Source organism: Pseudomonas sp. AC255 (assembly GCF_979258175.1).
Genome location: NZ_OZ409841.1, coordinates 3,190,581 through 3,248,251 on the forward strand (window position 1 = coordinate 3,190,581; position 57,671 = coordinate 3,248,251).

The 57,671-nt window shown below is 60.8% G+C and carries 46 protein-coding genes, 1 other RNA gene and 3 pseudogenes (1 of these 50 only partly in view); 29 read left to right on the plus strand and 21 right to left on the minus strand.

Going from position 1 to position 57,671, the window contains the following annotated elements; all coding sequences use genetic code 11:
- Both ACZZ0K_RS14465 and ACZZ0K_RS14470 read right to left on the minus strand, forming a co-directional pair.
- On the minus strand, positions 1-127 hold the 5' portion of the coding sequence (locus tag ACZZ0K_RS14465) for a TauD/TfdA family dioxygenase (RefSeq protein WP_258707864.1). 857 nt of this gene lie to the left of the window's left edge; 127 of the gene's 984 nt are visible here — the first part of the coding sequence; its start codon is at positions 125-127; the stop codon falls past the left edge of the window.
- A 35-nt stretch (positions 128-162) separates the two neighbouring features.
- Positions 163-903, minus strand: a complete 741-nt coding sequence (locus ACZZ0K_RS14470; RefSeq protein ID WP_258707863.1) for a thioesterase II family protein — start codon at positions 901-903, stop codon at positions 163-165.
- Positions 904-1,039: 136 nt separating this feature from the next.
- On the opposite strand from ACZZ0K_RS14470, the gene ACZZ0K_RS14475 reads away from it, so the two are divergent.
- Positions 1,040-2,173, plus strand: a complete 1,134-nt coding sequence (locus tag ACZZ0K_RS14475) for a cupin-like domain-containing protein (RefSeq protein WP_258707862.1) — start codon at positions 1,040-1,042, stop codon at positions 2,171-2,173.
- 111 nt (positions 2,174-2,284) lie between these two features.
- Here ACZZ0K_RS14475 and ACZZ0K_RS14480 read toward each other — a convergent pair.
- Positions 2,285-3,456, minus strand: a pseudogene (locus ACZZ0K_RS14480) (MFS transporter).
- Positions 3,457-3,689: 233 nt separating this feature from the next.
- On the opposite strand from ACZZ0K_RS14480, the gene ACZZ0K_RS14485 reads away from it, so the two are divergent.
- From ACZZ0K_RS14485 to ACZZ0K_RS14495, 3 genes are all read left to right on the plus strand, one after another.
- Positions 3,690-4,490, plus strand: a complete 801-nt coding sequence (locus tag ACZZ0K_RS14485) for a glucose 1-dehydrogenase (protein ID WP_258707860.1) — start codon at positions 3,690-3,692, stop codon at positions 4,488-4,490.
- The gene (locus tag ACZZ0K_RS14490) at positions 4,483-6,309 is read left to right on the plus strand and encodes a glycoside hydrolase family 15 protein (protein WP_258707859.1); all 1,827 of its coding nucleotides are present in this window, start codon (positions 4,483-4,485) and stop codon (positions 6,307-6,309) included. Before ACZZ0K_RS14485 ends, ACZZ0K_RS14490 begins: the two co-directional genes overlap by 8 nt.
- Positions 6,310-6,491: 182 nt before the next feature.
- Positions 6,492-7,379: an alpha/beta fold hydrolase gene (locus ACZZ0K_RS14495; protein WP_258707858.1), complete on the plus strand. Its 888-nt coding sequence runs from the start codon at positions 6,492-6,494 to the stop codon at positions 7,377-7,379.
- Here ACZZ0K_RS14495 and ACZZ0K_RS14500 read toward each other — a convergent pair.
- Complete coding sequence (locus tag ACZZ0K_RS14500) at positions 7,348-8,331, minus strand: GlxA family transcriptional regulator (protein WP_258707857.1); 984 nt, start codon at positions 8,329-8,331, stop codon at positions 7,348-7,350. The genes ACZZ0K_RS14495 and ACZZ0K_RS14500 overlap by 32 nt on opposite strands.
- A gap of 89 nt (positions 8,332-8,420) precedes the next feature.
- On the opposite strand from ACZZ0K_RS14500, the gene inhA reads away from it, so the two are divergent.
- The 4 genes from inhA (at position 8,421) to ACZZ0K_RS14520 (ending at position 12,574) form a co-directional block, all read left to right on the plus strand.
- Entirely contained in the window at positions 8,421-9,107 is a 687-nt protein-coding gene (gene inhA / locus ACZZ0K_RS14505; protein ID WP_258707856.1) for an isonitrile hydratase, read from the plus strand.
- 209 nt (positions 9,108-9,316) lie between these two features.
- The gene (locus ACZZ0K_RS14510) at positions 9,317-10,108 is read left to right on the plus strand and encodes a CPBP family intramembrane glutamic endopeptidase (protein WP_258707855.1); all 792 of its coding nucleotides are present in this window, start codon (positions 9,317-9,319) and stop codon (positions 10,106-10,108) included.
- Between the two features lie 101 nt (positions 10,109-10,209).
- Positions 10,210-11,775, plus strand: coding sequence for a methyl-accepting chemotaxis protein (locus ACZZ0K_RS14515; RefSeq protein WP_056784262.1), 1,566 nt, complete (start codon positions 10,210-10,212; stop codon positions 11,773-11,775).
- Positions 11,776-12,103: 328 nt separating this feature from the next.
- Positions 12,104-12,574 (plus strand): hypothetical protein, encoded by a 471-nt coding sequence (locus ACZZ0K_RS14520; protein ID WP_258707854.1) that lies wholly within the window; start codon positions 12,104-12,106, stop codon positions 12,572-12,574.
- Positions 12,575-12,746: 172 nt separating this feature from the next.
- On the opposite strand, the gene ACZZ0K_RS14525 is transcribed toward ACZZ0K_RS14520, so the two are convergent.
- Both ACZZ0K_RS14525 and ACZZ0K_RS14530 read right to left on the minus strand, forming a co-directional pair.
- The gene (locus ACZZ0K_RS14525; protein WP_463559156.1) at positions 12,747-13,097 is read right to left on the minus strand and encodes a DUF6124 family protein; all 351 of its coding nucleotides are present in this window, start codon (positions 13,095-13,097) and stop codon (positions 12,747-12,749) included.
- Positions 13,098-14,920: 1,823 nt separating this feature from the next.
- A complete protein-coding gene (locus tag ACZZ0K_RS14530; RefSeq protein ID WP_258707853.1) occupies positions 14,921-15,601 on the minus strand; it encodes an alpha/beta family hydrolase in 681 nt (226 codons plus the stop codon).
- Between the two features lie 92 nt (positions 15,602-15,693).
- Here ACZZ0K_RS14530 and ccoN (ACZZ0K_RS14535) point away from each other — a divergent pair, with 92 nt between their 5' ends.
- The 10 genes from ccoN (ACZZ0K_RS14535) to ACZZ0K_RS14580 all read left to right on the plus strand — a co-directional run bounded on the left by ccoN (ACZZ0K_RS14535) (position 15,694) and on the right by ACZZ0K_RS14580 (position 23,791).
- Entirely contained in the window at positions 15,694-17,118 is a 1,425-nt protein-coding gene (ccoN, locus tag ACZZ0K_RS14535) for a cytochrome-c oxidase, cbb3-type subunit I (protein WP_024012337.1), read from the plus strand.
- Between the two features lie 10 nt (positions 17,119-17,128).
- Positions 17,129-17,737: a cytochrome-c oxidase, cbb3-type subunit II gene (gene ccoO / locus ACZZ0K_RS14540; RefSeq protein WP_003223389.1), complete on the plus strand. Its 609-nt coding sequence runs from the start codon at positions 17,129-17,131 to the stop codon at positions 17,735-17,737.
- Between the two features lie 3 nt (positions 17,738-17,740).
- On the plus strand, positions 17,741-17,938 hold the full coding sequence (locus tag ACZZ0K_RS14545) for a cbb3-type cytochrome oxidase subunit 3 (protein ID WP_016773878.1): 198 nt from the start codon (positions 17,741-17,743) through the stop codon (positions 17,936-17,938).
- The gene (gene ccoP / locus ACZZ0K_RS14550; protein ID WP_056784245.1) at positions 17,935-18,891 is read left to right on the plus strand and encodes a cytochrome-c oxidase, cbb3-type subunit III; all 957 of its coding nucleotides are present in this window, start codon (positions 17,935-17,937) and stop codon (positions 18,889-18,891) included. Before ACZZ0K_RS14545 ends, ccoP (ACZZ0K_RS14550) begins: the two co-directional genes overlap by 4 nt.
- Before the next feature lie 478 nt (positions 18,892-19,369).
- Positions 19,370-20,812: a cytochrome-c oxidase, cbb3-type subunit I gene (gene ccoN, locus ACZZ0K_RS14555; protein ID WP_024012334.1), complete on the plus strand. Its 1,443-nt coding sequence runs from the start codon at positions 19,370-19,372 to the stop codon at positions 20,810-20,812.
- Positions 20,812-21,420 (plus strand): cytochrome-c oxidase, cbb3-type subunit II, encoded by a 609-nt coding sequence (gene ccoO, locus ACZZ0K_RS14560; protein ID WP_007917161.1) that lies wholly within the window; start codon positions 20,812-20,814, stop codon positions 21,418-21,420. The genes ccoN (ACZZ0K_RS14555) and ccoO (ACZZ0K_RS14560) overlap by 1 nt, the downstream gene beginning before the upstream one ends.
- Before the next feature lie 5 nt (positions 21,421-21,425).
- Entirely contained in the window at positions 21,426-21,611 is a 186-nt protein-coding gene (locus ACZZ0K_RS14565; RefSeq protein ID WP_016775513.1) for a CcoQ/FixQ family Cbb3-type cytochrome c oxidase assembly chaperone, read from the plus strand.
- Positions 21,608-22,591 carry a cytochrome-c oxidase, cbb3-type subunit III gene (gene ccoP / locus ACZZ0K_RS14570; RefSeq protein WP_463559157.1) on the plus strand — a complete coding sequence of 328 codons (984 nt, stop codon included), beginning with the start codon at positions 21,608-21,610 and terminating at the stop codon, positions 22,589-22,591. The genes ACZZ0K_RS14565 and ccoP (ACZZ0K_RS14570) overlap by 4 nt, the downstream gene beginning before the upstream one ends.
- Before the next feature lie 526 nt (positions 22,592-23,117).
- Positions 23,118-23,372, plus strand: a complete 255-nt coding sequence (locus tag ACZZ0K_RS14575) for a type II toxin-antitoxin system Phd/YefM family antitoxin (protein WP_041479165.1) — start codon at positions 23,118-23,120, stop codon at positions 23,370-23,372.
- Positions 23,372-23,791 (plus strand): type II toxin-antitoxin system VapC family toxin, encoded by a 420-nt coding sequence (locus ACZZ0K_RS14580; protein ID WP_252883472.1) that lies wholly within the window; start codon positions 23,372-23,374, stop codon positions 23,789-23,791. Before ACZZ0K_RS14575 ends, ACZZ0K_RS14580 begins: the two co-directional genes overlap by 1 nt.
- Before the next feature lie 38 nt (positions 23,792-23,829).
- Here the strand turns inward: ACZZ0K_RS14580 and ACZZ0K_RS14585 are convergent.
- Positions 23,830-24,833 (minus strand): annotated as a pseudogene (locus tag ACZZ0K_RS14585) (metallophosphoesterase family protein).
- Positions 24,834-25,316: 483 nt separating this feature from the next.
- Between ACZZ0K_RS14585 and ccoG the strand changes: the two are divergent.
- From ccoG to hemN, 6 genes are all read left to right on the plus strand, one after another.
- Positions 25,317-26,732, plus strand: coding sequence for a cytochrome c oxidase accessory protein CcoG (ccoG, locus tag ACZZ0K_RS14590; protein ID WP_073474016.1), 1,416 nt, complete (start codon positions 25,317-25,319; stop codon positions 26,730-26,732).
- A 13-nt stretch (positions 26,733-26,745) separates the two neighbouring features.
- Positions 26,746-27,285 carry a FixH family protein gene (locus ACZZ0K_RS14595; protein ID WP_258707852.1) on the plus strand — a complete coding sequence of 180 codons (540 nt, stop codon included), beginning with the start codon at positions 26,746-26,748 and terminating at the stop codon, positions 27,283-27,285.
- Positions 27,286-27,498: 213 nt separating this feature from the next.
- Positions 27,499-29,949, plus strand: a complete 2,451-nt coding sequence (locus tag ACZZ0K_RS14600) for a heavy metal translocating P-type ATPase (protein WP_258707851.1) — start codon at positions 27,499-27,501, stop codon at positions 29,947-29,949.
- A 23-nt stretch (positions 29,950-29,972) separates the two neighbouring features.
- Entirely contained in the window at positions 29,973-30,185 is a 213-nt protein-coding gene (gene ccoS, locus ACZZ0K_RS14605; RefSeq protein ID WP_039763029.1) for a cbb3-type cytochrome oxidase assembly protein CcoS, read from the plus strand.
- Positions 30,178-30,861, plus strand: a complete 684-nt coding sequence (locus ACZZ0K_RS14610) for a sulfite exporter TauE/SafE family protein (RefSeq protein ID WP_252883470.1) — start codon at positions 30,178-30,180, stop codon at positions 30,859-30,861. Before ccoS ends, ACZZ0K_RS14610 begins: the two co-directional genes overlap by 8 nt.
- Before the next feature lie 169 nt (positions 30,862-31,030).
- The gene (gene hemN, locus ACZZ0K_RS14615; protein ID WP_252887620.1) at positions 31,031-32,413 is read left to right on the plus strand and encodes an oxygen-independent coproporphyrinogen III oxidase; all 1,383 of its coding nucleotides are present in this window, start codon (positions 31,031-31,033) and stop codon (positions 32,411-32,413) included.
- Here hemN and ACZZ0K_RS14620 read toward each other — a convergent pair.
- Entirely contained in the window at positions 32,410-32,892 is a 483-nt protein-coding gene (locus tag ACZZ0K_RS14620) for a hypothetical protein (protein ID WP_150741395.1), read from the minus strand. The genes hemN and ACZZ0K_RS14620 overlap by 4 nt on opposite strands.
- A gap of 154 nt (positions 32,893-33,046) precedes the next feature.
- On the opposite strand from ACZZ0K_RS14620, the gene fnr reads away from it, so the two are divergent.
- Together fnr and ACZZ0K_RS14630 are read left to right on the plus strand one after the other, a co-directional pair.
- The gene (gene fnr / locus ACZZ0K_RS14625) at positions 33,047-33,781 is read left to right on the plus strand and encodes a fumarate/nitrate reduction transcriptional regulator Fnr (protein ID WP_016773865.1); all 735 of its coding nucleotides are present in this window, start codon (positions 33,047-33,049) and stop codon (positions 33,779-33,781) included.
- Positions 33,782-33,856: 75 nt separating this feature from the next.
- Positions 33,857-34,405 (plus strand): adenine phosphoribosyltransferase, encoded by a 549-nt coding sequence (locus ACZZ0K_RS14630; RefSeq protein ID WP_024012326.1) that lies wholly within the window; start codon positions 33,857-33,859, stop codon positions 34,403-34,405.
- Positions 34,406-34,515: 110 nt separating this feature from the next.
- Here the strand turns inward: ACZZ0K_RS14630 and ACZZ0K_RS14635 are convergent, their stop codons facing one another.
- The 5 genes from ACZZ0K_RS14635 to dnaX all read right to left on the minus strand — a co-directional run bounded on the left by ACZZ0K_RS14635 (position 34,516) and on the right by dnaX (position 40,339).
- The gene (locus ACZZ0K_RS14635) at positions 34,516-35,664 is read right to left on the minus strand and encodes an acyl-CoA dehydrogenase family protein (protein WP_150741394.1); all 1,149 of its coding nucleotides are present in this window, start codon (positions 35,662-35,664) and stop codon (positions 34,516-34,518) included.
- Between the two features lie 207 nt (positions 35,665-35,871).
- Positions 35,872-36,474, minus strand: coding sequence for a recombination mediator RecR (gene recR / locus ACZZ0K_RS14640; protein ID WP_016773861.1), 603 nt, complete (start codon positions 36,472-36,474; stop codon positions 35,872-35,874).
- 66 nt (positions 36,475-36,540) lie between these two features.
- Complete coding sequence (locus ACZZ0K_RS14645; protein ID WP_039763023.1) at positions 36,541-37,575, minus strand: NADP-dependent oxidoreductase; 1,035 nt, start codon at positions 37,573-37,575, stop codon at positions 36,541-36,543.
- Between the two features lie 292 nt (positions 37,576-37,867).
- A complete protein-coding gene (locus ACZZ0K_RS14650; protein WP_003223337.1) occupies positions 37,868-38,206 on the minus strand; it encodes a YbaB/EbfC family nucleoid-associated protein in 339 nt (112 codons plus the stop codon).
- A gap of 66 nt (positions 38,207-38,272) precedes the next feature.
- Positions 38,273-40,339, minus strand: coding sequence for a DNA polymerase III subunit gamma/tau (dnaX, locus tag ACZZ0K_RS14655; RefSeq protein WP_258707850.1), 2,067 nt, complete (start codon positions 40,337-40,339; stop codon positions 38,273-38,275).
- Positions 40,340-40,484: 145 nt separating this feature from the next.
- On the opposite strand from dnaX, the gene ACZZ0K_RS14660 reads away from it, so the two are divergent.
- Positions 40,485-41,234, plus strand: coding sequence for a substrate-binding periplasmic protein (locus ACZZ0K_RS14660; protein ID WP_206420728.1), 750 nt, complete (start codon positions 40,485-40,487; stop codon positions 41,232-41,234).
- A gap of 20 nt (positions 41,235-41,254) precedes the next feature.
- On the opposite strand, the gene ACZZ0K_RS14665 is transcribed toward ACZZ0K_RS14660, so the two are convergent.
- From ACZZ0K_RS14665 to ACZZ0K_RS14700, 8 genes and pseudogenes are all read right to left on the minus strand, one after another.
- Positions 41,255-43,222: a hypothetical protein gene (locus ACZZ0K_RS14665; RefSeq protein WP_258707849.1), complete on the minus strand. Its 1,968-nt coding sequence runs from the start codon at positions 43,220-43,222 to the stop codon at positions 41,255-41,257.
- A gap of 36 nt (positions 43,223-43,258) precedes the next feature.
- Positions 43,259-43,759 (minus strand): hypothetical protein, encoded by a 501-nt coding sequence (locus ACZZ0K_RS14670; protein WP_258707848.1) that lies wholly within the window; start codon positions 43,757-43,759, stop codon positions 43,259-43,261.
- Between the two features lie 205 nt (positions 43,760-43,964).
- An RNA gene (ffs, locus tag ACZZ0K_RS14675) (signal recognition particle sRNA small type) lies at positions 43,965-44,061 on the minus strand.
- Between the two features lie 146 nt (positions 44,062-44,207).
- Complete coding sequence (locus tag ACZZ0K_RS14680) at positions 44,208-45,371, minus strand: zinc-binding metallopeptidase family protein (protein ID WP_258707847.1); 1,164 nt, start codon at positions 45,369-45,371, stop codon at positions 44,208-44,210.
- A gap of 275 nt (positions 45,372-45,646) precedes the next feature.
- Positions 45,647-48,004: an NAD-dependent DNA ligase LigA gene (gene ligA / locus ACZZ0K_RS14685; RefSeq protein WP_056784201.1), complete on the minus strand. Its 2,358-nt coding sequence runs from the start codon at positions 48,002-48,004 to the stop codon at positions 45,647-45,649.
- 162 nt (positions 48,005-48,166) lie between these two features.
- Positions 48,167-49,029, minus strand: a pseudogene (zipA, locus tag ACZZ0K_RS14690) (cell division protein ZipA).
- Positions 49,030-49,288: 259 nt separating this feature from the next.
- Complete coding sequence (smc, locus tag ACZZ0K_RS14695; protein WP_258707846.1) at positions 49,289-52,777, minus strand: chromosome segregation protein SMC; 3,489 nt, start codon at positions 52,775-52,777, stop codon at positions 49,289-49,291.
- 2 nt (positions 52,778-52,779) lie between these two features.
- Entirely contained in the window at positions 52,780-53,439 is a 660-nt protein-coding gene (locus ACZZ0K_RS14700) for a GntR family transcriptional regulator (protein WP_039763015.1), read from the minus strand.
- Between the two features lie 267 nt (positions 53,440-53,706).
- On the opposite strand from ACZZ0K_RS14700, the gene xdhA reads away from it, so the two are divergent.
- A complete protein-coding gene (gene xdhA / locus ACZZ0K_RS14705; RefSeq protein ID WP_258707845.1) occupies positions 53,707-55,161 on the plus strand; it encodes a xanthine dehydrogenase small subunit in 1,455 nt (484 codons plus the stop codon).
- A complete protein-coding gene (gene xdhB, locus ACZZ0K_RS14710; RefSeq protein WP_122692165.1) occupies positions 55,154-57,553 on the plus strand; it encodes a xanthine dehydrogenase molybdopterin binding subunit in 2,400 nt (799 codons plus the stop codon). Before xdhA ends, xdhB begins: the two co-directional genes overlap by 8 nt.
- Positions 57,554-57,671 lie beyond the last annotated feature (118 nt).

Sequence of the window (57,671 nt, forward strand, 5' to 3'; positions counted from 1 at the left end):
CCAAGGCCTTCAATTCATCGAATACCGCCAACAGATCGGTGTCGGCATCGCTTGCTTCGACCAACAGCGGCAAACGTCCGCGCTGCGGCAGCAACGGCCGCACGGAAAACCCCAGAGCAACAGCCATGACTGGCCTCCTGAAAATGATAGATGGGTCGCGTCTCAGAACGCCGGTTGCGCGGCCTGCGCATAGCGCCGGTGATGCACTTCCAGATGCGTCTTGATCGTGCGAATGACCCGCGCTTCGTGCTCATGAATGAAGAAGTGCCCGCCGGTCATCATGTCCACCGAGAAGCTGCCCAGGGTCTCCTTGCTCCAGCCGATCAGTTGTTCGGTGGTGGCGCGGTCTTCCTTGCCACCGAGCACGTGCACCGGGCAATTGAGCAAGGGCCGCTCGGCAGGCGTGAAGCGGCCGCACATCATGAAATCGGCGCGCAGCACCGGCAGGGTCAGGCTCATCAGCTCTTTATTGGCGAGGACTTCTTCGCTGGTGCCCTGAAAGGTGCGCAACTGTTCGATGAGTTCTTCATCACTGCGCGGTTCGGCAAAGCCGCGGTCGTAATCGCTGCGCATGGACGGTGCGGCGGTGCCGGAGGCGAACAGCGCCAGCGGCTCCGGCACACCCAATTCGCGAAAGGCATGGGCCATTTCGCAGGCGAGCAACGCACCGAGGCTATGCCCGAACAACGCATACGGGCCTTGCAACCCCGGCTTGTGCTCGCGCGCCAGTTGCCGCGCCAGTGCGCGCATGTCGGTTTGCAGCGGTTCATCGAACCGCGCGCCACGCCCCGGCAGTTCCACCGGTTGCAATTGCAGCCACGTCGGCAGTTGGCGCCGCCAGCGGCTGTAAACCATGGCGCTGGCGCCCGAGTAGGGCAGGCACAGCAATGTCAGCTTGGTCACCGCGCTTTCCTTGAAAAATGTGTCTGCAAGAAAGACGGATCACTGGCCGGACAAATTAGTCGCCCGGCCGCTAAATTCCCCCGCCAGCCGCTCGTTGCCTGTTCAGGAAAAAAACAACAATCGCGAGGGAATCACCGTGGACCTGCAGAGCATTCTGGGCAAGTTGTTCGCCAACGCCGGCGCGGTCGGCATCGAGGGGGTTTTCCAGTTCATTTTCAGCGCGCAGCAGGCGTACTGGTACGACATCAAGACCAGCCAGCGCACGGCAGTCGGGCGCCATCCAAGCCCGGACGTGACCATCGAAGTCGCGGAAAAGGACTTTTTGGGGATCATGGCCGGCGTGGTCAATGTCGAGGAACTGTTCGCCAGCGGTCGCCTGAAGATTAGCGGCAACATGGGCCTGGCGACGATGTTGCCGCAAATTATCGACCACGCCCGCCAGGGTGGCGGCACGGTGGCAAAGGTCGACATGAACAAGCGCTACCCGACGCCGCCGCGCTTCAGTGAAAAGCTCACTGCCGCGCTGCCTCGGCAGACCAGCATCGAGCGCCGGGCGCGCGCCGAGTTGAGCCGACACGAATTCGAAACCCGGTATCTGCCCAACGGCATTCCGTTGGTGATCAGCAATGCGCTGCACGACTGGCCGCTGTTCAGCCTGAGCCGTGAGGAATCGCTGGTGCATTTCGCCGAACTGCAAGGCATCACCCGCCATGGCGATTACGTGAAGAAGACCTTTTCCACCGAGCGTGATTTCCGCTCGACCTCAATGGCCGAGTTCATCGCCTCGCTGGACAGCCCGGCGGTCAAAGGCGCGGACGGCGAGCCGCCGGCGTACATGGGCAACAACATTCTGCCCGCGCAATTGCAGCAGCAGATCCAGTACCCGCCCTACTTCGACACGTCGTTGTTCATTCCGCCACGTATCTGGATCGGCCCCAAGGGCACGCTGACGCCGTTGCACCGCGATGACACCGACAACCTCTTCGCCCAGGTCTGGGGGCAGAAGAAATTCACCCTTGCCGCGCCGCACCACCGCGAGGCGCTGGGCACTTGGTCGACAGCGCCCAAGGGAGGCCTGGATGGCTGCGATTTCAACCCGGACGCGCCGGACTATGAGCGCTTCCCGGCAGCGCGGGAGGTGACGTTTTTGCGGGTGACGCTGGAGGCCGGGGATCTGCTGTTTTTGCCAGAGGGCTGGTTCCATCAGGTGGAGTCGGTGTCGACTTCGCTGTCAGTCAACTTCTGGGTCAACTCAGGACGAGGCTGGTAACACTGCAAAATAACTGTGGGAGCGAGCCTGCTCGCGAATGCGTTGTATCAGGTATGAAGATATTTACTGACACACCGCCTTCGCGAGCAGGCTCGCTCCCACAGTGGAATTTCATTTCAAGTGACGGAAACTTTGAAACGCTGAAACCAGCACCACCGCCCCCGCCGCAATCGCCAGCCAGAAGCCGCTGCGCGCGCCAAACGCATCCACCAGCGCTCCGGAACCAGCGGCGCCGATCGCCACGCCGATGCTCAGCCCGGTCACCAGCCAGGTCAGGCCTTCAGTCAGTTTGGCCGGCGGCACGATGCGTTCGATCAACGCCATCGCCACAATCAACGTCGGCGAAAAAAACAGCCCGGCGATAAATACCGCGATCGACAAGCCAAGGATGTTGCTCGCCAAAAGCAGCGGCAGCGTGGTCACCGCCGTCGCCACGCCGCCGTAGAGAAACAGGCGCGGCAACGGCAGTTTCGAACGCATCGCACCGAAGGCGATGCCGGCCAGGCACGAGCCGATCGCGTACACCGACAAAACTATACTCGCCGCTGCCGGCTGGCCCTGATGTTGAGCGAAAGCGACGCTGACCACATCGATGACTCCGACGATCACGCCCATCGCCAGCATCAACGCCAGCAGCCATTGCACGTCGGTCGAGCGAATGATCGAGCCCTGATGCTGCGACTCCTGCGCGTGCACGGGCGGCTCGGTGCTGCGCTGGGCGACAAACACCGTCACGCCGATGGCCAGGGCCAACAACGCCGCCAGCGGCCCGGCCTCGGGAAACACCGCGACCGACAAGCCCACCGACAGCGGCGGCCCGACGATAAAACACACTTCGTCGAGCACCGATTCCAGCGCATACGCCGTCTGCAATTGCGGCTGGCCACGATAGATCTCGGTCCAGCGCGCCCGCACCATCGCCGACATGCTCGGCATGCACCCGGCCAGCGCGGCGAACACGAACAATGTCCAGTCCGGCGCCTGCAAACGCGTGCACAGCAGCAACATCAATAACCCGCCGCCACCGGTCAGCGCTGCGACTGGCAGCACCCGCCCCTGCCCATAACGGTCCACCAACCGCGATACCTGCGGCGCGCAAAACGCCGTGGCCAAGGCAAACGTCGCCGCCACCGCCCCCGCCAGCGCATAACCGCCGTTCAACTGCGCAAGCATGGTGATGAGGCCGATGCCGGTCATGGAAATCGGCATGCGCGCCAGCATCCCGGCCAGTACAAAAGCACGGGCACCGGGGCGGTGAACAATTCGCGGTAGGGGTTTGCCATCGATTGCAGCCTCATCAGGGGCGGCCAAGTTGCCATAGCCTTGAATGCCGTGGAAGCGCGCAATTGTTAGCGGTCTGTGAAGGCCCCTTCGCTCGCACATTCGAAATGCCGTCCCCTGTGGGAGCGAGCCTGCTCGCGAAGGCGCCAGCGCAATCACCGCTTCCAGCAAATGAACTCTCAGCGTCTGCCATCAGTCAGCTACTTAAGTCTCTGGAACCAAGGCGCGAATCGTCATGCAGATTTCCCTCGCTCATCAGGTGGCGCTGGTCACTGGTGCCAGCTCCGGCATCGGCCATGCCGCCGCCAAAGCACTCGCTGCAGCCGGTGCTGCGGTCGTGATCAACTACAACAGCAGCGCCGAACCCGCCGAAGAACTGGCTGCACAGATCAACGCTGAGGGCGGCAAGGCCCTCGCTATCGGCGCCGATGTCTCGAAAGAAGAAGAGGTCGAAAGGCTGTTCAAAGAGACCGTCGAAGCCTTCGGCTCGCTGGACATTCTGGTGGCCAACTCCGGCCTGCAAAAAGACGCCGCTGCCGTGGACATGACGCTCGACGACTGGAACACGGTGATCGGCGTCAACCTCACCGGGCAGTTCCTCTGCGCGCGGGAGGCGTTGCGGATTTTTCAGCGTCAGGGCGTACGCGAAGGCGTGTCGCGCGCGGCGGGCAAGATCATTCACATGAGCTCGGTGCACCAGCGCATTCCATGGGCCGGGCATGTCAATTACGCGGCGTCCAAGGGCGGCGTCGATCAGTTGATGCAGAGCCTCGCTCAGGAAGTCAGCCACCAGCGCATCCGTATCAACAGCATCGCGCCCGGTGCGATCAGCACGGCCATCAACACAGAAGCCACTGAAGGCGCGGCCGGCGAAAAACTTCTTGAGCTGATTCCGTACGGGCGCATCGGCGATGTCGAGGATGTCGCCAACGCAGTGGTTTTCCTCGCTTCCGATCTGTCCGATTACATCGTCGGCACCACCCTGTTCATCGATGGCGGGATGAGCCTCTATCCGGAGTTTCGCGGCAATGGCTGAGCCTGAAGTGGAACAACAAAGTCCCATCGGTGCCCACGGCATCATCGGCGACATGCGCAGCGCCGCACTGGTCAATGACAAGGGCAGCGTGGATTTTTTCTGCTGGCCGGAGTTCGACAGCCCGACGATCTTCTGCTCGCTGCTCGACACCCCGCAAGCAGGGATTTTCCAGCTCGCGCCGGACTTGCCGGATGCGCGCCGGGAACAGATTTATCTGCCCGACACCAACGTCTTGCAGACCCGTTGGCTAAGTGAGCACGCAGTGGTGGAAATCACCGATCTGTTGCCCATCGGAGACGATGTCGACGCCCTGCCGCTGCTGATGCGCCGGGTGCGCGTGGTCAGCGGCTCGGCGACGTTCAATCTGCGTTGCGCGGTGCGCCACGACTATGGCCGCGCCGACACCCGGGCAGAGATGAACGAAAAAGACGTAACGTTCCACGCCGCTGGCCAGCCGTCGATACGCCTGGCTTCAGATCAAGCACTGCAAATCGATGCACAAGCGGCCGTCGCGCAGTTCACCCTCAAGCACAATGAAACCGCCGCATTCATGCTCGGCGGCAGCGACGATCCGCGTTTTGCCGAAGGCGCCGGCGAGTTGTGCATGGAGCGCACCCTGAAATACTGGCGCGGCTGGATCGGCCAATCCAACTATCGCGGGCGCTGGCGGGAAATCGTCAATCGCTCCGCCCTCGCCCTGAAACTGCTGACCTCGCGTCGCCACGGTGCGATCCTCGCCGCCGCCACCTTCGGCCTGCCGGAAACCCCCGGCGGCGAACGCAACTGGGATTACCGCTACACGTGGATCCGCGATGCCTCGTTCACGGTTTACGCGTTCATGCGCCTGGGCTTTGTCGATGAAGCCAACCACTACATGCAATGGCTGCGCGGACGGGTCAGCGATTGCTGCGGCAAACCGATTAAGCTCAACATCCTCTATGCCATCGACGGCCAGCAGGAGTTGCCGGAAACCGAACTCACGCACCTGTCCGGCCACGGCGGCGCGCAACCGGTGCGCATCGGCAATGGTGCCTACGATCAGGTCCAACTGGACATCTTCGGCGAGCTGATGGACGCGGTGTATCTGGTAAACAAGTACGGTGATGCGATCTCCCACGAAGGCTGGCGGCATGTCGGCGAAGTGGTCGATCAGGTCTGCGAAAACTGGCAGAGCGAAGATGTCGGCATCTGGGAGATGCGCGGCGAGACTCATCATTTCCTGCACTCGCGGCTGATGTGCTGGGTGGCGCTGGACCGGGCGATCCGTCTGGCTTCCAAGCGTTCGCTGCCGGCGCCGTTCGCCCGTTGGGATGACACCCGGCAAGCGATCTACACCGACATCTGGGACAACTTCTGGAACGAAGAACGCGGGCATTTCGTCCAGTACAAGGGCGGTACCGCACTGGATGGCTCGATGCTGCTGATGCCGCTGGTGCGCTTCGTCAGCGCCAAGGATCCGCGCTGGCTGTCGACTCTGGAAGCAATCGAAAAAACCCTGGTGCGTGACGGCATGGTCTATCGCTATCGCAACGAGGACGCCAACATCGATGGCCTCAGTGGCACTGAAGGCGCGTTCGCCGCGTGTTCGTTCTGGTACGTCGAATGCCTGGCCCGCGCCGGCCAGGTGGAAAAAGCCCACCTGGAGTTCGAGCAATTGCTGCGATATGCCAATCCGCTTGGGCTGTACGCCGAAGAGTTCGACAGCCATGGGCGGCACCTGGGCAACACGCCGCAAGCGCTGACGCATCTGGCGCTGATCAGTGCGGCGAGTTTTCTTGATCGCAAGTTGAGTGGCGAGAAGAGTTCCTGGCAGCCGTAGGGCTGTTTTTTCGTCAGCGCATGTCAGACCGATCCCTGACTGGACGGGATTTTTCCACAACGGGCCTGCATGCCAGACAACTGGCTCAGGCCCATATTCATGGTGAAACCTGCGCAGCGGTGACCCGCATTCCGTTCGCAGATCCAGAGTGTCTGAATACGATTCAAACGGAGTGGTTCGTCATGATCGAGAGCGTTCTTACCCCAACCCTGACCATTGCCTACGAACAGCACGGTCCGAACAACGGCGCCCCGGTAATTCTGCTCCACGGCTTCCCCTATTCCCCGCGCACCTTCGACGAAGTCGCCCCGGCGCTGGCCGCGCGAGGCTACCGCGTCATCGTGCCGTACTTGCGCGGTTACGGGCCGACCCGGTTCAACAGTGCGCAAACCCTGCGCTCCGGCCAGCAAGCTGCGATGGCGCAGGACCTGCTCGATCTGATGGATGCGCTGGGCATCGAACAGGCCACGCTTTGCGGTTATGACTGGGGCGGTCGGGCAGCGTGTATTGTCGCGGCGTTGTTTCCGGCGCGGGTGCGCGGACTGGTCAGCGGCGACGGCTACCTCGTGCAGGACATCGCCCATGCGAACCAGCCGTTGGACCCGGAAGACGAGCATCGGCTCTGGTATCAGTACTACTTCCACACGCCGCGTGGCGTCGAAGGACTTAAGCAGAATCGCCGGGCGTTGTGTCAGTTGCTTTGGCGGCTGTGGTCGCCGACATGGGCGAGAAAGGACGAACGCTACCCGCTGACCGCTGGCGCTTTTGATAATCCTGACTTTGTCGACGTGGTGATTCATTCCTATCGGCATCGCTTCGGCTACGCCCCGGGCGATCCAGCCCTGGAGTGGATGGAAGAAGCGCTGGCCACAAAGCCGGTGATCAGCGTGCCGAGTATTTCGCTGTGCGGTGGCGATGATGGCGTCGGCCCGCCTTCGCTGATTGATGAAGATGCCGAACATTTCAGCGGCTTCTATGAGCGGCGCGTGCTGGCGGGTGTCGGCCACAACATTCCCGAAGAAGCGCCGCATGAAACCCTCAAGGCAATACTGGATCTGCTGCAACGCTGACCGAAAACCGCTCCCGATAAGCCTGCGGCGTCACGCCAATCGCTCGCAAAAAACTGCGCCGCAGCGTCTCTTCGCTGCCAAACCCGCAATTGGCGGCGATGCGTTTCACCGGCAAACCGGTATCGCTGAGCAGTCGGCGGGCGGTTTCGACGCGGATCAATTCGATCGCCCGCGCCGGGGTCTGGCCGGTGTCGGCGCGGTAGTGGCGGATAAAGCTGCGTTCGCTCATGCCGGCCTGTTCGGCGAGGGTCGGGATGCCGAGGTCGCAGGTCAGGTTCTCGGCGATCCAGGCGTGCAGTTCATCGAAGCGGTTGCCCTGTTGTTGCAGCGACAGCGTCACGCTGAACTGCGACTGCCCGCCCGGGCGTTTCAGGAAGACGACCAAGTGCCGGGCGACGTCGAGGGCGATGTCGCGGCCGAGGTCTTCTTCAACCATGGCCAGCGCCAGATCGATACCTGCCGTGACCCCGGCGGACGTCCACACCGGGCCGTCGTTGATGAAAATCGGATTGGCTTCCACGTGCAGATTCGGATGCTTCGCGGCCAGTTGCTCGCAGCGCGTCCAGTGGGTGACCACGCGGCGACCATCGAGCCAGCCGCTGGCCGCGAGCAGAAAGGCCCCGGTGCACACCGAAGCCACGCGCCGGCAGCCGCGCGCATGTTCGCGTACCCAGTCGACCAGTTGCAGATCTTCCGATGCCGCATAAGTGCCCCAGCCACCGGCGATGATCAATGTGTCGCTGGGCATTTGCGGCAACGGTTCTGCGAGCACCGCCAACCCCGCCGATGACAGCACCGCCCCGCCACCGCTGGCGATCACGCTCGGCGCATACGGCACCGACATGCCGCGCTGGCGGGCCAGATCGTTGGCCGAGGCGAACACCTGCAATGGCCCGGTAACATCGAGAATCTGCATGTTGGCGAACGCGAGGACGTGAATGGATTTGGGCATTTGGCGTAATTCGTGGGGTGATTGGCGTATGCGCCAGAACCTACGCGCCTACAGTGCAGTCGTCCACTTCTTTCAACGGAGCAAGAACGATGACGCTGCAGATCGGTTTTCTGTTATTCCCGCAGGTTCAGCAACTCGACCTGACCGGCCCTTACGACGTACTCGCCTCGTTGCCCGGCGTGCAGGTGCACCTGATCTGGAAGGACCTGATGCCGGTGACGTCCAGCACCGGCCTGCTGCTGAAACCGACTACAACTTTCGAGGATTGCCCGGATCTGGACGTAATCTGCGTGCCCGGCGGTGGCGGCGTCGGGCCGTTGATGGAAGATCAGCAGACGTTGGACTTCATCAAACGCCAGGCCGCCCAGGCACGTTACGTGACCTCGGTGTGCACCGGCTCGCTGGTGCTCGGCGCTGCTGGGCTACTGAAGGGCAAGCGCGCGACTACGCACTGGGCCTATCACGAGTTGCTGCCGACCCTGGGCGCGGTTGCGGTGAAGGATCGGGTGGTGCGCGACGGCAATCTGTTTACCGGTGGCGGAATCACCGCCGGGATCGATTTCGCCTTGGTGCTGGCGGCGGAACTGGTCGATGCCGACACGGCGCAACTGGTGCAGTTGCAACTGGAATATGCCCCGGCGCCGCCGTTCAATGCCGGCAGCCCGGACGTGGCACCGAGTGCGGTGGTCGATGAAGCGCGGTTGCGCGCGGTGCCGTCGTTGAAGCTGCGCACCGAGATTACCGAACGCGCCGCGGCCAAACTGGGCCTGCGCTGATCTCCAGCCGAATGCAAAACCTGTGGGAGCGAGCCTGCTCGCGAAAGCGGAGTGTCAGTCGCCAGTGACGTCAACTGGAAGACCGCTTTCGCGAGCAGGCTCGCTCCCACATTTGATTTGTGTCTGGCATGACTGCCACACCTTCACTTGTCCCACCTCCCTCGCCCGTGTAGAAAGCCCCTTCCAGAAATCTCGCACAAGGACTTTCGATGAAGGCGCTGCCCTGGCTCTACCTCGCGTTGCTCGGCCTCGGTTACGGATTGGCCCTGAGCTACGGCCAGCTCGGTTGGCTCGCATTGATCTCCGTGGGGCTTTTGCTGTTCGCCGCATTCGCCGTGCGCCAGCAACAAGTGCCGGTCGCGCGTTGGCTCGGCCATGGCCTGTTCATCGTTCTGGCCGTGGCACTGGCGCTGCACTGGCTGCCGGGCTTCGCCAACGGCCGCGTGATCAATCCGCAACGTTTCACTGACAACGCGGTGCCGTTCGCGATGTACTTCAATCTCGACAAACCGCTGGTGGGCTTCTGGTTGCTGCTGGTTTGTCCGTGGATCGTCGCGCGGCGATCGTTGCGCCTGACGGTCTATGCCACCGCCCTCGCCCTGACGCTGTGCGCGATTCTCGCCCTCGGCGGCGCGCTTTTACTTGGCGTGATCGCCTGGGCACCGAAATGGCCGGATCAGGCCTGGCTGTGGGTGCTGAACAATCTGCTGCTGGTGACGCTGGTCGAGGAAGCGCTGTTTCGCGGCTATATACAGGGCGGGCTGAGCCGTCGCCTCAAGCACCTGCCCTACGGCGACAACCTCGCACTGCTGTCGGCATCGCTATTGTTCGGTCTGGTGCATGTCGGCGCTGGCTGGACCTGGGTGTTGCTGGCGGGACTGGCCGGGGTCGGCTATGGTCTGGCCTACCGTTTCGGCGGACTGGGCGCGGCGATCGCCACCCATTTCGGCCTGAATCTTTTGCACTTCGGCCTGTTCACCTATCCGATGCTGGCCAGTTGACGCAAGCGCGGTTCTGCGACGCCGTACTTAAATCTGAAAAAAACTTCAATAAAAACCTGTCAGCGCCGACAACCTTTCAAAGCCTTGCGGATTGAAAAACCATGCGTAACAACCAGCCCATTACACAACGCGAGCGGACCTTTCCAGCTCAGCAACGGTTGATTTCCACCACCGATGCCAAGGGCGTGATCACCTACTGCAACGACGACTTTGTCGAGATCAGCGGGTTTTCGCGGGAGGAACTGATCCGGGCGCCGCACAATCTGGTCCGTCACCCTGACGTGCCGTCGGCGGTGTTCTCGCACATGTGGGGCACACTGAAACAAGGCTTGCCATGGATGGGCATCGTCAAGAATCGCTGCAAATCCGGTGACCACTATTGGGTTAACGCCTATGTCACACCGGTGTTCGATGGCAGCCAGGTGATCGGTTACGAGTCCGTGCGCGTCAAGCCCACCGCCGAACAGATCCGCCGCGCCGAAGCGCTCTACCAACGCATCAACCAGGGCAAGTCGGCGATTCCTTCGACGGACAAATGGCTGCCGCTCCTGCAGGACTGGCTGCCGTTCATTCTGGTCAGCCAGCTGAGCTTCATGATTGGCGCGACGCTGAACTCGCAGTGGGGCTTCGCCCTCGCCGCCGGTTTGTCGGTGCCGCTGGGCCTGATGGGCCTGCAATGGCAGCAACGCGGGCTCAAGCGCCTGCTGCGCTTGGCCGAACAGACCACATCCGACCCGCTGATCGCGCAGATGTACACCGATAGCCGTGGCGCCCAGGCGCGCCTGGAAATGTCGATCCTCAGCCAGGAAGCGCGCCTGAAAACCTGCCTGACCCGCCTGCAGGACACCGCCGAGCACTTGACCGAACAGGCCAAGCAGTCCGACGCCCTGGCGCACAACAGCTCCACCGGCCTGGAACGCCAGCGCGTGGAAACCGAACAGGTCGCCACCGCCGTCAACCAGATGGCCGCCACCACCCAGGAAGTCGCCAGCCACGTACAGCGCACCGCTGACGCCACCCAGGAAGCCAACCGCCTGACCGGCCGTGGCCGCGACATTGCCGGGGAAACCCGCGAAGCGATTCAGCGCCTGTCGGTAGTCGTCGGCGAAACTGGCCTGACCGTGACGCAACTGGCCAAGGACAGCGACGAAATCGGTGGCGTGGTCGACGTGATCAAAGGCATCGCCGACCAGACCAACCTGCTCGCCCTCAACGCTGCGATTGAAGCGGCGCGTGCCGGTGAAATGGGCCGTGGTTTTGCGGTCGTGGCTGACGAAGTCCGCCAACTGGCGCAACGCACCAGCGAATCCACCGGGCAGATCCATGCCCTGATCGCCAAGTTGCAACAGACTGCCTCCAGCGCCGTGCAAACCATGGAAGCCGGGCATCGCCAGGCCGAAGAAGGCGTGGCCCGGGTTCTGGAAGCGGATCAGGCACTGGTCGGCATCAGCGAAGCAGTGGCCAATATCACCGACATGACCACCCAGATCGCCGCCGCGACCGAAGAGCAAAGTGCCGTGGCTGAAGAGATCAGCCGCAACATCAGCAATATTTCGGAACTGGCCGATCAAACCTCGGAACAAGCGCACAACTCGGCGTTGCTCAGTGAAGAACTGACGAAGACCGCCAACACGCAGTATTCGTTGGTGGCGCGGTTTAACCGCTGATTGGAAGGCTGGAATGAAAAAACCCGGATGGCGTGAGCTTTCCGGGTTTTTTGTTGTGTCAATGAACTACTCAATAGGATTTGAGTAGGTTGAGACTGCGCTTGAGTAGTTCAGTCTTGCATTGCGCCGCCTGCCAAACCGAGACATCTAATATTGAACTTCATCAGAAAGTTTTGCGCTGCACATTCGGAAATCCTGGCGAAAATCCACAGAATACAGCGTATGTCTACTGTCAGGTCTTACAGTAGACATTCAAGTTTCAGGGGCATATCTATAAATCGTTGAACAGATGGTTTTCATTATCACGATATGACCAAGGAGCTAAAAAATGAGCAAACATAGCATCCTCATCCCAAAACCAGGTGCCATTGCAAAACAGTCTAATGTTTTCACTTGGCAATTCGGCACCAACCCTGAAACAACGGCCACTATAATTTCTTTTGAGCTACGTCATTTTATTCCGACGGGCGAAAAGAGCTGGTCAATCTCAGGATCTACAGGAACGCTGGAGGAGAAGAACATCTTTCTCTACTCTTTCTCGATCCCCTATACCAGTGACGCCCCGTTCCATAAAACCTGTACGCTAGAAGACGGGCTGACATTCCAGCACGGCCACTCGTCACCTGGACCCTCTGGGTTTTATGGATTTACTTATGTTGATGCTGATGAAGCCACGGTCACTATCGACATCCATCCCACTAAGGGGATTGCTAAAGGTACATTTGAAGCAAAGTTCAAAAGCCATGGATACCGAACGCAGCCTATAGGTACTTTCAACTTGCTTAGGGATGATTTGTGATTTTTCGCGACAACGTTTCGATCAGATTGCATCCCCGCCCTTTCAGCCGTATGGCGCTTCGCGAGCAGGCTCACTCCAACATTGGATCTGCGCTGATCACAGACTAGGTGCCAGACACCAATCCCCTGTGGGAGCGAGCCTGCTCGCGAAGAGGCCATAACAGCCAGCGAAATTATTGAGGCAACTTCAGCTTATCCAGCAGTCGATTGACCAACAGTTCGTTGAGCATGATTACCTGTTGCAGCGCCAGCAGTGGTTTGCGTTCCGGGCCGCCTATCGAGTTGGCGATGTTACCGGCCATGGCATGCGCGTATGAAAGCGACTCGCAGGCCTCGATCAACAGGGTTTCGTCATCCAGCGTGGGGTCCACGACATAGATCGGGCGATATTTTGGAGAGCTTGGTGGAGCGGCCAGATCTTCGGGTTTGAGGTAGTAATCGAGGGCGCGGTCGGTGGCTTCCTGGATTTTTTGCGGATCGAGAGCGCGGTCTTGGGGGGGCGGGTTTGGGGTGACTTTGAACATGGGCGTACTCCGGTTTCGAATATTGGGAGCCAACACCCTCGCTACCAAACGAAAGGTGGTGGTCATACGCAGGTTGGTAGACCGGTCGAAACAGGAAACCCGGCGCTCACAAAGGAGCCCCACGCATGCCCACCATAAAAGCCGAGCCCCGAAACGGGACTGCATACGGTGACGCTATACAACGGTTTCGACGCGGGCTACCAAACCCCATCACTGTTTTTCAGTGACAGACAAACGATATAGCCCGCCGCCTAGACGCGTAAGCCGGCGGATTCTGGCGTAGGCGTAGGCAATGGCGCAAGGAGTTGTAGCCGGGATGGCGTAACGGGTCGTGTAGTTTAAACACTGGTATTTGATGATGTTTAAGTTCAGAGATTGCCTCTGACAGGCAGGAGGTTTGATGTCGTCTGGAAGGGAGCTTTCGCGAGCAGGCTCGCTCCCACATTTGGATCGGGTACATCAGTGAGGGATTGGTCGGCTTGGAGGCTGCCATCGCTGGCAAGCCAGCTCCCACAGGGATTTGGTCCAAACGGTAGAGATTGGTCGACTGGGAGACCGCCATCGCGAGCTGGCTCACTTCTACAAGGAGCGCGGTGTACATCAGGAAGAATCAGGTCGGCTGTCAGGCCGCCTTCGCGAGCAGGCTCGCTCCCACATTTGGATCGGGTATATCAGTGGGGGATTGGTCGGCTTGGAGGCTGCCATCGCTGGCAAGCCAGCTCCCACAGGGATTTGGTCCAAACGGTAGAGATTGGTCGACTGGGAGACCGCCATCGCGAGCAGGCTCGCTCCCACATTTGGATCGGGTACATCAGTGAGGTATTGGTCGGCTTGGAGGCCGCCATCGCTGGCAAGCCAGCTCCCACAGGGATTTGGTCCAAACGGTAGAGATTGGTCGACTGGGAGACCGCCATCGCGAGCAGGCTCACTTCTACAAGGAGCGCGGTGTACATCAGGAAGAATCAGGTCGGCTGTCAGGCCGCCTTCGCGAGCAGGCTCGCTCCCACATTTGGATCGGGTACATCAGTGAGGGATTGGTTGGCTTGGAGGCTGCCATCGCTGGCAAGCCAGCTCCCACAGGGATTTGGTCCAAACGGTAGAGATTGGTCGACTGGGAGACCGCCATCGCGAGCAGGCTCGCTCCCATATTTGGATCGGGTACATCAGTGGGGGATTGGTCGGCTTGGAGGCCGCCATCGCTGGCAAGCCAGCTCCCACAGGGATTTGGTCCAAACGGTAGAGATTGGTCGACTGGGAGACCGCCATCGCGAGCAGGCTCACTCCTACAAGGAGCGCGGTGTACATCAGGAAGAATCAGGTCGGCTGTCAGACCGCCTTCGCGAGCAGGCTCGCTCCCACAGAAAAGCAAGGCAGCGCGGCTGCCCGCGGCGAAGCCGCCCCACTCAACAATGAGCGCAAGCTCGAGTGCTCTTGATCTTGATCCACCGGCGACGTCGGAAGGCTGAGTGGAGGGATTGATCCGGGCGTGGGAGCGCAGCGACCGTCTGGCGCAGCCAGACACAGCGGAAGGAGGTGCAGCGAAGCAAACCGGAGCCGCTGCGCCCGGATCAGTCCCGGAGCGAAGGGACCCGAGCCTGCGAGGGCCGAACGCAGGAGCTAGCGTTTTTTGCTTACTTTTTTAGGCGCTTGTAAAAAGTAAGTCGCCGTCAGGCGAAACCGCCAGCCGCAGCTCCCGAAGCAACGGATATGCCCCCAAAAGCAAGATCAAAAGCTAGCCCCCTCACCCCAACCCTCTCCCCCAAGGGGGCGAGGGGAAAGGGAGCAGGTCTTCATGCAACGCAAAATCCCGGCCCGGCTCAAAATCAGTCACCGAGAAATTCAGCCACCTTCTGCGCAGCACCCGCCAAATGATCGGAATGCGTAAACCCAGAAACCTTCAACGGCTTCAAATCATGATCCCCCGCCACCAACCAAAACACCTCAATCCCCGGCGCTAACGAATACCCCTCAACCGCCTCGCGATTCCCCAGTGCATCCCGCTCCCCCTGCACAATCAACGCCCGCGTGCGCAACGAAGCCAAATGCTCAACCCGAGGCTTCTCCGGCTTCCCCACCGCATAAAACGGATATCCCAGACACACCAACGCATCCACCCCCAACTCATCCGCCACCAGACTCGCCATCCGCCCACCCATGGACTTGCCGCCAATCGCCAACGGCCCAGCGACATGACGCCGCACAAGCGCAAACACCTCCCGCCAGCAATCCAACAGTTTCGGCGCAGGATTCGGCGGCCGCTTAACCCCATCCACCCGCCGCTGCGCCATATACGGAAACTCAAAGCGCAACACGTTGACCCCAAGCCCGGCAAGGCGCCCAGCCATGTCGTTCATCCAGTCGCTATCCATCGGCGCCCCCGCCCCGTGCGCCAGAATCAGCGTTGCCGAAGCCTCACCAACAGCGGCATCCCAAAGCCACCCATGATCGAGCACACACTGCGCCCATTGATCCCCGTCAATACTGGCCTTGTGCTGTTTGTCCATGCTTGCCTCGCTTTTAGTCTGCCTATAACTCCAGGCGAAGGATTCGCGTCGTTTGCGCGCGCTCACTTCGGCTGAACCGTGGATGGGGAACCATGAACACTTCTATCAGTACCGCCTACAACTACAAGGTGGTCCGCCAATTCGCCATTATGACGGTGGTGTGGGGCATCGTCGGCATGGGCCTCGGGGTTTTTCTCGCGGCGCAATTGGTCTGGCCGGAACTCAACTTCAATTTGCCCTGGACCAGTTTCGGCCGTCTGCGCCCGCTGCACACCAACGCGGTGATCTTCGCCTTCGGTGGCTGCGCGCTGTTCGCCAGCTCTTTCTATTCGGTGCAACGCACCTGCCAGACGCAATTGTTCGCGCCGCAAATCGCCGCGTTCTGCTTCTGGGGCTGGCAACTGGTGATCCTGCTGGCGGCGATCAGCCTGCCGCTGGGTTACACCAGCTCCAAGGAATACGCCGAACTGGAATGGCCGATCGACATCCTGATCACCATCGTCTGGGTCGCCTACGCGATCGTGTTCTTCGGCACGATCATGCAGCGCAAGACCAAGCACATCTATGTGGGCAACTGGTTCTTCGGCGCGTTCATCATCACCGTGGCGATCCTGCACATCGTCAACAACCTTGAGTTGCCGGTGAGTTTCACCAAGTCCTACTCGGTGTACGCAGGTGCAACCGACGCCATGGTGCAGTGGTGGTACGGCCACAACGCTGTGGGCTTTTTCCTCACCGCCGGTTTCCTCGGCATGATGTATTACTTCGTGCCGAAACAGGCCGAGCGTCCGGTGTACTCGTATCGCCTGTCGATCGTGCACTTCTGGGCCTTGATCACCCTGTACATCTGGGCCGGCCCGCACCACTTGCACTACACCGCGCTGCCGGACTGGGCACAGTCACTGGGCATGGTGATGTCGCTGATCCTGCTGGCACCGAGCTGGGGCGGCATGATCAACGGCATGATGACCCTCTCCGGCGCCTGGCATAAGTTGCGCAGCGACCCGATCCTGCGCTTCCTCGTGGTGTCGCTGGCGTTCTACGGCATGTCGACCTTCGAAGGGCCGATGATGGCCATCAAGACTGTCAACGCCCTCTCCCACTACACCGACTGGACCATCGGCCACGTTCACGCCGGCGCCCTCGGCTGGGTAGCGATGATCTCGATCGGCGCGCTGTACCACATGATCCCGAAAATCTTCGGCAAGGCGCAGATGCACAGCGTCGGTTTGATCAATGCGCACTTCTGGCTGGCGACCATTGGCACCGTGCTCTACATCGCCTCGATGTGGGTCAACGGCATCGCCCAGGGCCTGATGTGGCGCGCAGTCAACGAGGACGGCACGCTGACGTATTCCTTCGTCGAAACCTTGGTGGCCAGCCATCCGGGCTTTGTCGTGCGACTGATCGGCGGGGCGATTTTCCTCAGCGGCATGTTGCTGATGGCTTACAACACCTGGCGCACCGTGCGGGCCTCGCAGCCTGCCGACGTCGTCGCTGCCGCGCAGATGGCCTGAGGAGTCCGCCATGAAACACGAAACGATTGAAAAGAACGTCGGCCTGCTGATGCTGCTGATGGTGTTCGCCGTGAGCATCGGCGGCCTGACCCAGATCGTCCCGCTGTTCTTCCAGGACGTCACCAACAAACCGGTGGAGGGCATGAAGCCATACACCGCGCTGCAACTGGAAGGTCGCGATATCTACATCCGCGAAGGCTGCGTCGGTTGCCACTCGCAGATGATCCGTCCGTTCCGCGCCGAAACCGAACGCTACGGGCACTACTCGGTTGCGGGCGAAAGCGTTTGGGATCACCCGTTCCTGTGGGGCTCGAAACGTACCGGTCCGGACCTCGCCCGGGTCGGCGCGCGTTACTCGGATGACTGGCACCGCGCGCACTTGTACAACCCGCGTAACGTCGTGCCGGAGTCGAAGATGCCAGCCTACCCGTGGCTGGTCACGCAAGCGGTCGACAGCAGCCACACCGAAACCAAGCTGAAAACCATGCGTACCCTCGGCGTGCCGTATACCGATGACGACATCAGCGGCGCGGTCGCCAGCCTCAAGGGCAAGACTGAAATGGACGCCCTCGTTTCCTACCTGCAAGTGCTCGGCACTGCAATCAAGAGCAAGAGGTGAGTCATGGTCATTGAAATGAGTGCAGGCCTGATTCGCGGTCTCGGCACGGTCGTGGTGTTCGTCGCGTTCGTCGGCCTGACCTTGTGGGTGTTCAACCGCAAGCGCACCCCGGAATTCGCCGAAGCACGCCTGCTGCCGTTCGCCGACGAACCACTACCCGAAACAATTTCAGCCCCTGAAACAAGGAGTACCCGGCCATGACCACCTTCTGGAGTACGTGGATCTGCGTACTGACCATTGGCAGCCTGATCGGCCTGACCTGGCTGCTGATCGGCACCCGCCGGGGCGAGACCAAGGGCAGCGTCGACCAGACAATGGGCCACAGCTTCGACGGCATCGAGGAGTACGACAACCCGCTGCCGCAGTGGTGGTTCATGCTGTTCGCCGGCACGTTGGTGTTCTCGGTGGGTTATCTGATTCTCTATCCGGGCCTGGGCAACTGGAAAGGCATCCTGCCCGGCTATGAGGATGGCTGGACCGGCGTGCACGAATGGGAAAAGGAAATGAACAAGGCGGACGCCCGGTTCGGGCCGATCTTCGCCAAATTCGCGGCGATGCCGCTGGAAGAAGTGGCCAAGGATCCGCAGGCGCTGAAAATGGGTGGTCGTCTGTTCGCCTCCAATTGCTCGGTGTGCCACGGCTCGGATGCCAAGGGCGCGTTCGGCTTCCCTAACCTCGCCGACAGCGACTGGCGCTGGGGCGGCGATGCCGAGACGATCAAGACCACCATCATGGGCGGCCGCATGGCGGCCATGCCGGCCTGGGGCGAAGTGCTCGGTGAGGCCGGGGTGAAAAACGTTGCCGCCTACGTGCGCCACGAACTCGCCGGCCTGCCGCTACCCGCCGACAGCAAGGCAGACCTGCAAGCCGGACAGCAGGCGTTCAGCACCACGTGCGTGGCTTGCCACGGCGCAACTGGCCAAGGCACCCCTGCCATGGGCGCACCGAATCTTACCCACCCGGCCGGCTTCATTTATGGCACCAGCCTGACCCAACTGGAGCAGACCATTCGCCATGGTCGTCAGGGGCATATGCCAGCGCAGAACGAATTGCTGGGCAACGATAAAGTGCAATTGCTAGCCGCTTATGTGTACAGCCTGAGCCACGGATTGAACACAGAAAAACTGATAACTGAAGACACCAAGAAACAGTAATTGCGCACACCACTGCCGCAGCTTTCTCGCTGCGGCAGTTTCCCGCCCCTTTGCGACGCATTGTCGCACCCCTTGGATCCCCTCCTTTCGGAACCCCGGATTCGGGTCTACGCTTCATCGAAGCGGACCGGCTGAAGTCGGTTTCCAGATCAATCCCGAACGATGCGCGCCGTGATCCGGTTGATGGATTCGCCGCAAACGCAGGTAGATAACGGCTGTTGCGCCGATTGCCCGCAATTTCCCGATCACGACCTGTGAACGGGCACCGTTGACGGCGATCCGGATTGCGAGCTTTTTACGCGCACTGCGACATTTTGTCAGAGGCCATTTTTGACCCTACGCGGCGCATGGAAAGGCCGCAGAATCAGCGTTGGAAAGCATTGACCCAGGTCATGGCGCGTTGCAATGACCCCCTGCTTTATACATACTTGCGGCCGATTTTATCCCTATAAAAATACCCAAACCGTGGAACCTTAGAATGAGCACAGCAATCAGTCCGACTGCTTATAACTATAAGGTAGTCCGCCAGTTCGCCATCATGACGGTGGTCTGGGGGATCCTTGGCATGGGGCTCGGTGTCTTCATCGCCTCGCAACTGGTCTGGCCGGAACTGAACTTCGGTCTGCCGTGGACGAGCTTTGGACGCTTGCGCCCGTTGCACACAAACCTGGTGATTTTCGCCTTCGGCGGTTGTGCACTGTTTGCCACTTCCTACTATGTCGTGCAGCGAACCTGCCAGACGCGACTGATTTCCGACAGCCTCGCGGCCTTTACCTTCTGGGGCTGGCAAGCGGTCATCGTCGGCGCAATCATTACCTTGCCGCTGGGTTACACCACCACCAAGGAATACGCCGAGCTGGAATGGCCGATCGCGATTCTGCTGGCGATTGTCTGGGTCACTTACGGTCTGGTGTTCTTCGGCACCATCACCAAGCGCAAAACCAAGCACATCTATGTGGGCAACTGGTTCTACGGCGCGTTCATCGTGGTCACCGCGATGCTGCACATCGTCAACCACATGTCGCTGCCGGTCAGCCTGTTCAAGTCGTACTCGGCCTACTCCGGCGCCACTGACGCGATGATCCAGTGGTGGTACGGCCACAACGCGGTGGGTTTCTTCCTGACCACCGGTTTCCTCGGGATGATGTACTACTTCGTGCCGAAACAGGCCGAACGCCCGATCTACTCCTATCGTCTGTCGATCGTGCACTTCTGGGCGCTGATCACCCTGTATATCTGGGCCGGCCCGCATCACCTGCACTACACCGCCCTGCCGGACTGGGCGCAATCGCTGGGCATGGCGATGTCGATCATCCTCCTGGCGCCAAGCTGGGGCGGCATGATCAACGGCATGATGACCCTGTCGGGCGCCTGGCATAAATTGCGCACCGACCCGATCCTGCGCTTCCTCGTGGTATCGCTGGCGTTCTACGGCATGTCGACCTTCGAAGGGCCGATGATGGCGATCAAGACCGTCAACTCGCTCTCGCACTACACCGACTGGACCATCGGCCACGTCCACGCTGGCGCCCTCGGTTGGGTAGCGATGATCTCGATCGGCGCGATCTACCACATGATCCCGAAACTGTTCGGCCGCGCGCAGATGCACAGCACCGGGCTGATCAACGCGCACTTCTGGCTCGCCACCATCGGCACCGTGCTCTACATCGCTTCGATGTGGGTCAACGGCATCACCCAGGGCCTGATGTGGCGTGCAATCAACGATGACGGCACCCTCACCTACTCGTTCGTCGAAGCGCTGCAGGCCAGCCACCCGGGCTTCATCGTCCGCGCGCTGGGCGGTGCTTTCTTTGCCAGCGGCATGCTGCTGATGGCTTACAACGTGTACCGCACCGTTCGTGCGTCGGATCCGGTTGAAGCCGAAGCCGCCGCCAAGATTGCCGTCGTTGGAGCTCACTGATGAAGCATGAAGCTGTCGAGAAGAATATTGGCCTGCTGGCCTTCTTCATGGTCATCGCCGTCAGCGTCGGTGGCCTGACCCAAATCGTTCCGCTGTTCTTCCAGGACGTCACCAACAAGCCGGTCGAGGGCATGAAGCCACGTTCGGCGCTGGAACTGGAAGGCCGCGACGTCTACATCGCCAACGGTTGTGTCGGCTGCCACTCGCAGATGATCCGCCCGTTCCGCGCTGAAACCGAACGCTATGGCCACTATTCGGTCGCCGGTGAAAGCGTCTGGGACCACCCGTTCCTGTGGGGTTCCAAACGTACCGGTCCGGACCTGGCCCGTGTGGGCGGTCGTTACTCCGATGACTGGCAGCGTGCGCACTTGTACAACCCGCGCAATGTGGTCCCCGAGTCGAAAATGCCGGCTTACCCGTTCCTCGTGGAAAACAAGCTCGACGGCAAGGAAACCGCGAAAAAAATGGAAGTCTTGCGCACCCTCGGCGTGCCGTACACCGACGAAGACATCGCCGGTGCACAGGATGCCGTGAAGGGCAAAACCGAAATGGACGCGCTGGTGGCCTATCTGCAAGGCCTGGGCACCATCATCAAAAGCAAACGGTGAATCTGATGGATATCGGGATGATTCGAGGCCTGGGCACCGTTGTCGTGATGGTGGCCTTCATCGGTCTGGCCTTGTGGGTGTTCAGCCCCAAGCGCAAGTCGGAGTTTGACGACGCGACCATGCTGCCTTTTGCGGATGATCCCGAAGCCATCAAGCACGTCGAGCAAGCTTCTAGGAGTAACAAAGAATGACTACATTCTGGAGTCTGTACGTCACAGTCCTCAGTCTCGGTACGATCTTCGCCCTGACCTGGCTGCTGCTGTCGACCCGCAAGGGCCAGCGCAGCGAACAGACGGACGAGACGGTCGGCCACTCCTTCGACGGGATCGAGGAGTACGACAACCCGCTGCCGAAATGGTGGTTCATGCTGTTCGTCGGCACCATCATTTTTGCCCTGGATTATCTGGTGCTGTACCCGGGTCTGGGCAACTGGAAAGGTCTGCTGCCGGGCTACAACTATCTGGATACCGAGAAACAGACCGCGTTCGCCAACGGCCAGACTGGCTGGACCGGCGTCCACGAGTGGGAAAAGGAAATGGCCCGCTCGGACGCGCGCTTCGGTCCGATCTTCGCCAAGTTCGCGGCGATGCCGATCGAAGAAGTTGCCAAGGATCCGCAAGCACTGAAAATGGGCGGCCGTCTATTCGCGTCCAACTGCTCGGTGTGCCACGGTTCCGACGCCAAGGGCGCCTATGGCTTCCCCAACCTGACCGACGCCGACTGGCGCTGGGGCGGTGAGCCGGAAACCATCAAGACCACCATCATGGGCGGCCGCCACGCGGTGATGCCGGCGTGGGCGGAAGTGATCGGTGAGCAAGGCGTGGCCGATGTGGCTGCTTACGTGGTGACCAATCTCGACGGCCGTAAATTGCCGGAAGGCACCAAGGCCGACCCGGCCAACGGCCAGAAACTCTTCGCCGCCAACTGCGTGGCTTGCCACGGCCCTGCCGGCAAAGGCACGCCGGCCATGGGTGCGCCTGACCTGACCCATCCGGGCGCATTCATCTACGGCTCGAGCTTCGCGCAACTGCAGCAGACCATCCGTTACGGTCGTCAGGGCCAGATGCCTGCGCAGGAACAACTGCAGGGCAATGACAAGGTGCACCTGCTGGCGGCGTATGTTTACAGTTTGTCCCATGGTGAAAAAACACCGGAGGCGAAGGCTGAGTAAGGCCAACGCTTGAAGCAAAAAAGGCCCCGCCAATGAGAATTGGCGGGGCCTTTTTTCATGCTGGCATTCATGATTCGAAACGCTTGCTCAATGGACCTGAGCTGCGATGCACGGTAGGTTTTTTCGCCCCGATAAGCCATATCGGGACTACTTCAAGGATGAAGCCCCAATGTCGAAAGATCACCAAAGCACACTGCAAAATCAGCCTCAACCCGGCTCTACCCATAGGGCAGGGTTCGAACGAACATCTGTGAAACCGTTACTCGAGGTATCGCAGCAAACCATGAACAGCCCCGGCCACGGTGGCGGACTCGACGGCCTCGGCGGCGGTAGATTGCTCTGACAAGGGCAGCAAAAACACCGAATTTACGCCCTGTATCCAGTGCCTCACGCCTTGGCGGGAGGCGCCTTCGCCGGTGCCCTTATGAAATTGACAAACCGATCGTCCCCGACCCGCCTTTCCGATTGCGGTGAAAATCTCAAAATAGTAACGTTCCTACATCAGAATTTCTGGAGGCCAAACATGATGGCCATCACCACCATTTCCAGCCGCGAGTTCAATCAGGACACCAGTGCAGCCAAAAAAGCCACGCGTCAAGGTCCAGTAATCATTACTGACCGAGGCAGGCCTGCCCACGTATTGCTCAGCATCGAGGAGTACCAGAAACTGACCGGTTGCGAGACCAGTATCGTTGAGCTGCTGGCGATGCCGAATGCGCTTGAAATCGAATTCGAACCCGAGCGCGCTGTCATCAATCCTCGCAGCGTGGACCTTTCCTGATGTTTCTACTGGATACCAATGTAGTTTCCGAGTTGCGGAAAAACCAAGCCGACAAGCATGTGGTGAAATGGGCAAACAGCGTTTCCCCAGCCAGCCTGTATCTATCCGCAATCACTGTGCTGGAACTGGAAACGGGCGTCCTGCGTATCGAACGTCGTGACCCTTCACAAGGCCAGCTGCTGCGCAACTGGCTGGAACATCACGTCAAACCGGCGTTCTCTGGAAGAATCCTGCCTGTCGATACCAGCGTCGCCACCCGGTGCGCACGATTGCATGTTCCCGACCGCAGCAGTGAATGCGACGCCTTGATCGCCGCCACCGCGCTTGTGCACGGGCTTACGCTGGTAACTCGCAACATTGCGGACTTTCAACTCAGCGGCGTCAATCTGATCAACCCATGGATCGCTGCCAATAACTGACTGCTGAACACCCCGCCCTATCACCGGCGGGGCTTTTTTCATGGGCGTTGGGCAAAGATTGAATGCACAACCGTGGTATCGATCAGCGTCCGCTCACGCCACTGGTTGTTCTTCACCAGATAGATCTGCAAATGCTTGCGATCCTCGGTGAAATTCGCAGTCAGGTAGGTTTGCTGAGAGGTGCTTCCGCTGAGATACATGGGGACGCTGCCCTCCCAGTAGGAACTTCCTCCTCGGTATGCAGGTGGCCGGCGAAAATGGCCGTCACCTGGTACTTGTTGACCATGTCATGGAAACGCTTCTTCTGCTCGGGGCTGCCCTGGTGCCGCAAGGGTTTGTGCATATTGATAATGATGGCGTAGCCCGACGCTCGCGCCAGTCGCAGATCGGTCTCGAGCCAGTCCAGTGCGTCGTTGATTTCGAACGTTGTCGGGTTCAACGGATGAGCAATCCGGGTGGTGTAGGTCGGCTCGTTATTAAGCTGAACCATATGCACTTCGCCGATATTTTTAGAATAGGCGAGGCTACCGGAATACGTCCTGCTCAGAAAACCGTCAGTGATTTTCAGATCAAAGTTATCGACTTTACCTTCATGATGTTCTTTGAACTCGACAATACTTCCTGCAGCACAGTTATTGGTAAAGCAATCATCAACATTGTTTTCATAGTCGTGATTGCCCAAGCCGTAAAGATATTCACCCTTGAAGTGCCTGTTCAGCGAATCCTTCATGAACGAGCGCTGCCAGCCATGACCAAAAGCGGTTATATCGCCATTGATCATCAACGGAACCTGCGCTTGAGAGCCGTGTTGAATTCTGAATTCGGCAATGCTCGCAAGTTGGGTTTCAATCAGCCATTTCGAGCGCGCCGTGAATTCTGAATCCGATTCGGGCTCGCGGATATCGGTTTTGTCTGTCCATGGATATTGAGTATCCGAAGTAAAGACCATATGTTTCGGCATGCCAGTTGTAGCCTGAGCGGTAATAGCCGAAGCTACCAGACAAGCACCCATAAAGATGCTCATGAATTTATTCAAAGCCATGCTTGAAATTCCATTTCAATTAATTTTCGATACGCAAAAGAAGTTTCGCGCGAACAGAACTTATTCGAATACATCGAAAACTTCAAAGCCTTCACCAACAACAATCGAGTGAATATATTTCAGACCCGCCAAATTACAACATACCAATTAATAGAAACCCGTAGCGTCCGGCCTGACTTGTCGCCTGAATGAAAACAATCACGGGTGTTATTCAACTTGCGAAATCAACGGCAGTGGCGTGAACAAACAATTGAAAGGATGAACTAGCCACTTCGGCAAAAGCGTCCATACTCAACAAGTCAATTGATCTGCGTCAGGCTTTTGCGCAATCGCTACACCATCCGCATTTTTTACCCAACGCGACCAAAGGTCGCACCCTTGAGCCAGAGCGGCAGGCGTATCATCGCGCTACTGCAACAGCCTTTTTGACCTCGGTTGGCACGTATCGACCGAGGCATTTTTCCACTGCCGTGGGATGCAATGATGAGCAATCAGATTCCGGTACACGACGTCACGCCACCGAGCAAGAACGCGAACAACAGCGTCGATCTTTATGCCTCACGAGAAAAAATCTATACCCGGGCTTTCACCGGCCTGTTCCGCAATCTGCGGATGCTCGGCGGTGCGGCGTTGTTTCTGCTGTATTTCGGCACGGTGTGGCTGAACTGGGGCGGTCATCAGGCGGTGTGGTGGAACCTGCCGGAGCGCAAGTTCTTCATCTTCGGCGCGACTTTCTGGCCACAGGATTTCATCCTGCTCTCGGGCCTGTTGATCATTGCCGCGTTCGGCCTGTTCTTCATCACTGTCTATGCCGGGCGCGTCTGGTGCGGTTATACCTGCCCGCAGAGCGTGTGGACGTGGATTTTCATGTGGTGCGAAAAGGTCACCGAAGGCGACCGCAACCAGCGCATCAAGCTCGACAAGGCGCCGATGAGCGCCAACAAATTCCTGCGCAAACTGGCCAAACATTCGCTGTGGCTGTTGATCGGTTTTGTCACCGGCATGACCTTTGTCGGCTACTTCTCGCCGATCCGCGAACTGGTCATCGAATTTTTCACCGGTCAGGCCGATGGCTGGTCGTATTTCTGGGTCGGTTTTTTCACCCTCGCCACGTACGGCAATGCCGGTTGGTTGCGTGAGCAGGTGTGCATCTACATGTGCCCGTATGCGCGCTTCCAGAGCGTGATGTTCGACAAGGACACGCTGATCGTTTCCTACGACCCGCGCCGTGGCGAAAGCCGTGGGCCGCGCAAGAAAGGCATCGACTACAAAGCCCTGGGGTTGGGCGATTGCATCGACTGCACGATGTGCGTGCAGGTCTGCCCGACCGGCATCGACATCCGCGATGGCCTGCAGATCGAATGCATCGGCTGCGCTGCGTGCATCGACGCTTGCGACAGCATCATGGACAAGATGGATTACCCGCGCGGCCTGATCAGTTACACCACCGAACACAACCTCTCCGGGCAGAAAACCCATAAACTGCGACCGCGCCTGATCGGCTACGCCGTGGTGCTGCTGGCGATGATCAGCCTGTTGGTCGCTGCGTTCTTCATGCGTTCGCTGGTCGGCTTCGACGTCAGCAAGGACCGCGTGCTGTACCGCGAAAACGCCGAAGGCCGGATCGAGAACGTCTACAGCCTGAAGATCATGAACAAGGATCAGCGCGACCACACTTACCTGCTGCAAGCCGAGGGTCTGCCGGACCTGCGCCTGCAAGGCAAGCGCGAGATCAAGGTTGCCGCCGGGGATATCGTCAGCATGCCGGTCGAGTTGTCGAGCGCACCGGAACAACTGCCATCGAGCACCAACGAGGTGAAATTCATCCTCAAGGACGCCGATGACGACAGCGTCCACGTTGAAGCCAAGAGCCGATTCATCGGCCCACAAATCCGTTGAGAGAATTTTGAACATGCCCGCTGCAAACGCCGCAAGTCCCTGGTACAAGCACCTCTGGCCGTGGATCATCATCGCAATTCTGGCTTGCTCGGTGGCCTTGACCCTGTCGATGGTGACCATCGCGGTGAACAACCCGGACAATCTGGTCAACGACAACTATTACGAAGCAGGCAAAGGCATCAACCGTTCACTGGATCGCGAGCTGCTGGCGCAAACCCTGAAGCTGCGTGCAGCGGTGCATCTGGATGATGTGACCGGGGAAGTCGACTTGCGCTTGAACGGTGTCAGCCAGCCGCAAACGCTGGAGCTGAACCTGATCTCGCCGACCCAGCCGGAGAAGGATCGCAAGATCGTTCTGACCCGCAGTGGCAGCGAGAGCGGGCGCTACATCGGCCAGTTGAGCGACAAGGTCGAAGGGCGGCGCTTTGTCGAGTTGCTCGGCAGCCAGGACGAGCACGTGTGGCGCATGTTTGAAGAAGAACTGGTCAGTCATGACAAGGAACTGCTGCTGGGTGATGAGCCATTGCAGGGTGCCGAAGACCTGAAGAAGTGAATCAAAATCAAGAGCCCCTCACCCTAGCCCTCTCCCGGAGGGCGAGGGGACTGATCTCGGTTGCTTGGAAGCGGGGCGTATGACAGTGACAATGTCAGCGACTGAAGCCGCTCTTCAGGCTTACACCGATCGGCTCCCTCTCCCTCCGGGAGAGGGCTGGGGTGAGGGCAAGCGAACACCCCCAATGCAAGGGCTCATACCCTCATCAATGCCATGACCACCCCAGTTCCCTGCTACCACTGCGCCCTGCCCGTCCCGTCCGGCAGCCGCTTCACCGCCGTCGTCCTCGGGCAGGCCCGCGAGTTCTGCTGCCCGGGCTGTCAGGCGGTAGCCGAAGCCATCGTCGCCGGTGGTCTGGAAAGCTATTACCAGCATCGCAGCGAAGCGTCGGCCAATCCCGAAGCGCTGCCGGTGCAACTGACTGATGAACTGGCGCTGTACGACCGCGCCGACGTGCAGCAGCCCTTCGTGCGCCACGAAGGCGATCTGGCTGAAACCACGCTGTTGATGGAAGGCATCAGTTGCGCCGCCTGCGGCTGGCTGATCGAGAAACACCTGCGCACCCTGCCCGCCGTCGCCGAAGCGCGGTTGAACCTGTCCAACCATCGCCTGCACGTGCGTTGGGCCGACGCACAATTGCCGCTGAGCCAGATCCTCGCCGAGCTGCGCCACATCGGTTACGCCGCCCACCCGTACCAGGCCGACCGCGCCAGCGAACAGCTGGCCAGCGAGAATCGCCTGGCCCTGCGCCAGCTCGGCGTCGCCGGGTTACTGTGGTTTCAGGCGATGATGGCAACCATGGCCACCTGGCCGGAATTCAACATCGACCTCAGTCCCGAGCTGCACACGATCCTGCGCTGGGTCGCGCTGTTTCTGACCACACCCATCGTGTTCTACAGCTGCGCGCCGTTCTTCAAAGGCGCGATGCGCGATTTGCGCACCCGCCACCTGACCATGGACGTTTCTGTTTCACTGGCGATCGGCAGCGCTTACATCGCCGGGATCTGGACATCGATCACCGGGGTCGGCGAGCTGTACTTCGATGCGGTCGGCATGTTCGCGCTGTTTCTGCTCGCCGGACGCTATCTGGAACGCCGCGCCCGCGAACGCACCGCTGCTGCCACCGCGCAACTGGTCAACCTGTTGCCCGCCTCGTGCCTGCGCCTGGATAGCGATGGCCAGAGCGAACGCATCCTGCTCAGCGAGTTGCGCGTGGGCGAGCGGATTCTGGTGCAGCCGGGCTCGATTCTGCCGGCTGACGGCAAGATCATCGACGGTCAGTCGAGCATCGACGAATCGCTGCTGACTGGCGAATACCTGCCACAGCCACGCACGCTCGGCGATGCAGTAACTGCGGGCACGCTCAATGTCGAAGGCGCATTGACCGTCGAAGTGCAGGCGCTGGGACAGGACACGCGTCTCTCCGCGATCGTGCGCCTGCTCGACCGCGCTCAGGCGGAGAAACCGCGTCTGGCAGAAATCGCCGACCGCGCCGCGCAATGGTTCCTGCTGCTGTCGCTGATTGCCGCAGCAGTGATCGGCGTGCTGTGGTGGCAACTGGACTCAGCGCGGGCGTTCTGGATCGTCCTCGCCATGCTGGTGGCGACCTGCCCGTGCGCGCTGTCACTGGCGACGCCGACCGCCCTCACCGCCGCCACCGGCACCCTGCACAAACTCGGCCTGCTGCTGACCCGCGGCCATGTGCTGGAAGGCTTGAACCAGATCGACACGGTGATTTTCGACAAGACCGGCACGCTCACTGAAGGTCGCTTGGTACTGCGCTCGATTCGCCCGCTCGGCGCGCTCGACAGCGAACAATGCCTGAGCCTTGCCGCTGCGCTGGAAAACCGCTCGGAACACCCGATCGCCCGCGCTTTCGGTCGCGCGCCGCTGGCCGCCGAGGACGTGCACAGCACACCAGGCCTGGGCTTGGAAGGCGTGGTCGGTGAGCAACGCTTGCGCATCGGTCAGGCCGAATTTGCCTGCGCCCTGAGCGGCGCGGCGCTGCCGTCAATGCCTGATGAAGCCGGACAATGGTTGCTGCTCGCCGACACTCAGGGGCCGCTGGCATGGTTCGTCCTCGACGATCGCCTGCGTGACGACGCCCCCGCCCTGCTCGCGGCCTGCAAAGCGCGGGGCTGGCGCACCTTGCTGTTGTCCGGCGACAGTTCGCCGATGGTCGCCAGTGTCGCCGCCGAACTGGGCATCGACGAGGCCCGTGGCGGCTTGCGCCCGGATGACAAACTGCAAGTGCTGCAACAACTGCACAAGGAAGGGCGCAAGGTGCTGATGCTCGGCGACGGCGTCAACGACGTGCCGGTGCTGGCTGCGGCCGATATCAGCGTGGCCATGGGCTCGGCCACCGATCTGGCGAAAACCAGCGCCGATGCAGTGTTGCTGTCCAATCGCCTTGACGCTCTGGTGCAAGCCTTCACGCTGGCGCGACGCACGCGCCGGGTAATCATCGAAAACCTGCTGTGGGCGGCGCTGTACAATGGCCTCATGTTGCCGTTCGCCGCCCTCGGCTGGATCACTCCGGTGTGGGCGGCGGTCGGCATGTCGATCAGTTCGCTGACCGTGGTGCTCAACGCCCTGCGCCTGACTCGTCTGCCGAGCGCACCGGCCGCCAGCACCGCAACAGCAACCCGCCCGCTGCCGGCCTGAGCCGCGCGGGCCTGGAGTTACCGATGCCAGCTCTCTATGTGATGATTCCCGCTGCCTTGCTCATCGTCGCCATCGCCGTGTACATCTTCTTCTGGGCGGTGGACAGCGGTCAGTACGACGACCTCGACGGCCCGGCACACAGCATTCTTTTTGACGATCAGGACCCCAACCACACCGCCGCGGTGGACGAAGCCAACGCTGGCAAACCGGACGACAAGGCGCCACCCCATGCTTGAACTGGCGCCCCTGCTGGTCTCGGCGCTGATCCTCGGCCTGCTCGGTGGCGGCCACTGTCTGGGCATGTGCGGCGGCCTGATGGGCGCGCTGACCCTGGCGATTCCCAAGGAGCAGCGCAGCCGGCGCTTTCGCCTGTTACTGGCGTACAACCTCGGGCGGATTCTCAGTTATGCCACGGCGGGGTTGCTCATCGGTCTGGCCGGCTGGGCAGTCGCCAACAGCCCGGCGGCGCTGTTCATGCGCGTGCTGGCCGGGTTGCTGCTGATCGCCATGGGTTTGCACCTGGCCGGCTGGTGGAGCGGGCTCACCCGTATCGAAGCGCTCGGGCGTGGCTTGTGGCGTTTTATTCAACCAGTGGCGAATCGCTTGCTGCCGGTTTCCAGCCTGCCGCGTGCCTTGCTGCTCGGTGCGCTGTGGGGGTGGCTGCCGTGCGGGCTGGTTTACAGCACCTTGCTGTGGAGCGCGAGTCAGGGCAATGCGCTGGACAGTGCGTTGCTGATGCTCGCTTTCGGCCTCGGCACCTGGCCGGTGCTGCTGGCCACCGGGCTGGCGGCTGAGCGGGTCACCGCGATCCTGCGCAAACGCAGCGTGCGCATGTCCGGCGGTTTGTTGGTGATTCTGTTCGGCTTATGGACCCTCCCCGGCCCGCATCAGCATTGGCTCATGGGCCATTAGAAGCAAAAGATCGCAGCCTCCGGCAGCTCCTACAGGAGGTCGCATTCCAACGTAGGAGCTGCCGAAGGCTGCGATCTTTTGACCTTGTGCTGTTGATGCAAATCAACAGCCCCATCGCCGCCCCCCGATAGACTCGCCACACTGCCAGCCTATCCGGGGGAATGCCCGCATGCTCGACGCCATTCGTTGGGACTCTGATCTGATCCGCCGCTACGATCTGGCGGGGCCACGCTACACCTCGTACCCGACTGCCGTGCAATTTCACGGTCAGGTCGGCACTTTCGACCTGTTCCACGCCCTGCGCGACAGCCGCAAGGCGCAGCGGCCGTTGTCGCTGTACGTGCATGTGCCGTTCTGCGCGAACATTTGCTACTACTGCGCCTGCAATAAGGTCATCACCAAGGATCGCGGTCGCGCGCAGCCGTATCTGCAACGGCTCGAGCAGGAAATCCAGTTGATTGCCTGCCACCTCGACCCGGCGCAAACCGTCGAGCAGCTGCATTTCGGTGGCGGCACGCCGACTTTTCTCAGCCACGACGAATTGCGCCAGCTGATGGCGCACCTGCGCAAGCATTTCAATTTGCTCAACGATGACTCGGGCGATTACGGCATTGAAATCGACCCGCGCGAAGCCGACTGGTCGACCATGGGCCTGTTGCGTGAATTGGGTTTCAACCGGGTCAGCATTGGCCTGCAGGATCTTGACCCGGCGGTGCAGCGCGCGGTCAATCGCCTGCAAAGCCTGGAAGAAACCCGCGCGGTGATCGATGCGGCGCGAACCCTGCAATTTCGCTCGATCAACATCGATCTGATTTATGGCCTGCCCAAGCAGACGCCCGACAATTTCGCCCGCACCGTCGAGGAAGTAATCAGCCTGCAACCGGATCGCCTCTCGGTATTCAACTACGCGCACCTGCCGGAACGCTTCATGCCGCAACGGCGAATCAACAGCAGCGAACTGCCGAGCCCGGCGCACAAGCTGGAAATGCTCCAGCGCACCATCGAGCAACTGACCGCTGCCGGCTACCGCTACATCGGCATGGACCACTTCGCCCTGCCCGATGACGAACTGGCGATTGCCCAGGAAGAGCACACCCTGCAACGCAACTTCCAGGGTTACACCACCCACGGCCATTGCGACCTGATTGGCTTGGGCGTGTCGGCGATCAGCCAGATCGGCGATCTGTACTGCCAGAACAGCAGCGACCTCACTGCCTATCAGAACAGCCTGGCCAGCGCGCAGCTGGCGACCAGTCGCGGTCTGGTGTGCAACGCCGACGACCGCTTGCGCCGCGCAGTGATTCAGCAGCTGATCTGCAATTTCAAACTCGAGTTCGCCGAGATCGAGCAGCAGTTCAACATCGATTTTCAAGGCTACTTCGGCGCGCTCTGGCCGCAGTTGCAAGGTATGGCCGAGGATGGCCTGATCAGGCTTGAGCGCGAGCGCATCGAGGTGTTGCCAGCGGGCCGATTGCTGGTGCGCTCGGTGTGCATGGTCTTCGATGCGTACCTGGAGCAGCAGAACCGCCAGCGTTTCTCGCGGGTGATTTAAGGCTTGGTCAGCAACGAGCCGACTTTGAGGTTCTGATCAGGATTGAGCGCCGACTGGTTCATGACTTTCGACAGGGCGAGGTTGGCGGTGATCAGGCCACTGTTGAGGGCGGCGATGGCGCCCCGCAGTGCGGCGAGCTTGTTGATCTTTTCCTCGGTGGAGAGGGTTCTGTCTGACATGACCGCCGCCATGCGGGCTTTTTTCTCGATGATTTCTTTTTGGATCTTGCGAATCATCTTCAGCAACTGTTGGATGTTCTCCGGTAAGCCACTGTTGTCGATGTCGCTGTTCTCGCCGCCGACAGCGGCGGATTTGGCGATGGCCGCGCCGGAGAGCGACACTTTGACGCCCTCGACCAAGGTCGGGGTTGCCGTGTGCGACAAGTCTTCATCGCGATCGATTGCAGCGTCGGTGCTGGTCATCTCCGGCGAAGCGGCAACGCCGCTGCTGCCGGGGCTTAGCGTACCAATGGCGGTCATCGGGGCCTTCCTTGGTTGAGTGCTGATAGCGGGTTATCGGCCGCCGGTGCTGCGGCTTTATGTCTGTAGGACAACGCCGCCACGTGCTGGCCTGAATGTCCTCCCGTGGGTTACCCTTACGGCTTATGTGTGTTTTCCCACAAGGATTGAAGAAATGTCCGAGCCAGTCAAACTGCGCGCTCACAACCAGGCCCACTGCAAGGATTGCAGCCTGGCCCCGCTCTGCCTGCCACTTTCTCTGAATCTGGAAGACATGGATGCGCTCGACGAAATCGTTAAACGCGGCCGCCCGCTGAAGAAAGGCGAATTCCTGTTCCGCCAGGGCGACACCTTCGATTCTGTTTATGCAGTCCGCTCCGGCGCGCTGAAGACTTTCAGCCTGAGCGATGCCGGCGAAGAACAGCTGACCGGCTTCCACCTGCCGAGCGAACTGGTCGGACTGTCGGGCATGGACACCGAAAAACACCCGGTCTCGGCCCAGGCGCTGGAAACCACTTCGGTTTGCGAAATCCCCTTCGAGCGCCTTGATGAACTCGCGCTGCAATTGCCACAACTGCGCCGCCAGTTGATGCGGGTGATGAGCCGCGAGATTCGTGACGACCAGCAAATGATGCTGCTGCTGTCGAAGAAAACCGCTGACGAGCGCATCGCTACTTTCCTGGTCAACCTGTCGGCACGCTTCCGCGCTCGCGGCTTCTCGGCCAACCAGTTCCGCCTGAGCATGTCGCGCAATGAAATCGGCAATTACCTGGGCCTGGCGGTGGAAACCGTGTCGCGGGTGTTCACCCGTTTCCAGCAGAACGAGCTGATTGCCGCCGAGGGCAAGGAGATCCATATCCTCGACCCGATCCAGCTGTGCGCGTTGGCCGGCGGTTCGATCGAAGGCTGATCACGACCCGCGGTTGAGCGAATCGTTTCAGCCGCGGGTATACTGCGCCGTTTGCAGCCCTGCCAGGACACCCCGATGGTCTTCGACTCCTTCGACATCAAATCCCTGATCCGCCCCGTGATCGACTTCCCGAAACCGGGCGTGATCTTTCGCGACATCACCCCGCTGTTCCAGTCGCCGACGGCCCTGCGCCTGGTGATGGACAGCTTCGCCCATCGCTACGTCGAAGCCGACTTCACCCACATCGGCGCCATGGATGCCCGTGGTTTTCTGATCGGTTCGGTACTGGCCTATCAGTTGAACAAGCCGCTGGTGCTGTTCCGCAAGCAAGGCAAACTGCCGGCGGACGTACTGGCCGAAGGTTATGCGACCGAGTACGGCGAAGCGTTTCTGGAAGTGCACGCCGACAGCCTGTGTGAAGGCGATTCGGTGGTGATGTTCGATGACCTGATCGCTACCGGCGGCACGCTGATCGCAGCAGCCAACCTGATTCGCCGCATGGGCGCGCGGGTACATGAAGCGGCGGCGATCATTGACCTGCCGGAGCTGCAAGGTTCGCAGCGCTTGCAGGACATGGGCATTCCGACGTTTTGCCTGACGCAGTTTGCGTTGACTGATAAATAAGCAGCGTCTGACAGGCCGCTTTCGCGAGCAGGCTCGCTCCCACAGGGGAATGCATTTCAACTGTGGGAGCGAGCCTGCTCGCGAAGGGGCCGGCAGCTACACCGCAGGACTTAGAGCCCCATCTGCTTGCTGATGATTTCGTTCATCACTTCCCGCGTTCCGCCGCCAATCGACAGAATGCGGTTATCCCGATACAGCCGCTCCACCAGGCTTTCACGCATGTAACCGAGCCCGCCAAGGATCTGCACGGCCTCGGTGGTGATCCGGTCGGAGGTGTCGGTGGCGAAGTTCTTCGCCATGGAAATCTCCTTGATCACGCTCTGCCCCGCCGCCATTTTTGCCGCTTGCCGGTAAGTGAACTCCCGCGACACTTCCAGCGCCGTGGCCATTTCGGCGAGGCGATGCTTGATCACCTGAAACTTGCCGATGGGTTTGCCAAATGCCTCACGCTCGCGCGCCCACTTCAGGCTCTCCTCCAGCGCCAATTGCGCCGTCATGTTGGCCATCAGCGCCAGCGCCAGGCGTTCGCTCTGAAAATTGCCCATGATGCAGGCGAAGCCCATGTTCTCGGCGCCGATGAGGTTTCCTACAGGCACGCGGCAATCGTCGAAGAACAATTCAGCCGTGTCCGACGCCCACCAGCCCATTTTCTTCAACTGCCTACCGACACTGAACCCCGGCGTGCCCTTCTCGATCAGCAACAGGCTGATACCGCCGAACCCCGGCGCACCGGTACGCACCGCGACGGTGTAGAAATCGGCGCGCACGCCGCTGGTGATAAAGGTCTTGCTGCCGCTGACCCGGTAGAAATCGCCGTCACGCACGGCGCGGGTTTGCAGGTTGGCGACGTCGGAACCGCCACCGGGTTCGGTAACCGCCAAGGCGCTGATCTTTTCGCCGCTGAGCACTTGGGGGACGACCCGCTCTCGCACTTCAGGCCGCGCCCATTTGACGATCGGCGGCAAACCGATATCCAGCGACCCCAGCCCCGCTACCAGCCCGCCTGAGCCACAGCGCATCAACTCTTCACTGGCAGCGACTTTGGCGAACAGATCGCCTTCATGGCTGCCGCCGAGCGCCTCGGGATAGCCGATACCGAGAATGCCCGCCGCACCGGCCTTGAGGTACAGCTCACGGGGAAAGCTTTCGGCTTCTTCCCACTGATCGATGTCCGGCAGGATCTCGCGTTCGACAAAACGTCTGACGCTGTCGCGGACCAATTGGTGGCTGGGGTCGAAGTATTCCTGAAAGGCAGGCATGGGCGAGCTCCACGGAAGGGTTCGCCGACGTTAACCGAGCGCTTGCTTGGTTATCAATGAAATTGTGTGAATCAGATGGACCGCGGCGCGGCCATCGCTGGCAAGCCAGCTCCCACAGGGTTCGGTGTGGACACATATGCTGTGGGTCACATCCAATACTGTGGGAGCTGGCTTGCCAGCGATGTGGCCCGAAAGGGCGATAGAGACTTACAGGGAGATAGGTTTACGCCCGGCAAACGAATGCGCCAGCGTGCCGCCGTCGACCAGCTCCAGCTCACCGCCCAGCGGCACGCCGTGGGCAATCCGCGAGGCGACCAGGCCTTTGTTGTTGAGCAACTGCGCGATGTAGTGCGCCGTCGCTTCGCCTTCCACCGTCGGGTTGGTGGCGAGGATGACTTCGGTAAAGGTCCCCGCCTCTTCAATCCGCGCCATCAATTGCGGAATGCCGATCGCTTCCGGCCCCAGGCCATCCAGCGGCGACAAATGCCCCTTGAGCACGAAATAGCGGCCACGGAAGCCGGTCTGCTCCACCGCATAAACGTCCATCGGCCCTTCGACTACGCACAGCAGCGTGTCATCGCGGCGTGGGTCGGCGCATTGCGGGCAGAGGTCGTCTTCGGTCAGCGTGCGGCACTGGCGACAATGGCCGACGCCTTCCATGGCCTGGCTCAAGGCCTGGGCCAAACGGGTACCACCGCTGCGATCACGTTCGAGCAACTGCAACGCCATGCGCTGAGCGGTTTTCTGACCCACGCCTGGCAAGGTGCGCAGAGCGTCGATCAGTTGGCGAATCAAAGGGCTGAAGCTCATGGGTAAACAGTCCGACTAAACAACGAGACGCGGTTTATACCCGCGCCTCTGGCCAGCGTCAAATCCTCAGTCCTGGGCGACCCGGACCACCAGTTTGCCGAAGTTGCGCCCTTCCAGCAGACCGATGAACGCCTCGGGTGCCTGCTCCAGGCCTTCGACCACGTCCTCGCGGAACTTCACCTTGCCGTCGCGTACCCACGGCACCATGTGGCTGATGAATTCCGGCTGACGATCACCGTAATCGTCGAAGACGATGAAGCCCTGAATCCGCACACGCTTGGTGAGCAAAGTGCGTTGCAGCATCGGCAAACGATCCGGGCCGGTCGGCGCCTCGGCGGCGTTGTAGCCGGCAATCAGGCCGCACAACGGGATGCGCGCCTTGGGGTTGAGCAGCGGCACGACGGCATCGAAGACATGGCCGCCGACGTTCTCGTAATAGATGTCGATGCCGTTGGGACAGGCTTTGGCCAGTTGCTCGGCAAAGTCATCGGCCTTGTGGTCGATGCAGGCATCAAAACCCAGTTCCTCAACGACGTATTTGCACTTCTCGGCACCGCCAGCCACGCCGACCGCGCGCAGGCCTTTGATCTTCGCCACTTGCCCGACCACCGAGCCGACGGCACCGGACGCCGCAGCCACTACCAGGGTTTCGCCCTCTTTCGGCTGGCCGATGTCCATCAGGCCCATGTAGGCGGTCATGCCCGGCATACCCAGTACGCCGAGAGCCATCGACGGGCTCGGCAGGCCGGCCGGGATCGGCATGATGTTGCGGCCGTCGCTGATGCTGTGGCTCTGCCAACCGGTGGCGCCAACCACCAGATCACCTACGTGGAATTTCGGATGATTGGACTGCTCGACCCGGCTGACCGCGCCGCCGGTCATCACTTCGCCGATTTGCACTGGCGCAGCGTAGGACGGTGCGTCGCTCATGCGCCCGCGCATGTACGGGTCGAGAGAGAGGTACAGGGTTTTCAGCAGGACTTGACCGTCCTGCAGATCGGGCAATGCCTCGCGCTCCAGACGGAAGTTCTCCGGGGTCGGCGCGCCGGTCGGGCGCGAGGCGAGGACGAAGCGTTGATTGAGGGTGAGAGGGTCGGACATGTCAGCGTCTCCTGTGAATGGGGAATTCGGTGTATAGGGAGCAGACCTTGGTAGCGGTGGTGTGTTCGATGTTTCTGCAGTTTTGACCGAGGCTCGCTCCCACTGATCTTTCCCACGCTCTGCGTGGGAATGCAGCCCGGGACGCTCCGCGTCCCGATCGCAAGCTGGAACGCGGAGCGTCCCCAGAGGCATTCCCACGCAGAGCGTAGGAACGATCCGCGCCGCGCAGAAACAAAAATGCCAGGCGCAATGCCTGGCATTTTGTGTAGCTCATCTGCCGCGCAATGGCGAATCAGAACGGCAGTTTCATACCCGCCGGCAGGTTCATGCCGGCGGTCATGCTGCCCATTTTTTCCTGGCTGTTGGCTTCGATCTTGCGCACGGCGTCGTTGACGGCGGCGGCGACCACGGCTTCCAGCATCTCTTTGTCGTCTTCGCTCAGGCCTTCGACCAGGCTTGGGTCGATGCTCACGCTTTTAACGTCGTGACGACCGGTCATCACCACGGTGACCATGTCGCCGCCGGCCTTGCCGGTGACTTCGGCGTTGGCCAGTTCTTCCTGCATCTTGGCCATTTTTTCCTGCATCTGCTGCGCCTGCTTCATCAGGCCGGCCATGCCACCTTTCATCATGGGAATCACCTCAAACGTACTTGGATAAAACAGCGCCCGGTCATCTTGGCCGAGCACCTTCAGTTATTAGCCTTGGGTGACCAAGGCGTCGACAGGTTCAATAGTATCGCTTCGCACCACCGCGCCGAACTGCTGAACCATCTGCTGGATGAACGGATCACCGTGGATCGATTCCTCCGCCTCACGCTGGCGATTGGCGCGGCGGCGGGAGGCGGCCTGGGCCGGGGTTTCCTGCTCGGGCTTGATCAGCTCGATGGTCAGCGTCAGCGTGCGCCCGTGGAACTGGTTCAACGCGTCGTTGAGACGACGCTGTTGCGTGGCGTTGAACAGCGCGCTGTGGGCCGGATCGAGGTGCATCAACCAATGATCGCCGTCGACCGCAATCAACGTGCAGTTGGCGGCGATGCTGCCGGTCATGCCGGAAATCGGCAGCTTCGGGAACAGCTCCAGCCATTGCAGGGCCAGGCCGGTGGCCGGCGCGGCGGCAGGTTCCGGCTCGGGCTCAGGCTCGGGATCGGCGGCGTGTTCGCTGGCCAGTTCGTCGAGGTAGCTGTAGGCCGAATCCATGTCCGGCTCGATGTAGTCTTCATCCAGCGGCGGTTCGTCGTCCATGTCCATGCCTGGTGTAGCGGGATCGACGTCAGCGACGGACGGCTCGGGAATTGGCGCAGCGGCCCACTCCGGCGCATCCGGGACCACGCTGTCCGGGGTCGGCAGCGGCATCGGCGGCAATTCAGGCTGCTCGCCAGCGGTTTCCAGCACCGGTTCGACGGCGGGTTGCTGTACTGGCGCCGGCTCGGGCTCGGCTTCCACCGGGTCGTTCCATGGCAGATCGACCACGGTTTCGACGGCGACTGGCTCAGGCTCCGGTTGCGCTTCGACAACCGGCACAACCGGTTCTGGCTCGGCAGCGGGCGCGGGTGCTGGCGCAGCAGCCGCAGCGACCACCGGCGCAGGCTTCGGCGCGGCAGCCACTGAGTTTGCGGAATCAACTGTGGCCTGGCTGATCCCCACTGGCTTTAGCGGTTGCCTCGGCGCGTCCGCCGTATCCGCCGGGCGGAACGCGAGCATCCGCAGCAAGACCATCTCGAAACCGCCACGCGGGTCCGGCGCGAGCGGCAAGTCGCGGCGACCGATCAGGCCCATCTGGTAATAGAACTGCACGTCTTCGGCCGGCAGCGCCTGAGCCAGGGCCAATACGCGATCACGGTCGCCGTGGCCATTGTCGACGCCTTCCGGCAACGCCTGAGCGATGGCCACGCGGTGCAGCACGTTGAGAATTTCCGAGAGCACGCCGTTCCAGTCCGGGCCTTGCTCGGCCAGATGCCGCACGGCTTCGAGCAGCGCCTTGGCATCGCCTTCGATCAGCGCATGCAGCACGTCATAGACCTGACCGTGATCCAGCGTGCCGAGCATGGCCCGCACGTCGGTCGCGAGGACCTTGCCTTCACCGAACGCGATGGCCTGATCGGTCAGGCTCATGGCGTCGCGCATCGAGCCGTCAGCAGCGCGACCAAGCAGCCACAGTGCATCGTCTTCGAAAGGTACGTTTTCTGCGGTCAGGACGTGGGTCAAATGCTCGACCACACGCTCGGGCGTCATGTTCTTCAGGGAGAACTGCAGGCAGCGCGAAAGAATCGTTGCCGGAAGTTTCTGCGGATCGGTGGTCGCCAGGATGAACTTGACGTAGGGCGGCGGCTCTTCGAGGGTTTTCAACAGCGCATTGAAGGAATGGCTGGATAGCATGTGCACTTCGTCGATCAGGTAGACCTTGAAGCGCCCACGGCTTGGCGCGTACTGCACGTTATCGAGCAGTTCGCGGGTGTCTTCGACCTTGGTGCGGCTGGCGGCGTCGATCTCGATCAGGTCGACAAAACGGCCTTCATCGATCTCGCGGCACACCGAACACTCGCCGCAGGGGCTGGAGGTGATACCTGTCTCGCAGTTCAGGCACTTGGCAATGATCCGCGCGATGGTGGTCTTGCCGACCCCGCGCGTCCCGGTGAACAGGTAAGCGTGGTGCAGCCGCTGGCTGTCCAAGGCATTGATCAGAGCCTTGAGCACATGGGTCTGGCCGACCATTTCGCGGAACGAGCGCGGACGCCATTTACGTGCAAGAACCTGATAACTCATCGAAAACCGTCGCAGCGAAGGAAGCAGAAGCGGCTAATGCTAGCGGAGCAAGGGCAAAATTGCATCCGGTGTCCTCGTCTAATATGGCTAAGCTGCATCAGCAGAGGCTTTTATCAGCTCGGGACGAGGAATTACCGGAGCGTCTATGCGGTGGGCCGTGGCGGCATTGCTGGGTATCAGCCTCAACGCGATGGCAGCGCAAGCGCCGTTGCGCTTCGCCGTGCCGGACAGTTGGGCGATGCCGATGGTGCAACTGCAAGGCGGCAGACCGACCCAGGGCATCCTGCATGACGTCCTGCTCAGCCTGGCGACCCAGGTCGGCGCGCCAGCGCAATTCGTCGTCCTGCCGCGCGCTCGGGTACAGAGCGCCATGGAGCACGGCGACATCGACGTGCGCTGCTATGCCGCACAGTCGTGGCTGCCGAATCAGTCCGGCGATTACATCTGGAGCGTGCCGTTGTGGTTCCAGCGCGACCTGCTGATCAGCCGCAAGGAACAACCGGCGCAGATCGATCCCGCCCGGCTGCCGCGCCAGGCCATCGGCACCGTCCTCGGTTACAGCTACCCTACCCTGCAACCGCTGTTTGACGCCGACCAGTTGCAACGCGAAGACGCGCGCAATCAGGAACAGGTACTGGAAAAGCTCCTAGCCGGGCGATATCGCTATGCGGTGAGCAATCAGTGGACCCTGGACTGGATCAATCAACGCCTGCTGCCGGAGCAGCAGTTGCAAGGGGTCGCGGTGCTGCAGGAACAGAATATCGGCTGCTATGTGAGGAACGACCCGAACGTGCCGGTGCAGCGGATTTTACGAACGTTGCTGCGCATGAAAATGTCCGGCGAGATCGACGACATAATCAGGTTGTACACCGGCGCCTCTTCAACCACACCCTAGCTCCCACAGGGTTGGCCTGGTCAATAACCGTGCGACTCGCGGAATTTCGGCTCGCGGCTGTGGTGATAATCGATCCACTCGACCACGTCGTAAGGCAGATAAAGCTGCTGCCGGGCACGGGACACGGCGATGTACACGGCACAGATGCGCTGATCGAACTCGTAGGCATCCTTGAATTTCTCGTTGCTGAGCAACGTCCGGGTCAACAGCACGCGCTTGAACTCCATGCCGCCAGCCCGCTCGGCCATCATCAACAGGCAGGCTTTGCCTGGCTCGATGATCTTTTGGCTCAGGCGAGTCAGGTCGGCAATCATGAAGCCGTTTTGCAACTGCGCCTCGATCCACAAGAAAGCCTCATCGAACTGGTTGGCGGCGCGCACCTGCTGCCAATCAGCCATGTCGCTGAAATACGGGTGCGGTCCTTTCTCGCTGGACCCGGCATTGTAGAAATCGCGGCGGAACAGTTCGATGGCGGTGGTCATGAAATGTTTGATGTCGTCCTGCGCTTCCCTGTCGGGAAAACTGAAGGCGCAACTGGAGTCGTGCAGATGGATGGCCCACATCATCGTGTCCCAGGGTGACGCGGTCAGCACCACGCAACCTTCGGGCGGCACGAAGGCTTGCGGGTAGTACTCGATATCGACGTCGGCGTGACGAGCGCCTTCGAACGGCACTTTGCTCTTGTGCGTGTGGCGCGAGATCAGCGGATTGACCAGGCGCTCGACATTGCGCCCCGAACGCACCGAATAGCAGATATCGCTCTGGCGGACTTCACGCTTGCGCTTGGGCGCCTCGCCCGTGGCCTGCTGATACTCATCGCCGAGGGTGATCAGTACCTGCTGCCCGCGCTCGATGATTTGCAGCAGCGACGCCGGCACGTCCTGGCTTTCGTCGATGATCACATGGGTGTAGCGCGGCGGGACGCGGCAACCGGCCAGACTGGCGCGCTTGATCATGAGCAACGTCGGAAAGCCGCTCTGGCTGGCCCAGGCCGGATTGGCCTCGAGATACACCCACAGGCGACTGGAATATTCCAGCAGCGCCTGTGAGTCTGCGCCGGTCAAGGGCTGCTGAAAATGCGGCAGGTGCCTGGCGGATAGCGTGTGATCTCTTGAGGCGCAATACAGCTCCAGCACGCGCAGACAAACCTCCAGAGTGCCCTGCCCATCGTGGTGGCGAAAGCCGAACATATTCAGTTCCTGCGCCAGCGCCTGCCTGCTCGGGATCCGCGCTGGCGTCCTGGCCATGTGCGATCGGGGGCCAAGCAACTGGGCCTGGGCAAAATCGTAGAAGGTCTGGCCAATTTCCGTGTCGTGCACCTGCACGATGTGCTTGCGCAACGTCGCCAGTTTCGCCGGGGTGCGCGCCAGTACCAGGGTGCGTTTCGAGCGCAGGCATTCGATCAGCGCGCTGAGCATGTAACTCTTGCCGATGCCCGCATAACCCTGCACGTGCAGGTCTTCGTCGAGGTTGGCACGGAAGGTTCGCAGCAGCTTGTCCTGCGCCGCGCTTAACCAGTGCTCGCGCTCGCGTGGCGTGACCATTTGCTGGCTGAACGGATTGTTCTGTTGCTGATGGCGAATTTTGTAGTCCACATCCCACTGCCCGCCGGGCAACAGATATTCCTGTGCGGCGACTTCATCGGCCATGAGAAACCGCAGGTTCAGGGCTTTGAGCGCATTGAGGCCGAAGTACAATTTGCGCGAATCGAAAAGACGCCGCGCCTCTGCAAGCAGTCCCGCCGATCCGGAGCGCCGGGAGGTGACAGACCAGTCAATGAGTCTGGCGAGAATTTTCTCCGCTGCGCTGGCACTCAGGTCCTTTTCCGTGGCCTGGGCAAGGTTCTGGATGACCAGCACCGCCGCCAGTTCCGGGTCGCTCAGGTTGGCGAGTGTCGCGTCACCCTCGGGCTGCAACAGCGCCGTACACACATCATGGGTGATGGGCAGAAATACCGGGGTGGCCAAATCAAAATGTTCCGGGTGCATACAACCTCGCCGCCTGGGCCTTAATACAACACCAGATCAGTCCTGGTCATTCTCGTCGGGCATTTCATGGGACTGCGGCAAGTTTCCTTCACTGTCGGCCTCGGGGCTGATGCGCAGCTCGAAGGAGTAACCGCCGAGCGTGCCGGACATGCCGCGTCGTTCAGTGCCGCTGGCCACCGCCGCCGCATCGATCTGCGCCTGCACTTCGTAGAGCGCCATTTCGAGCAGTTTGCGCAGGTGTTCAGGGTTTTGCGCGGTGGCTTGCAGCTGCAGGTCGTACTTTGCGGTCAGCGAGTCTGATGCGTGCTCGACGATCGCCGATTGTGCCTCGACCGGGACCGACTGTTCAGGCTCTTCTGCCGCGTTGAAAACAGCAGATGCCGCCAGAATCGCAGCGTGTTCTTCATCCATCAGGTCGAGCACTCGCGACAGTTCCAGCGTGCGCTCGGGCTGATCCTGCATCTGCGTTTTGACTTCCAGACGCCGCATCTGCCATTCGCGCAGTTTTTCACGAGTCAGATCGTCAATTTCACCCACTTGCCTTACCTCTCAATGCCAGGCGAGGGAGTATGCCACTGTTCGCCTTCAACAGCCGCACGGGTACCGGGGCGCTGTGCTGCTGATCCGCGCGTTTCTGATGGCGGAGCAACGCCACTAGCCAAATCGCAGGCATAAAAAAACCGCAGTGGGCGAAACCCATGCAGTTCTGTCTGAAGCCTTGGCTGGTTCGTTAAGGTGGTGCCCCCACCAGCCACACCCCGGCACACAATGTTCCCGCTGTGGCTGCTTCCTTCCGGATCTGACCAGGTTCACGGGTAATCGTTGCGGGGGGACCGATGGGGTCACCATAACGACGCTTGCCTGTCGGCGAGCCGCGCCATTGTACCTGTCTGAGATGAAGTTACAACCGTTGGTTGCAGATAAAAAATACCAACAGGTTCAAGGACATGCGGTGACGCCAAAAGATCGCAGCCTGCGCCAGCTTCTACAGGGCCAGGACTTCGTCTGCGCGACCGCCCGCATCCTGGATCACCAGATGAATGAAGTGCAGCTTGGCGATTGCCGCTGCCGGCAGTACGAACGGATAGAAATCCGGCTGGCCCATGCTGCGCGACAGTTCGTTGAGCATGCCCGCCAGCTCGATCCACGCATTGACGAATGACAGGAAAGCGCCACCGCCGGGGTGCTCCGGGTCGTACAGGGTGCTGGTCGGAAACGGCTGATAGTCAAAGTCCATTTCCCGCGCGCTCATGCCGAAGCCCAGCGCAGTATCCACGGCGTCCATCATGTGCAGGTAGTGCGCCCAGGTTTCCGCCCAGTCTTCCCACGGGTGCATGGTCGCGTAGGCACTGACGTAGTGCTGCGGCCAGTCCAGCGGTGCGCCTTGCTGGTAGTGCCGGTCCAGCGCGTCGGCGTAACTGGCGCGTTCGTCGCCGAACAGATTACGGAACGCCTCCAGCCAAGGGCCGTTGGCGATGAGGCGATCCCAGTAGTAGTGGCCGACCTCATGGCGAAAATGCCCGAGCAGCGTGCGGTAAGGTTCGTGCATCGCCGCCCTGACCTGCTCACGATGCGCATCGTCGGCCTCTTTGATGTCGAGGGTGATCAGGCCGTTGGCATGTCCGGTCATCGGCGCGTTGCCTTCGAGGTCGACACCGATGAAGTCGAAAGCCAATCCGGTTTCTTCGTCGACGGTTTTCGGGATGACCGGCAAGCCGAGGGTGATCAGTTGCGCGACCAGTCGACGCTTGGCGATTTCGACCTTGCGCCAGCGTTCGGGATTTTCCGCGACGGAGAGATCAGGGATGGTGCGGTTAAGGCTGCAAGCGATGCACAAGGTGTCGTGATCGTTGGCCGGCAGCAGCCAGTTGCACGCGGCGGGCATGTCGAGGTTGGCGCAGCGGCGGAACAGACCGGCGTGGGGATCGACGTCGAGCGTCCAGGTGCCCTCTTCCGGCCCCGGCTGCAGCGAGGTCAGGCGACTTTGTTCAGGTTGATAGCCAAGCAAGGCGTTACAGGCCAGGCACTGACTGTTGCGAAAGAACAGCGACTGGCCGCAACGGCACGGCCAGACTTTGCTGTTGCGCGAGGATCCGGCCACGAACGGCGCGATGATGCGGGAACTGAGCTGCTCGAAAAAACGGTGCATGGCGATCTCTCCCTGGGACTGGCCAAGACTAGATCATTCTGAAGACAACATCGTTCCCACCCATAACCGCGCAGCCGGGTGATAGCACCATTGTGGTGAGGGGATTTATCCCCGCTCGACTGCGCAGCAGTCGCAAAAAACCGTACACGCGATACAGATAAAATGATCGGCCGCAGGGTTCTGGGGTCGCTGCGCAACCCAGCGGGAATAAATCCCCTCGCCACAGGTGTCCATCCGGACAGGGATAAATCCCCTCACCACAGGGGTTCATCCGGTCAGACAGCGACGCCGTGGGTTTTGAGGAAGGCGATAAACGCTTCCTCGTCCATGACCTTCACACCCAGCTCGTTGGCCTTGGTCAGTTTCGAGCCGGCACCCGGGCCTGCGACCACGCAATGGGTTTTCGCCGACACCGAACCGGCGACCTTGGCACCCAGGCTTTCGAGATGATCCTTGGCCACATCCCGGCTCATCAGTTCGACCTTGCCGGTCAGCACCCAGGTTTCCCCGGACAGCGGCAGACCTTCGACGACTTTCTTCTCGCTCTGCCAATGCATGCCGAAATCGCGCAACTGCTGCTCGGCCCGCTCGGCCAGTTGCCGATGCTCAGGCGAGGCGAAGAACTCGCGCACGGAGTTGGCCTGCTTCTCTGGCAATGCCTGGCGCATATCCAGCCAGTCAGCGTTCATCACCGCTTCCAGCGAGCCAAAGCGGTCGGCGAGTTTTTGCGCACCACCGGGGCCGACGAAAGGAATGTGCAGTTTGTCGAGCAAGCCGCCCAGCGTGGTACTGGCGGCGAATTCGGCGCCCAACTCGCCTTGATCCTGAATCTGCAAACCATGGCCGAGCAATTCGCTGATGACCTGCTGGTTGTGCGCATCCTCAAAGAAACTGTGGATCTCGTGCGCCACTTCCAGGCCGACATCCGGCAGATAGGTCAGCACATGCGGCAAAGCCTGTTGCACGCGCTCCAGTGAACCCAGCGAACGCGCCAGCACCTTCGCCGTTTCTTCGCCGACATCGGGAATGCCGAGGGCATAGATGAAACGTGCCAGGCTCGGTTGCTTGCTGTCTTCGATGGCTTTGAGAAGCTTGTTGCTTGATACCTCGGCGAAGCCTTCCAGATCGACGATGTCGTCGAACTTCAGCGCATACAGATCGGCCGGCGAGCTGACCAGGCCTTCGTCGACCAGTTGCTCGACGCTCTTGTCGCCCAAGCCTTCGATGTCCATGGCCCGACGCGAGACGAAGTGAATGATCGCCTGTTTCAGTTGCGCACCGCAGGCCAGTCGGCCGACGCAGCGATAGACCGCGCCTTCGCTGAAGGTTTCCTTGCCCTTGCTGCGCTTGACCAGTTGCGTGCGCTCAACGTGCGAACCGCACACCGGGCAGCTTTCAGGAATGGCCACCGGGCGCGCGTCATCGGGGCGACGCTCGGTAACTACCTGCACCACTTGCGGAATCACATCACCGGCGCGGCGGATGATCACCGTGTCGCCGATCATCAGGCCCAGCCGCGCGACTTCGTCCATGTTGTGCAACGTGGCGTTGGCCACGGTGACGCCGGCGACTTTCACCGGTTTCAGGCGCGCCACGGGAGTTACCGCACCGGTGCGGCCGACCTGGAATTCCACGTCGAGCAGCTCGGTGAGTTCTTCCATCGCCGGGAATTTGTGCGCGATCGCCCAGCGCGGCTCGCGGGCACGGAAGCCCAGTTCACGCTGGTCGGCAATGCTGTTGACCTTGAACACCACGCCATCGATTTCATAGGCCAGCGAGTTACGGCGCGCGCCGATGTCGCGGTAATACTCAAGACACTCGTCGATGCCCTTGGCCAGCTTCAGTTCGTGACTGATCGGCATGCCCCACTTCTGCAACTGCTTGAGGTTGCCGATGTGAGTGTCGGCAATATCGTGGGACACCTGGCCAATGCCGTAGCAACAGAATTCCAGCGGCCGGTTGGCGGTGATCTTCGAGTCGAGCTGGCGCAGGCTGCCTGCTGCCGCGTTGCGCGGGTTGGCGAAGGTCTTGCCGCCGATTTCCAGTTGCGAAGCATTGAGGCGCTCGAAACCGGCCTTGGACATGAACACTTCACCACGCACTTCCAGCGTCGCCGGCCAGCCTTCGCCGTGCAGCTTCAGCGGAATATTGCGCACGGTGCGCACGTTGACGCTGATGTCCTCGCCGGTGGTGCCATCGCCACGGGTGGCGCCGCGCACCAGCAGACCATCCTGATACAGCAGGCTGACCGCCAGGCCATCGAGCTTCGGCTCGCAGCTGTATTCCACCGCCGCGCCGCCACCAAACAGATCGCCGGCCGGCACGTCGAGGCCTTCGTTGACGCGGCGATCGAACTCGCGCATGTCGGATTCTTCGAAGGCGTTGCCGAGGCTGAGCATCGGGATTTCGTGACGCACCTGAGTGAACGCAGTCAGCGCCATGCTACCGACGCGCTGGGTCGGCGAATCGCTGGTGATCAGTTCCGGGTTGGCCGCTTCCAGTGCCTTGAGCTCGTGAAACAAGCGGTCGTATTCGGCATCGGGAATGCTCGGCTCGTCGAGAACGTGATAGCGATAGTTGTGCTGATCCAGCTCAGCGCGCAGCTCTAGAATGCGGGTTTTGGCGGCGGTCATGGGTGTTCTCTCATAAAGCAAAAGAGCAGCCGAGGCTGCTCCAGTTTTATTCCATTATCGGCGGCGGGGCCAGAAGATCGCAGCCTCGTTGCACTCGTCAGCTCCTACAGTATCGCGATCCTCTGTAGGAGCTGCCGAAGGCTGCGATCTTTTGATCTGGCCTTAGCGCTTCTGGGTCAATGCGCGGCGTTCGAATTCGACGATGCGCTGACGGTAATGCTCAATCGTCTGGGCGGTCAGTACGCTGCGCTGATCGTCTTTCAATTCGCCGTTCAATTCCTGGGACAGCTTGCGGGCTGCCGCGACCATCACGTCGAAGGCCTGCTTCGGATGACGCGGGCCTGGCAGACCGAGGAAGAAGCTCACCGCCGGGGTGCTGAAGTGGTCAATGTCGTCCAGATCGAAGATACCCGGCTTGACCGCGTTGGCCATGGAGAACAGCACTTCGCCGTTGCCGGCCATGCTTTCGTGGCGGTGGAAAATGTCCATCTCGCCGAAACGCAGGCCGCTTTCGAGAATATTCTGCAGCAGCGCCGGGCCTTTGAAGCCGGCCGGGTCGCGGCAGATCACGCTGATCACCAGGACTTCTTCGGCTTGCGGCTGATCTTTTCCGCCACGGCCGCTGCAGGCTTGCTGTCTTCGGCGAAATCGTCGTCACGGCTGCTGAAGCTCGGGCCGCCGTCCAGATCGAGGTCGAGGTTCAAGTCGCCCTGCGCCGGGCCGTTGCTGCCGCGCTTGCCACGTTTCGAACCGGATTCACGCGGCTCGCGGGCTTCGCGGTTGGGCATGCTCACCGACGGCAGATCGTGCTCGTCCAGTTGCGGCTCTTTGTGCGTGTCCAGGACGCGGGCCGGGCCCAACAGCTCGGCGCTGGTGTCCTCGTCCGGCAGATTGGACAGGCTCCGGTCGAGACGGAATTTCAGCTTTCCCTTGCCGCCGCGCATACGGCGCCAGCCATCGAAAAGAATACCGGCTATCACAATGATGCCGATGACGATCAGCCACTCGCGCAGACCGATTTCCATGTAATCCCGTGCCTCTATAAAAAATGCTGAAAAATAAGGGGTTTACACTGCGTAAACCGCTTTAAAACGTGGCGCCAACTCTATGTTCTGACAGGCGTTTTGCCCACGTATACGAAAAATTGACATTAAACTAGCACGACCAAAGACAACTTTACACCGTCTGTCTCATTTGGCTTGCGCGAATATGTCGATTGGCCATCCCGCCGATGTCAGTAAAAAGTCCTACAGACCTCCAAAACTATTCCGACACCACACCGACTCAGGCATCCACCATCGCCATCGCCTCCTCGACATCCACCGCCACCAGTCGCGAGCAGCCCGGCTCATGCATCGTCACACCCATCAACTGCTCGGCCATTTCCATGGCGATCTTGTTGTGGGTGATGTAGATGAACTGCACGGTCTGCGACATCTCTTTGACCAGGCGTGCGTAGCGTCCAACGTTAGCGTCATCCAGTGGCGCGTCAACCTCATCGAGCATGCAGAACGGCGCCGGGTTCAACTTGAAGATGGCAAAAACCAGGGCCAGTGCAGTCAGGGCCTTTTCGCCGCCGGAGAGCAAATGGATGGTGCTGTTCTTCTTCCCGGGCGGCTGCGCCATGATCGTCACCCCTGTATCGAGTAGATCTTCGCCCGTCAGTTCCAAATACGCGCGCCCGCCACCGAAAACTTTCGGGAAAAGTGCCTGCAAACCGCCGTTGATCTGATCAAAGGTATCTTTGAAACGGTTGCGGGTTTCCTTGTCGATCTTGCGGATGACGTTTTCCAGCGTCTCCAGCGCCTCGACCAGATCGGCGTCCTGCGCATCCAGATAACGTTTACGCTCCGATTGTTGCGTGTATTCATCGATGGCCGCGAGGTTGATCGCACCCAGGCGCTGAATCCGCGCGTTGATGCGTTCGAGTTCTTCTTCGGCCTCGCGTTCACTGGCTTGTGCGGTCAATGTGGCGAGCACGCCGTTGAGATCGTAGCCATCTTCGAGCAATTGATCCTGCAAAGCCTTGCGCCGTACGGTCAGCGCCTGCCATTCCATGCGTTGCTGTTCGAGCTGGCCGCGAATCAACTGCGATTGCTGCTCGGCCTGGGTGCGGCGTTTTTCCGCGTCGCGCAATTCACGATCGGCGTCTTCCAGGGCGATCTGCGCGGTCTTGAGTTCTTCATCGACGGTCATGCGCTTGTCGAGCAGTTCTTCAAGTTTCAGACGCAGCTCTTCCAGCGGCGCCTCACCCTCCTCCAGATTCAGACTCAACTGTTCGCGCTTTTCAGTCAGACGCTCGGCCTGCATCTCCAGACGCTCCAGCGCCTGTCGCGTGGAGTCATGCTGGGCGCGCAACGAGCCGAAACGCACGGCCAGTTGATGGGCGTGATCCTTGTGCTGCCGGGCTTCCTGACGCACGCGATCAAGGCGCTCGCGCAGGCTGTCGCGCTGGGCCAGCAGCAACTCGCGCTGCTCGGTGTCGAGCGCCATGGTGTCCAGCGCTTCTTGCAATTGCATGCGCGCTTCGCCGACCTGCTCGTGCTCAAGCTCGCGCTGTTCGGCGAGCTCGACCAGTTCTTCATCGAGACGGGTGCGGCGCAATGTCAGTTGCTCGGCCTTGGCCTTGCCAGCGGACAATTGTGCTTTCAGTTCGCCTTGCTGGCGCGCTTCGTCCTGCAGCAAGCGGCGCAGATGTTCGCGGCCGTTTTCCTGCTGGCGCTGTTGCGCGCGCAAGGTTTGCAGGCGGGTTTCCATGGCCTCGACGGTGGCTTCGCGCTCTTCGCGTTCAAGCTGCAAGTCTTCGATTTCCTGGCCACGGGCGAGCATGCCGCTTTCCGCTTCGCTGGCGCGACGTACGCGTAAAAAGTGTCGTCCGACCCAATAGCCGTCGCGGCTGATCAGGCTTTGCCCGGCGCTCAACTGACCGCGCAACGCCAGCGCCTGTTCAAGGCTGTCGACCGGTTTGACCTGACCAAGCCACGGCGACAGATCGATCTGCGCCTCGACTTTGTCCAGCAGGCTGCCCGCCACCCGCACGCCATCACTGGCCGGGCTGAGCAGGCGCAAATCGCCTTGGGTGAAACCGGACAGATCAAAACCGCTGAAATCGTCGACCAGCACCGCTTGCAGATCGGCGCCGAGCACGGTTTCCACCGCCAGCTCCCAACCGGCCTCGACCTTAAGGCCTTCGGCCAGGCGCGGACGCTCGGCGAGATTGTGTTCCTTCAACCATTCGGCGGTGCCGGTGCCCGGATCGAACGCGGCCTGCTGCAAGGCTTCCAGCGACGCCAGACGCCCGTTGAGCCGCTGCAGATCGCCCTGCGCCTGCTGCTGCGCGGTCAACGCCTGCTGCAACTCCTGACGCAGTTGTTCGAGCTTTTCGACCTGCGCTTCTTCGCTGGTCTGCAAATCTTCGAGAGTCGCTTCGGACTCGGCGAGCTGCTCATTGAGCGCCATGATCGCCGCGTCTTCCGGGTCGGCGGACAGCAACGCACGTTCTTCGGCGAGGCGCTTCTGCCGGTCGGCCAGGCGCTCCATGCTGCTTTCCAGCTGCTGGATCCGCGATTGCTGGACTTCAGCCTGACGGCGCGGTTCGGCAGCGGTCAGGTTGAACGCGTCCCACTGCTCCTGCCAGCCGTGCATGGTGGTTTCGGCTTCTTCAAGCGCAGCGGCGGCTTCCTCGGCGGCGGCGCTGGTGACTTCCTGCTCGGGGGTGAGCATGTCCAGTTCTTCGCCGAGGGTCAGCAGCAACGTGCGGTCGTGGCCCAGGTGCGATTCGGTTTCCAGACGCGCGCGCTCGGCTTCTTTCAGATCGTCCTGCAACTGACGCAAACGCTGCTGGCCGTGCTGGATGCTCTGCTCGACCCGGGCGATGTCGCCGCCGACCGAATAGAAGCGGCCCTGCACCAGATTGAAGCGCTCGGACAGGTCGTGGTGACCGTCACGCAGGCGTTCGATGGCGGCGTCAGCGTTACGCTGTTCAGCGACCAACGCTTCGAAGCTGACTTCCTGGTTGCCGATGATCGACTCGCGCTGGCCGACCTGCTCGTTGAGGTCCTGCCAGCGCAGCGCCGACAGTTGCGCCTTGAGCTGACGCTCTTCGGCCTTGAGTTCCTGATACTTTTTCGCCGCCTCGGCCTGACGGTGCAGACGTTCGAGCTGGCGCTCCAGTTCTTCGCGCAGGTCGGTGAGGCGGGCGAGGTTTTCGTGGGTGCGGCGGATGCGGTTCTCGGTCTCGCGGCGGCGCTCTTTATATTTCGAGATGCCGGCGGCTTCCTCGATGAAGTTACGCAGGTCTTCGGGCTTGGATTCGATCAGCTTGGAGATCATCCCCTGTTCGATGATCGAGTAGCTGCGCGGACCGAGGCCGGTGCCGAGGAAAATATCGGTGATGTCGCGCCGACGGCATTTGGTGCCGTTGAGGTAATAGGTGGTCTGGCTGTCGCGGGTGACTTTGCGGCGGATGGAAATTTCCGCGTAGGCGGCGTATTCGCCGAGCAGCGTGCCGTCGGAGTTGTCGAACACCAGTTCGATACTGGCCTGGCTCACCGGTTTGCGGCTGGTCGAGCCATTGAAGATGACATCGGTCATCGACTCGCCACGGAGGTTCTTCGCCGAACTTTCGCCCATCACCCAGCGCACGGCGTCGATGATGTTCGACTTGCCGCAACCGTTCGGCCCGACGACCGCCGCCATGTTACTGGGGAAGTTCACCGTGGTCGGGTCGACGAAGGATTTGAACCCCGCCAGTTTGATGCACTTCAGCCGCACGCTCAGGCAACCGTCAGCGCAGACACCACCAGATCGCAGCTGCGCTGGGCATACGCCGTGAGCACGATGCGGATCTGCGGCAAATCACGGGCGAGTACGGCGGCGAGCAAGCGTTCGAACAGTTCGAGGAATTCGCTCATTTCCGCCTTGCGCTGTTCGAGGGCGAGGAAATACGCGCGGCTCATCGCCGGCTGGAGGTTCTCGACGGTTTCTTGCAGGTACGGATTGTTGGCAAACGGATAGGCGGCGCGCATCACCGCGAAGCTGTCATCGACGAAGCTGCGGATATCGCCGCGTTCGTAATTGGCGGTCAGGCGCTGCTGGATCTGTACGAACGGCGCCATGTCCGACTGCACTTGCCAGCCGTTGGCCACGGAATTGCCGAGCAGGATGTACAGCTCGCTCATCAGCGTGCACAGGCTCTGCACCTTGTGCGGCGTGAGCTCGGTAACGTGGGCGCCACGACGCGGCAGGATCGCGATCAGGTGACGGCGCTCGAGGATCAGCAAGGCTTCGCGGACCGAACCGCGGCTGACGTTGAGCGCCAGCGTGACCTTCTGTTCCTGGATGCGCTCTCCCGGCTTCATTTCGCCACGAATGATGCGTTCGGCGAGGTGGTGAGCGATTTGCTCGGCGAGGCTGTCCGGCGCCTTGAACGTCATGGTTGTCCTTCAAACTCTATCGATCTGCACAAGCGGCGCAGTGTAGCGCAAATGCGCGGTCATGGCGGAGTGCCCACTCAGCGGTTTTTGGCACGAATCCCGCAAAAAGCGCAGTGACCGATGAAGGTCAATACTGAATAGACACGCTGTTGATCGACGAAACGGATTTTCCTGACCTTTAAGTCAGAAAACCATTGACCGAAAAGTCAGACCTGCTAAATTCGGTTCACGTCGGTTAACAACAATAATGAGTCTGCGAGGCCTTCCGTGATCCAGTTTTTACTTAACCAGGAACTCCGTAGCGAGCACGCCCTGGACCCGAATCTGACTGTGCTCAATTACCTGCGTGAACATGTGGGCAAGCCCGGCACCAAAGAAGGTTGCGCCAGTGGCGACTGCGGCGCCTGCACCGTGGTGGTTGGCGAGTTGCAGACCGATGACAGCGGGCGTGAACACATTCGCTATCGCAGCCTCAACTCGTGCCTGACCTTCGTTTCGTCGTTGCACGGCAAACAACTGATCAGCGTCGAAGACCTCAAGCACAAGGGCGAACTGCACAGCGTGCAGAAAGCCATGGTCGAGTGCCACGGTTCGCAGTGCGGCTTCTGCACCCCCGGTTTTGTGATGTCGTTGTTCGCCCTGCAAAAGAACAGCGATGCGCCGGATCAGGCCAAGGCCCACGAAGCACTGGCCGGCAACCTCTGCCGCTGCACCGGCTACCGGCCTATTCTCGCCGCAGCCGAACAATCCTGCCTCGGCAAGCCAGCGGATCAGTTCGACGCCCGCGAAGCCGAAACCATCGCCCGCCTCAAGGCTATCGCGCCGACCGATATCGGTGAACTCAACAGCGGCGACAAACGCTGCCTGGTGCCGCTGACCGTCGCTGACCTGGCCGACCTCTACGACGCTTATCCACAAGCGCGGCTGCTCGCCGGCGGCACCGATCTGGCGCTGGAAGTCACCCAGTTCCACCGCACTCTGCCGGTGATGATCTACGTCGGCAACGTCGCCGAAATGAAGCGCATCGAAACCTTCGATGACCGCATCGAAATCGGCGCCGCCACTGCCCTTTCCGACTGCTACGAGGCGTTGAATGCCGAGTACCCGGACTTCGGCGAATTGCTGCACCGCTTCGCCTCGTTGCAGATCCGCAATCAAGGCACCCTCGGCGGCAACATCGGCAACGCATCGCCGATCGGTGACTCGCCACCGCTGCTGATCGCCCTCGGCGCGCAGATCGTGCTGTGCAAAGGCGAAACCCGCCGCACCTTGAACCTGGAAGATTACTTCATCGACTACCGCGTCACCGCGCGCCAGGAAAGCGAATTCATCGAAAAAATCATCGTCCCGCGCGCCAGCGCCGAGCACTTGTTCCGCGCCTATAAAGTGTCGAAGCGACTGGACGACGACATCTCCGCCGTCTGTGCTGCGTTCAATCTGCGCGTGGAAAATGGCGTGATCAGCGACGCCCGGGTGGCCTTCGGCGGCATGGCGGCAATCCCCAAACGCGCTGCGCATTGCGAAGCCGTGCTGCTTGGTCAGCCGTTCAATAACGCCGTGATCGAACGCGCCTGCGCCGCGCTGGCCGAAGACTTCACGCCACTCTCGGACTTCCGCGCCAGCAAGGAATATCGCCTGCTCAGCGCGCAGAATCTGCTGCGCAAATACTTCATCGAACTGCAAACACCGCACATCGAGACTCGGGTGACCGCTTATGTCTAACCATCACGCCGTAGAGAAGACTCAAGCTGAATTGGCCGAACTGTTCGCCAAGGATCTGACCACCGGTGTCGGCCGCAGCGTCAAGCACGACAGCGCCGCCAAGCATGTGTCCGGTGAAGCGCAGTACATCGATGATCGGCTGGAATTCCCCAACCAATTGCACCTGTATGCGCGCCTGTCGGACCGTGCCCACGCGAAAATCCTCAGCATCGACACGTCGCCGTGCTACGCCTTCGAAGGCGTGCGCATTGTCATCACCCACGAAGACGTGCCGGGCCTGAAGGACATCGGCCCGCTGATGCCGGGTGACCCGCTGCTGGCCATCGATGACGTGCAGTTCGTCGGCCAGCCAGTGCTGGCAGTCGCAGCGAAAGATCTGGAGACCGCGCGCAAAGCAGCGATGGCCGCAATCATCGAATACGAAGACCTCGAACCGGTGCTCGACGTGGTCGAAGCCCTGCGCAAGCGCCATTTCGTGCTCGACAGCCACACCCATCAGCGCGGCGACTCGGCCTCTGCACTGGCCACGGCTGAACACCGCATTCAGGGCACGCTGCACATCGGCGGCCAGGAGCACTTCTATCTGGAGACACAGATCTCCTCGGTGATGCCTACTGAAGACGGCGGCATGATCGTCTACTGCTCGACGCAGAACCCGACCGAAGTGCAAAAACTGGTCGCCGAAGTGCTCGACGTGTCGATGAACAAGATCGTCGTCGACATGCGCCGCATGGGCGGTGGTTTTGGTGGCAAGGAAACCCAGGCCGCGAGTCCGGCGTGCCTGTGCGCAGTGGTCGCGCACCTCACCGGCCAACCGACCAAGATGCGCCTGCCGCGTGTCGAAGACATGCTGATGACCGGCAAGCGCCACCCGTTCTACGTTGAATACGACGTCGGCTTCGACAGCAGCGGCCGTCTGCACGGGATCAATATGGAGCTGGCCGGCAACTGCGGCTGCTCGCCGGACTTGTCCGCCTCGATCGTTGACCGGGCGATGTTCCACTCGGACAACTCCTACTATCTCGGCGATGCGACCATCAACGGTCACCGCTGCAAGACCAACACCGCCTCGAACACCGCTTATCGTGGTTTCGGTGGCCCGCAAGGCATGGTCGCCATCGAGGAAGTGATGGACGCGATTGCCCGGCACCTGAAGCTTGATCCGCTGGCGGTGCGCAAGGCCAACTACTACGGCAAGACCGAGCGCAACGTCACCCACTACTACCAGACCGTCGAGCACAACATGCTCGAAGAGATGACCGCCGAACTGGAAGAAAGCAGCCAGTACGCCGAGCGCCGCGAAGCGATCCGTCGCTACAACGCCAACAGCCCGATCCTGAAAAAAGGCCTGGCGCTGACTCCGGTGAAATTCGGCATTTCCTTCACTGCGAGCTTCTTGAACCAGGCCGGTGCGCTGATCCACATCTACACCGACGGCAGCATCCACCTGAACCACGGCGGTACGGAAATGGGCCAGGGCCTGAACACCAAAGTCGCTCAGGTCGTGGCGGAAGTGTTCCAGGTCGAAATCGATCGTGTGCAGATCACTGCGACCAACACCGACAAAGTGCCGAACACCTCGCCGACCGCTGCTTCCAGCGGTGCTGACCTGAACGGCAAAGCCGCGCAGAACGCAGCACAGACCATCAAGCAACGCCTGGTCGAATTCGCCGCGCGGCACTACAAGGTCAGCGAAGAAGACGTCGAATTCCGCAACGGCCACGTGCGGGTGCGCGAGCAGATCCTGACGTTCGAAGCGCTGATCCAGCAGGCGTATTTCAATCAGGTTTCGCTGTCGAGCACTGGCTTCTACAAGACCCCGAAAATCTACTACGACCGCAGTCAGGCGCGGGGCCGTCCGTTCTATTACTTCGCCTTTGGCGCAGCCTGCTGCGAAGTGATCGTCGACACCCTGACCGGCGAGTACAAGATGCTGCGCACCGACATCCTGCATGACGTCGGCGCCTCGCTGAACCCGTCGATCGACATCGGTCAGGTCGAGGGTGGTTTCGTGCAAGGTATGGGCTGGCTGACCATGGAAGAGCTGGTCTGGAACAACAAAGGCAAGCTGATGACCAACGGCCCGGCCAGCTACAAGATCCCGGCGGTGGCGGACATGCCGCTGGATCTGCGAGTGAAGCTGGTGGAAAACCGCAAGAACCCGGAAGACACGGTGTTCCATTCCAAAGCTGTCGGTGAACCGCCGTTCATGCTCGGGATCGCCGCGTGGTGTGCGATCAAGGATGCGGTGGCGAGCCTCGGTGATTATCAGCATCAGCCGAAAATCGACGCGCCAGCCACGCCGGAGCGGGTGTTGTGGGGTTGCGAGCAGATGCGTCAGCTCAAAGCGGTGAAAGCCGTCGAAGCTGAAACCGAGCTGGCTCCGCTCTAGGACCGAGGCGCGGCCATTCGCGAGCAGGCTCGCTCCCACATTTGGAATGCATTGCCAATGTGGGAGCGAGCCTGCTCGCGAAGAGGCCGGCACAGACAACGAAGATGTCGAGGTGAAC

Excerpts from the sequence above, each read along its gene's own strand:
- ACZZ0K_RS14485 (WP_258707860.1), top strand. The coding sequence starts at position 3,690 with ATGCAGATTTCCCTCGCTCATCAGGTGGCGCTGGTCACTGGTGCCAGC.
- ACZZ0K_RS14490 (WP_258707859.1), top strand. The coding sequence starts at position 4,483 with ATGGCTGAGCCTGAAGTGGAACAACAAAGTCCCATCGGTGCCCACGGC.
- ACZZ0K_RS14495 (WP_258707858.1), top strand. The coding sequence starts at position 6,492 with ATGATCGAGAGCGTTCTTACCCCAACCCTGACCATTGCCTACGAACAG.
- ACZZ0K_RS14500 (WP_258707857.1), bottom strand. The coding sequence starts at position 8,331 with ATGCCCAAATCCATTCACGTCCTCGCGTTCGCCAACATGCAGATTCTC.
- inhA (WP_258707856.1), top strand. The coding sequence starts at position 8,421 with ATGACGCTGCAGATCGGTTTTCTGTTATTCCCGCAGGTTCAGCAACTC.
- ACZZ0K_RS14510 (WP_258707855.1), top strand. The coding sequence starts at position 9,317 with ATGAAGGCGCTGCCCTGGCTCTACCTCGCGTTGCTCGGCCTCGGTTAC.
- ACZZ0K_RS14515 (WP_056784262.1), top strand. The coding sequence starts at position 10,210 with ATGCGTAACAACCAGCCCATTACACAACGCGAGCGGACCTTTCCAGCT.
- ACZZ0K_RS14520 (WP_258707854.1), top strand. The coding sequence starts at position 12,104 with ATGAGCAAACATAGCATCCTCATCCCAAAACCAGGTGCCATTGCAAAA.
- ACZZ0K_RS14525 (WP_463559156.1), bottom strand. The coding sequence starts at position 13,097 with ATGTTCAAAGTCACCCCAAACCCGCCCCCCCAAGACCGCGCTCTCGAT.
- ACZZ0K_RS14530 (WP_258707853.1), bottom strand. The coding sequence starts at position 15,601 with ATGGACAAACAGCACAAGGCCAGTATTGACGGGGATCAATGGGCGCAG.
- ccoN (WP_024012337.1), top strand. The coding sequence starts at position 15,694 with ATGAACACTTCTATCAGTACCGCCTACAACTACAAGGTGGTCCGCCAA.
- ccoO (WP_003223389.1), top strand. The coding sequence starts at position 17,129 with ATGAAACACGAAACGATTGAAAAGAACGTCGGCCTGCTGATGCTGCTG.
- ACZZ0K_RS14545 (WP_016773878.1), top strand. The coding sequence starts at position 17,741 with ATGGTCATTGAAATGAGTGCAGGCCTGATTCGCGGTCTCGGCACGGTC.
- ccoP (WP_056784245.1), top strand. The coding sequence starts at position 17,935 with ATGACCACCTTCTGGAGTACGTGGATCTGCGTACTGACCATTGGCAGC.
- ccoN (WP_024012334.1), top strand. The coding sequence starts at position 19,370 with ATGAGCACAGCAATCAGTCCGACTGCTTATAACTATAAGGTAGTCCGC.
- ccoO (WP_007917161.1), top strand. The coding sequence starts at position 20,812 with ATGAAGCATGAAGCTGTCGAGAAGAATATTGGCCTGCTGGCCTTCTTC.
- ACZZ0K_RS14565 (WP_016775513.1), top strand. The coding sequence starts at position 21,426 with ATGGATATCGGGATGATTCGAGGCCTGGGCACCGTTGTCGTGATGGTG.
- ccoP (WP_463559157.1), top strand. The coding sequence starts at position 21,608 with ATGACTACATTCTGGAGTCTGTACGTCACAGTCCTCAGTCTCGGTACG.
- ACZZ0K_RS14575 (WP_041479165.1), top strand. The coding sequence starts at position 23,118 with ATGGCCATCACCACCATTTCCAGCCGCGAGTTCAATCAGGACACCAGT.
- ACZZ0K_RS14580 (WP_252883472.1), top strand. The coding sequence starts at position 23,372 with ATGTTTCTACTGGATACCAATGTAGTTTCCGAGTTGCGGAAAAACCAA.
- ccoG (WP_073474016.1), top strand. The coding sequence starts at position 25,317 with ATGAGCAATCAGATTCCGGTACACGACGTCACGCCACCGAGCAAGAAC.
- ACZZ0K_RS14595 (WP_258707852.1), top strand. The coding sequence starts at position 26,746 with ATGCCCGCTGCAAACGCCGCAAGTCCCTGGTACAAGCACCTCTGGCCG.
- ACZZ0K_RS14600 (WP_258707851.1), top strand. The coding sequence starts at position 27,499 with ATGACCACCCCAGTTCCCTGCTACCACTGCGCCCTGCCCGTCCCGTCC.
- ccoS (WP_039763029.1), top strand. The coding sequence starts at position 29,973 with ATGCCAGCTCTCTATGTGATGATTCCCGCTGCCTTGCTCATCGTCGCC.
- ACZZ0K_RS14610 (WP_252883470.1), top strand. The coding sequence starts at position 30,178 with ATGCTTGAACTGGCGCCCCTGCTGGTCTCGGCGCTGATCCTCGGCCTG.
- hemN (WP_252887620.1), top strand. The coding sequence starts at position 31,031 with ATGCTCGACGCCATTCGTTGGGACTCTGATCTGATCCGCCGCTACGAT.
- ACZZ0K_RS14620 (WP_150741395.1), bottom strand. The coding sequence starts at position 32,892 with ATGACCGCCATTGGTACGCTAAGCCCCGGCAGCAGCGGCGTTGCCGCT.
- fnr (WP_016773865.1), top strand. The coding sequence starts at position 33,047 with ATGTCCGAGCCAGTCAAACTGCGCGCTCACAACCAGGCCCACTGCAAG.
- ACZZ0K_RS14630 (WP_024012326.1), top strand. The coding sequence starts at position 33,857 with ATGGTCTTCGACTCCTTCGACATCAAATCCCTGATCCGCCCCGTGATC.
- ACZZ0K_RS14635 (WP_150741394.1), bottom strand. The coding sequence starts at position 35,664 with ATGCCTGCCTTTCAGGAATACTTCGACCCCAGCCACCAATTGGTCCGC.
- recR (WP_016773861.1), bottom strand. The coding sequence starts at position 36,474 with ATGAGCTTCAGCCCTTTGATTCGCCAACTGATCGACGCTCTGCGCACC.
- ACZZ0K_RS14645 (WP_039763023.1), bottom strand. The coding sequence starts at position 37,575 with ATGTCCGACCCTCTCACCCTCAATCAACGCTTCGTCCTCGCCTCGCGC.
- ACZZ0K_RS14650 (WP_003223337.1), bottom strand. The coding sequence starts at position 38,206 with ATGATGAAAGGTGGCATGGCCGGCCTGATGAAGCAGGCGCAGCAGATG.
- dnaX (WP_258707850.1), bottom strand. The coding sequence starts at position 40,339 with ATGAGTTATCAGGTTCTTGCACGTAAATGGCGTCCGCGCTCGTTCCGC.
- ACZZ0K_RS14660 (WP_206420728.1), top strand. The coding sequence starts at position 40,485 with ATGCGGTGGGCCGTGGCGGCATTGCTGGGTATCAGCCTCAACGCGATG.
- ACZZ0K_RS14665 (WP_258707849.1), bottom strand. The coding sequence starts at position 43,222 with ATGCACCCGGAACATTTTGATTTGGCCACCCCGGTATTTCTGCCCATC.
- ACZZ0K_RS14680 (WP_258707847.1), bottom strand. The coding sequence starts at position 45,371 with ATGCACCGTTTTTTCGAGCAGCTCAGTTCCCGCATCATCGCGCCGTTC.
- ligA (WP_056784201.1), bottom strand. The coding sequence starts at position 48,004 with ATGACCGCCGCCAAAACCCGCATTCTAGAGCTGCGCGCTGAGCTGGAT.
- ACZZ0K_RS14700 (WP_039763015.1), bottom strand. The coding sequence starts at position 53,439 with ATGACGTTCAAGGCGCCGGACAGCCTCGCCGAGCAAATCGCTCACCAC.
- xdhB (WP_122692165.1), top strand. The coding sequence starts at position 55,154 with ATGTCTAACCATCACGCCGTAGAGAAGACTCAAGCTGAATTGGCCGAA.